The sequence below is a fragment of the Campylobacter sp. 1569 genome (genome assembly GCF_024723675.1).
Classification (GTDB): domain Bacteria; phylum Campylobacterota; class Campylobacteria; order Campylobacterales; family Campylobacteraceae; genus Campylobacter_D; species Campylobacter_D jejuni_C.
Map to the genome: position 1 here is coordinate 1 of NZ_JANQDB010000013.1, position 41372 is coordinate 41372.

A 41372-nucleotide genomic window follows, 5' to 3' on the forward strand; every position below is an offset into this window, starting at 1 on the left:
ATAATTAAACTAAACCCATTAAGGGTTTAGTTTATCTAATATAAGATTTTAAACAAACACCATCTACACTTAATTCATAAGCTTTTTTTAGATTGTTTTTTAAAGTATCAAGCAAAAGTAAAATTTTAGAATCAAACATATAAAATTCAGCTATTTTTGAAGCAGTTTTGGCCAAATTTTCATCTTCTATTAAAATATATTTTGCCCCTAGTGCATTAGAAAGTAAAATTTCTTCCTCATTCTTAGCATATATAGCAAAATCTATTTTTTCATCTTTTGCACTTTTTATATTTTGCTCATTATAATCAAAACAATTTACATTTGTTTTTATAAAAATATTTTCATAAAAACTAAATTTTTGCATATTTATCAAAGGGTGTCCAAAAATCAACATAATTTTTCCTTTACCTTTAAAAGACAATAATTTCTAAAACCACGGTTGAAAATTTTATAATCTTTCATTCCTTGTAGTTCATCATAAACCTCGCTACCTTTATAAAGCAAAAATGAAGTTTTTTCATCATAAAAACCATTTGAAATTACAATCAAAGGTTTTATATCCATCAATGCTCTTGAGGTGATTAAATCTGCTTTAAAAGGTGGATGATTTTGTAATTTTTCCTTTATAATACTTACATTTATCAAATTAAGTTCAGTTTTGATTACTCTTAAAAAAGAAGCCTTTTTAACACTAGGCTCAAATAGAAAAAAATTACTATTTCCCAAAATACATGCTAAAAATATCGCAGGAAAACCGGCTCCACTTCCAACATCGATAACCTTTTTTTTATCAGTCAAATCACAATAATCTAAAATTTTTATACTATCGATAATATTATCGTCTATGTTTTCAAGATGAGTTAGATTATGTACAGCATTAAATTTTTTTAGCAACTCTTTATAGAGTGTGATTTTTTGGAAAAAATCATCTTTATTTGCAAAGTCTTTTAAAAAATTTAATTGCTCTTCGTAAGTTTTCAATTTAAATGCCCCATTTGCGTATGTTTAATTTCTAAATAATCTTTATTAAAACGATTTGCTTCAATTAAAATAGGAATTCTTAAATTTACTTTTCCTTTCAAAGAGCTAAGTTTTTCAGGGTTATTAGTCAAAAGATTAATCTTAGAAATCTTATAATATTTGAGTATAAAATCTACTATTTCATAACTACGCTCATCTGCTTTAAATCCTAATTGATGATTTGCCTCTATAGTGTTAAAACCTTTATCTTGTAAAGCATAAGCATTGATTTTATTAAAAAGCCCTATACCTCTTCCTTCTTGTCTTAGATAAATCACCATACCACCATACTCTTGGATATATTTTAAAGAAAAATCAAGCTGTTCTCCGCAATCACACTTTAAACTTCCTAAAACATCGCCCGTTAAACATTCTGAATGGATTCTAATATTAACTTCTTTTTCTAATTTCCCTTTAAAAATACAAAGATGTTCTTTATCGTTTTCTTTAAAACTTTGTATATTAAATTCTCCAAAACGAGTGGGAAGTTTTGCTATTTCAGAAATTTGAATAGTCATTATTTTACTTTACCTTTTTATAAAAAATATGCTAGAATTTAAGCAATTTTAACAAACAAAAAGGAAATTTATGTTTAAACGCTTTAGAAGATTAAGACTTAATGAGAATATTAGAAGCCTAGTAAAAGAAAATACCTTAAATTTAGATGATTTAATCTATCCACTTTTTGTTGTCAATGGTATTAATATTAAAAATGAAATCACGTCTATGCCAGGTGTGTTTCAAATGAGCTTAGATGAAATTTTAAAAGAATGCGAAGAGTTAGTTAATCTTGGTATTAAAGCGATTATTTTATTTGGTGTGTTGGAAAGCTCTAAAAAAGATAGCTGTGGCAGTGATGCATTAAGTGATGATGGTTTGATAGCTACAAGTCTAAGGGCTATTAAGGCAAAATTTCCTGATTTAGTAGTGATTACTGATCTTTGTTTTTGTGAGTATACCGATCATGGTCATTGTGGCATTATTGATCCAAAAAGCAAAAGCGTAGATAATGACTTAACTTTGGAAATTTCAGCCAAACAAGCTCTAATTCATGCCAAAAACGGCGCTGATATGATAGCACCAAGCGGTATGATGGATGGTATTATTGAAACTTTAAGAAAAACCTTAGATGAAAATGGTTTTGAAAATTTACCTATTATGGCTTATTCTACCAAATTTGCCTCAGCTTATTATGGGCCTTTTAGAGATGTGGCTGATTCTGCACCAAGTTATGGAGATAGAAAAACCTATCAAATGGATTTTGCCAATGGTAAAGAAGCCTTATGTGAGAGTTTAGAAGATGAAAAACAAGGTGCTGATATTTTGATGGTTAAACCAGCACTTGCGTATTTAGATGTAGTTAAAGATATAGCAAATCACTCTAAGCTTCCACTTTGTGTGTATAATGTAAGTGGAGAATATGCTTTGTTAAAAGCGGGTCAAAAAGCAGGTGTGATTGACTATGAAAAAATAGTGCTTGAAACTATGCTTGCCTTTAAAAGAGCAGGAGCTAAGCTTATTATAACCTATCATGCAAAAGAAATTGCAAAACTACTAAACAAATAAGGATCAAGATTGAATAGTCTAAGTAAAAAAAGTTCTCAAGATATCATCAATGAGTTATCAAGCCATTTAGGCATAGAAAAGCACAATCAAACTATATTTCATCTCACCCACATTAACGATAAAGAAAAAAAGTTAAGCCTAAAAAATGGTCATGAGTTAGCACCTGAACCATGGTTTATAGTAGACGAAAATGATGAAGTTAAAACTATGTTTTCTGTAAAAACCTTAATTGAGTTCTTACAAAATGCCAAAGAAATGCAAAAAGATAATTTTGAGCTTAAACTTGAAAAGGCTATTTATCAACAAATTCCTATTGACTTTAATGATGTTTGGACAGTTGCAATGGATGAGATTAAACATCAAGTAGCCAAAGGTATAAAAGAAGTTAATATTGATTTAGATCAATTAATCAGCAATATCCATGCAAAACATCCTAACTTGTTTATTGATATGACAGAAATGATGCAAAAGGTAAAGTTAAATGAAAGATTATAAAAGCTTTATTAAATACTCTAAAGCAGGACCTAGATACACTTCTTATCCTACTGCAGTAGAATTTAACACTCAATTTAAATATGAGGATTATATACAAATTTTAAAAGAACAAAAAGCGCAATTATCTTTGTATTTTCATTTGCCTTTTTGTAGAAGCGCTTGTTATTTTTGTGGTTGCAATGTAATATATACTGCTAAAGAAGAAAGCAAAGAAAGATATTTAAACTATCTTTTTAAAGAACTTGATCTTTTATCAAATATCATCAATACTCAAAGAGAAGTAGCACAAATGCATTTTGGTGGTGGCACACCTACTTTCTTTTGCGCTAAACAATTACAAAGTTTGATTTTAAAAATAAAAAGTATTTTTCCAAATTTTACCCAAGATAGCGAAGTAAGTTGCGAGATTGATCCTAGATTTTTAAATGAAGAACAAGCAGATGTTTTAATCCAAAATGGTTTTAATCGTATTAGTTTTGGTGTGCAAGATTTTGATGAAAAGGTTCAAAAAGAAATTCATAGAATTCAACCTTTTGAATTAACCAAAAATGCAGTAGATATGGTAAGAAAAAAAGGTATTAACTCGGTAAATATGGATTTAATCTATGGTCTTCCTTATCAAAGCCTAGAAAGCTTTAAACAAACTTTAGAAAAAGCATTATTAATCAATCCTGATCGTTTTGCTATTTTTAACTACGCACATGTGCCTTGGCTTAAAAAAAATATGAGAAAATTTGATGAAAGTACATTGCCAAGCCCTGATATAAAGCTTCAAATTTTAGAATATTGTGAAAAATTTTTAACTCAAAATGGCTATAAAATGATAGGAATGGATCATTTTGCAAAACCACAAGATGAACTTTTTAAAGCTTTAGAAAATGGCAGCTTACATAGAAATTTCCAAGGTTATACCACAAAAGGTGGAACTGATTTAATTGGTATTGGCTTAACAAGTATAGGTGAAGGACAAAGACATTATATGCAAAATTTCAAAGATATGCCAAGCTATGAAAAAGCTATTGATGAGGGTAGATTACCTTGTGAAAAAGGCATTATGCTTAATGATGATGATGAACTAAGAAAAGCTGTTATTATGGAACTTATGAGTAATTTTGCCCTTAATATAAAAAATGTAGAAAGTAAATTTAAGATTGATTTTTTTGAGTATTTTAAGCATGATTTAAAAGAACTTGAAGGGCTTAATGAATTTGTCACTATAGATAAGAATTATATCAAAGTTAATGAAACAGGAGTGCTTTTAATACGTAATATTGCTATGTGTTTTGATAAATATTTAAAACGTATTAGTGAAGATAAAAAAGTATTTTCCAAAACGGTTTGATATGTTAAACATTAATGAAATCTCTAATGCTTGCGTAAAATGTGGCAAATGCATACCAGTTTGTACTATACATGAGATAAACCGCGATGAGAGCACTTCTCCTCGTGGTTTTTTGGATCTAATCAGCGCTTATGAAAGCCAAGAACTAGAACTTGATAAAAATCTTAAAAAAACTTTTGAATCGTGTTTTTTATGTACAAATTGCGTTGAAGTTTGCCCAAGTCATTTAAGAGTGGATAGTGCTATTGAAAAAGTACGCTTTGATATAGCTCAAAAATTTGGTATAGCATGGTATAAAAAACTTGTTTTCTTTTTTCTAAGACATAGAAGAACTTTAGATATTTTAGCAAAATTAGGCTATGTTTTTCAAAGTTGTGCTTTTAGCTTACAACATAAAAATTTGGGAATGAAAGCCAAATTTAACCTACCTTTAATAAAAAAAGGTCGTTTGCTACCTTCTTTAGCTAAAAAAAGTTTTTTAGCTTCAAATCCTGATTTTATAAATAATCAGGGCGAAAAAACTATAGGACTTTTTATAGGATGTTTATCTAATTATTCTTATACCAATACAGGTTTTGCCTTACTTGAAATTTGCAAGCATCTTAAAATTAATGTTGATTTATTAAAAGATCAATCTTGTTGTGGTGCTCCTCATTATTTTACCGGAGATTTTAAAAGTGTAGAAAAATTGGCTAAAAAAAATATTGTTTATTTTGAAGAAAAATTAAAAACACTAGATTATATCATTATTCCAGAAGCAACCTGTTCTGCGATGATTAATATAGATTATGAACATTTTTTTCATATGCAAAAAGATAAAGAATGGGCAATAAGAGCTAAAAATATTTCTAGTAAAATACTACTTGCAACAAAGTATTTTTATGAATATACTAATTTAGAAGAACTTTTAAAAACAAAGAAAAAAATAAATACAAAAATTGCATATCATGATCCTTGCCATGCAAGAAAAATGCAAGGAGTTTTTAAAGAACCAAGAACTTTACTGAAACAAAATTATGTTTTTAAAGAACTTATTAACTCGAATGAGTGTTGTGGTTTTGGTGGAGTGAGTATGCAAACTGATTATCATAAAAAAGCTTTGCAAGTTGGCATAAAAAAAGCTCAAAACATACAAAAAAGTGATGTGGAAATCATTAGCGCAGAATGCTCAGCTTGTAGAATGCAAATTTCAAATGCACTAGAGCATGAAAAAATCTCCACGCAGTTCTCACATCCTTTAGAATTAATAGCAAGATCACTTCAAGATTAGTAAAAACTAATCTTGATTTTTTATGTCTTCAATATTTGATCTATTTTTTTCTATCAAAATTCTATTTTGTTCTATGTTTTCACTATTTTTTTTACACTCATTTTTTAATATTTCTATGTTTTTATATAAAATCTTCATTTTTTTTTCATAACGATTAATTAGCAAAAACACTATAAATAAAAACAAAATTAAAATAGCCCAATTTAAAAATGCCATACTTCACCTTTCATTGAATATATTAGTATTTTTTATCTTAAATTACAATTCTTTTTAAATTTGGAGAAAGTTTTACTAAAATTTCATAATTAATAGTATTAAAAAAATTAGCCATAACATTTGCATCATTCATAACACAAATTTCCTCACCACCATTTTCACAAGAAAAACTATCCATAGACATTTTTCCAAGTATTTTTTTACCATTAGGAAGAAAAAATTCTTGTTTTCCATCATAGCGCAAAAGTCCATCTGCATAACCTAAATCATAAGTTGCTATTTCAAGATCTTCTTTTGCATTATACATACCACCATAACCAACACTTTGACCTTTTTTTAACACTCTTTGGCTTAATTTTTCAGCCCATAAACTCATGACTTTGCGTAAATCTTTACTAAAATACGCATAACCAAATTGTACAAGCCCTACTCTACAATACTCATCATCTTCTAAAGTATTTGTTCTAAATAAAGCTTCAGAATTATGAGAGTGAAATACTAAGTTTTTAGCCTCTTCTTGTAATAAATTATAAATTAACTCTTTAGCGTGTTGGAATTTTTGTTTTTGTACAAAATAACTTGCATCTACTTCATCACTTCCTGCAAAATGCATCATCACTCCATGAAGTTGCAAACTATAATTTTTAAACTCATGCAAAGTTTCTTGAATTTCTTCAGGCAAAATTCCATTTCTATGCATATTTGTATCTATGACTAAATGAATTTTTGTATTTTTTTTGAGTTTTTTTATATCATTTTTATCATTTAAAGCATAAATAAATTTTTCACTTTCATTACCATGTGGATGATGGGATAAAATTAAAATATTATCAAAAGTATCTTCTAATTCTTTTGCCTCAGCCTCATTTTTTACTGCTATAAAATTTACACCTTTTGCTCTAGCTATAGGAGCTAAAAGCTTAGCTCCATGCCCATAAGCATTATCTTTAAAAACACAAATTACTTTTTCATAACCCCCAGCCTTAGAGGCTATTAAATCAAGATTGTATTCATAAGCCAAGCGATCAATTTTTATATAAGCCATTACTGTTCAGCTAAAATTTGCATTTTATCTTCAACTAGCTTGACATAAAGAACTTTTTCTCCTTTGAATTTATAATTAGTACTGCGATAATCTTCATAAAATCCTATTCTAAAAATTTTTTCATTTTTTTCATTTGGATAAGGACTTATACTAAGATCTGAAAATTTAATATTTTTTTCTTCTTTTTTTGCGAAAATTCTTTCTTTATTTTTTGCAAACTGTTCATACGTAGATTTATTGTTATGTTTAAAAATTTTTTTATCATAAAAAGATAAATATTTATTGATATCACTTTTTTGCCAACTATCTTTCCAAGCAAATAAATTTGCTAATAAAATAGCTATTTCTTCATGACTTGCTCTTACTTTATTTTTTTCTTCTGTCATTGCATAAGCTTTTCTATCAGCTACTAATTTATTAAAATCTTCTAGCAAATCATTTTGCACAGCAATACAACCTCTAGTCTTATAAGTATCTAAACGCGTTCCATCTAAAGGATAACCATGAATCCAAATTCCACCACCTGTTTTACCTAAAGTTTTATCTAAAACATTTGGATAAGTTGTTGCAAAAGCAAATGGTCCATAATATGGATCACCAGGATAAAATTTCTTTCCAAGCTCATAAAAACCTATAGGAGTTTTTAAATCCCCTTCTACTTCTTTATCTCCAGCTAAACCAGTTAAAACATCTTTTTGAATAAATTTCTTTTCTACTTTGCCATTATTATAATGATAAACTCTAATGATTTTATCACTTTTATTAGTTAAAACGATTGCAACATTTTCTTCATAGTAACCAAGGCTAACATTTTTATCTTTTATTTCATTAAGCCAAAAATCTTTCTTACTTAATTCTTGCTCCAATACCTTTTCAACCGCATTAATACCTTGATTTAAATAAATTTTTGCAAGTTCACTTGCATTTGCAAATACAGCTAAACTAAACAATGCTAATATAACTTTAAACAATTTATACCTTTCTATTAAAATTTAAAACAACAAAGAGCTAATTATAATATTTTTACAATAAATATATTTTTAATTTTTTCCGTGTATAATGTTTATAATTGACTAAAAATATAAAGGAAAATAATGAAAAAAATACTCAGCTTAGCTCTTTTAAGCACTTTTACCTTAGCTAACAACATCACTGTAAATGATCCCTATGTAAGACAAACTCCACCAAATTCTAAAACCACAGCCTTTTTTTTAGAGCTTAAAAACAACTCTAATAAAGATATAAAACTCATCAAAGCTCAAAGTTCATTAAGCGATACAGCTGAAATTCATGATCATATCATGGAAAATGGTAAAAAAATGATGATACAAATCCCTCAAATTACTATAAAAGCTAATTCAAGCACCAAACTTAAACCTGGTGGTAAACATATTATGGTATTAAATCTTAAAGAAAATATCACACCACAAACCAAAGCTAATCTAACGCTTTACTTTGATGATAATAGCACAATTGAACTAAAAGATATCGAGTCAAGAAGTATTAAAAAATAATGAAAAATCTACTTGTCTTTGCCCTAGCTATAGTCTTTGCTATATGTGGGGCTTATTTTTATACTAATTCATCAAATATCGGGAAAAAAAGAGAATTAATCACCACTCTAACGCCTTTAACATGCGATCTAAATACCCAAGAGTGCGAGTATAATTTTAAAGATAAAAAGGTATTAGTAAATTTAAATCCAAAGCCTATAGCTACATTAAACGAGCTTGATTTAAATATTACCAATTTAGGTGAGTTTAAAAAACTCAATGCTAGGGTTTATGGACTTAATATGTATATGGGAGATATTGTTCCACAATTTAAAAAAATCAACAATACTTACCATGCTAAATTAGTTTTAAGCTCTTGCACGCTAGATATAATGCGTTTTAGAATAGAGCTTTTTGATGATGAAACTCCGCTAGATTTTTATTTTGACTTTGATGTAAAAAGGTAAAATATGAAAAAAATAAATATTTTTTTATTAATTGTGGTAATTTTTGGGGTATTTTTTATATCTGTGCAGTATTTTGAAAATAACAAATACAATTTTCACTTAAATTCTGAAAAAGGCATACTTAGTTTAAAAGATTTTATTGGTAAAAAATTAATTGTATATTTTGGCTATACATATTGTCCTGATGTCTGTCCTAGTGAGCTTGCCTTGATTGCTAATGTTTTGGAAAAAATGCCAAATAAAGAAAAAGCTCATGTGGTATTTATCTCACTAGATCCAGCAAGAGATAGCAACTTAACTCAAACTAGCCAATGGGTAAAGTATTTTTACCCAAATTCAACTGCATTAGTTGCTAAAGATGAAAAAGAATTAGAAAAAGTTACTAAAAACTATGGTGTGGTATATGAAAAAATCAATCTTAAAGATTCTGCTATGGGATATTCTATAGCGCATAGTGGCGAGTTTTATTTGATTAATGAAAATGGAAAATTTATTAAAACCATCAAAGATATTAGCTATGAAAACTTTTTCAATGAAATTCAAAAATTCTTAAACGAATAAATTTCTCAATTTATTCGTTTCTTAAAGTATCTAAAATATCTACTTGCGTTGCTTTTTTAGCAGGATAGTAAGAAGATAAACTCACTATCACAATAGCACCAAAAAGTGTAGCGCAAAAATCAACTAAAGAAAGCTCTAATGGTAATTTACTCATACCATAAACATCACTTGGTAAAGAAATGATGTCAAAATTTCCAAGCACCCACAAAGCTATAGCTGCAAGAATCACACCTGCTATAATACCACTTCCACCTATTAAAAATCCTAAAGAAAAAAAGGTTTTCTTAATCTCTAGTTTACTAACTCCTAAAGAAAGCAACAAAGCTATCTCACTACGACGATTCATTACTATCATCAATAAAGAACTTACTATATTTAAACTTGCAACCAAAATAATCAACATCAATACTATAAACAAAGCTCTTTTTTCCAAAGCAAGCGCTGCAAAGAAATTCCCATTTTGCTCCCACCAACCTATACTAGCATACCTTGCACCCAAAAAAGTTTCAATTTGTTTAATAACTTCAAAGGGTTTATTTGAATACACATGCACTCCATCATAATGTCCTTGGGGATATGACAAAATCTTAGCTAAAGCTTTTACATCTGTATACATATAAGCTTTATCATAGGCTAATAGTCCTGAAGAAAAATCAGCCTTAACATCAAATCTTTTAACCTGTGGGATAAGTGAAAGTCCACTAGCATTTAGATTTGAAAAAATTAGAGTTATTTTTTCATTATAATCAAGTCCGAATTCATCTTTTAAACCCTTACCAATTAAAATATCAAAATTATCTAATTTTTTATCCTCTAAAGCTTGCGCTACTACTTCATTGATCTTTTTTTCATCTTCAAAATTAACCCCAAAAAGCATACCACCTTCTAATTTTAAATCATTTCTTGCTATAACCTGAGTAGCAATATAAGGACTAAATAATAAATTTGGAAATTTAGCTCTTAATTCTTGCAATAATTTATCATCCACACTTGCTCCAAAGCGTGGTAATATAGTGATAGGATAATTCATAGTAAAAAGTTTTCTTTCAAATTCCTTATCAAAGCCATTCATAATAGCCATTGCAACCAAAAGCACGCAAAGCCCTATACTAACACCTAAAAAAGCTAAAATTTTTGAAAGCATAATAAAGGGTTGATCTTTATCAAAACGCAAATATTTAAATAATAAATAATGAGGGATACTTTTTTGCATTTTCTACTCTTAATATTTTTTTAAGTATTTTAACTTGATTTTTATAAAAGCTAGCTTTGTATTATTTAAGATAATATATAAAGGCACTATTATCATGAAATTCAACTATAAATCTTAAAGGTAAAATTCTCACATAAGTTTCACTTTGTGCACTTGCTTGCTCACTTTTTACAAAGTCTTTTACATCTATTTTTGAATTAAAAAAACAATCAATCAAATCATTTTTATGAGCATTTAAAAAGTTAAATTTATCTAGCTTTGTCATTTTCTCTTCAGTCACCATACCAAAATCATTGCGTATTAAAGCTTTCAAATCACTTGATGTATAAACTAACTCGCAAGCATATTCTAAATTTTTATTTTTACTTTTAGTCATAGCCATAGAAATAGTTTCATTTTGATGATAAAGGATAAAATTTTTATTAGAAAGTTCTGCCCAAAATATAAATTCATCTTGGGCAGTGGCATTAAAAATTATAAGGATTAATAAGCAAACAATTCTTTCCACTTGTCAGCATCAATTTTAAGTTCTACATTTACTCTATAAAGACCATCTTTAAAGTCTTGATCAACTACACTTGCATTTTTAATCAAGCCATTTACCTGCGCTGTGATAGTTGAGCTTTTAAGCATTGCATCTTTTACTGTATCTTTACCATTAACTCTTACACCATATAACTTACTAGCTAATTGTCTATAAGCATCGGTGATTGCTGCTCTTTTAGCCAAAGCCAAAGCTTGACCAACAGAAACCGTATTTAAAGGAGCAATACCCTCGCCCACTGCTGTAAAAGTTAGATCATTGTCTGCACTTGTATCATTTGCAAGCATTTTTTCTTCTCTAATGATATTACGCACATCATCTTTGTCTACTTTTTGAACCACAACATCAGAACTTGCAGCTTGAGCAGCTTTAGTTTGATTTGGATTCATACCTCTTTGATCTAGCGCACAAGCACTAAAACCCAAAGCCAAACAAAACATAAAAACAACTTTTTTCATTTTTTACACCTTCAATTTATTTGATTTTATCAAAATAGCAAAAAGTATTCCAAAATTTTTACTATTCTAAATTTAAATCCATATTAGTTTCAGCATCTAATTCCTCATCTTCTTCTTTAGGACATTTAGCAATGCTTACAACCTCATCATTTTCCACATTAACAACAATCACACCACTTGTATTTCTACCTGCTTTTCTAATACTTTGCATATCAACGCGTATCATCTTACCACTACTTGTTAACACCATTAAATCCATACTTTCATCAACTATAACTATTCCGATTAAATCTTTTGTTTTAGCAGTAAGTTTCATACAAATAACACCCTTGCCGCCTCTACTTTGAAGCCTATATTCCCCAGCATCAGTACGCTTACCTATACCTTTTGCACTTACACTTAAAATTTCTTGAGCGTCTTTTTCTATAACAACAGCACCTACAACCTCATCATCTTTTTCTTTAAATTTAATTGCAGTTACCCCTCTACTTACACGACCAATCTCTCTAACTTTAGCAAGTGGGAATTTAATACACATGCCTTTTTTAGTAACTGCAAAAAGCATTTTGCCAACGACAGTATTATCAAGCTCTTCATTAGGTTCAAGCATTTCATTTTCTAAATTTTCTTCATAATTTTGTTCTTGAGTTTCATTTTCATCCCTTGCTACGATAATTGCAGTAACAAGTTCATCATTTTCATCTAAGTTGATCGCTTTTACACCTACGCTTCTAATGTTTTGATATTCACTTAAATTTGTGCGTTTTACGATACCATTTTTAGTAAAGAAGCACAATGATTTACTCTCATCAAAATCAGTAGTTGGGATAATTGCCATAATTTTTTCATCTGCTTGTAAATTAATGAGATTAACCACGGCTTTACCTTTAGCAGTTCTACTTCCTTCAGGAATTTTATAAACTTTAAGCCAGTAAAGCTGTCCGCGATCAGTAACAAACATCAAGGTATCATGCGTATTTGCTGTAAAGAAACTTTCTATAAAATCATCATCATAAGTTGTGACTGCAACTTTACCTTTACCGCCGCGTTTTTGTTTTTCATATTGTTTACTTGGGACACGCTTAATATAACCACGATGAGTGATAGTAACCACCATGTTTTCATTTGGTATCAAATCTTCTATATCAATATCATCATAATCATCTTCAATTTGAGTGATTCTTGGTACATCAAATTTTGTTCTGATTTCTTTTAACTCATCTTTGATTAAATTTTCAAGCAAAGTCTCACTTTTTAAAATTTGATCAAGTCTTTCAATTTCTGCTAATAATTCTCTTAATTCATTGTCAATCTTTTCTCTCTCAAGTCCTGTTAAACGGCCTAGTTTCATATCTAAAATCGCATTAGATTGAAGTTCACTTAGGCCAAATTTTTGCATTAACAAATTTTTAGCCGTTGGATTATCAGGAGAGTTTTTAATCAAAGCTATCACTTCATCAATATTATCTAGTGCAATTTTTAAACCTTCTAAAATATGCGCTCTAGCTCTAGCTTTTTGCAATTCATAAATAGTTCTTCTAATAATTACAGTTTTTCTATGATTTAAGAATAAATTTAAAAGCTCAATTAAAGAAAAAACTTTTGGTTCTTTATTATGTATAGCAAGCATAATAACACCAAAAGTACTCTCCATAGTAGTGGATTTAAAAAGATTATTTAACACAATCTCACTCATAGCATCACGTTTTAACTCAATTACCACGCGAATTCCTTCTCTGTCGCTCTCATCTCTAACTTCAGCAATACCTTCAATTTGTTTTTCTTTAGCAAGTTCAGCAATTTGCTCTATTAATCTTGCTTTATTAGTTTGATAAGGAAGTTCATCTATAACAATAATATCTTTATTAGCTCTTTTTTCAATATGGGTTTTTGCTCTTACTTTTACCCTACCACGACCTGTGCGGTAAGCTTCTATAATACCTTTTTTACCAAAGATAATACCACCAGTTGGAAAATCAGGTCCTTTGATAAATTGCATTATTTCTTCTAAACTTGCGTTTTTATTATCAATTAAATAAAGTAAGCCATCAATAAGCTCATTTAAACTATGCGGAGGAATATTAGTAGCCATACCTACTGCAATACCGCTTGAACCATTGAGTAATAAATTTGGCACCCTAGCAGGTAAAACATCAGGTTCATTCATTGAATCATCATAATTTGGTATAAAATCAACCGTGTCTTTTTCTATATCACGCAAAAGCTCTTCAGCTAAAATCGTCATCCTAGCTTCAGTATAACGCATCGCAGCAGCGCCATCTCCATCAATAGAGCCAAAGTTTCCTTGTCCATCTACACTTGGGTAACGCATAGAAAAATCTTGCGCCATTCTTACTAAAGCATCATATACAGCTGTATCACCGTGTGGATGGTATTTACCGATTACATCACCCACTATACGCGCTGATTTTTTATACGCACTACGACTTCCCACACCTAAATCATTCATAGCATATAAAATTCTTCTATGAACAGGTTTAAGCCCATCTCTAGCATCAGGTAAAGCACGACCTATAATAACACTCATAGAATAATCTAAATAACTACTTTTTATAGAACTTTCTATATCTATATTTTCAATATCTGAATCTTTAGTAAAAATATTTTCCATAAAAATCCTTAAAATTAATGCCTATATTGTATCAAATTTTGCATTAGCTAAAACTAAAGCAAAAAGCACTTCAATATTATTTTTTTCTAAAAACTCTTTTGCTTCAAGTAAACTTAATCCTGTAGTTACCACGTCATCTACTAAAATTACAGGGTATTTTGGATGCCTTAAAAGCTTATAAGATCTTTTATTATCTTTACGAAATTGCAAACTTTTTCCACTATATTTAAATTCTGAACTAGCTTGCAAAGTATAATACATAGGTTTTATAAATTGAGTTTTTAAATGTTTGGTTAAAATAGCAGTATGAGAGTAGTTTTTATATGTTTTATCATTCAAGGCTATAGCATTAATTTCACAAGATGGTTGAAAAAAATCTTTAAATTTAGCAAAGCTTAATTTTGCAAGCGCATTTAAAACAAAATATCCTTGAAATTTGTGTTTAAAATAAATTAGATGTTTAATTTGTTCATATTGATAAAAATAATAAACTTTAAAATTTCCCTCAAGTTCTCTTATGCCCAAAGAATATTCTAAAAGTTCTTCCTTGCAAGCTGGACAAAAGCTCGCAAAGGAAAATCCATGACAATTAAAACACCTCACAAAGAGCTGATAATATCTGCAGATTTATTAGCCACTTGTTTTATAAGAAGCTGAGTAAAAAAAGGTAGATCTTTGATATTATAAAAACCTTTAACTTCTTGTTTGGTTTTAATATTAATAGTTTTATTGATATTAATATCTTTTAGTATTAACTGACTAGCAATAATTGAAAATAAAGAATCAGAATCAAATTTAGAATAAAAATCATTAAAACTCAAATCTACTTTTAAAACATAAGGAGAATCTTGTGTATCTTCCACTACAACTATACCTCTATTTTCTAATTCTTCTTTTAAAAACACATAAAAATAGTAGTTAAAATTTTCATTGATGTAATAATTGCTTCCATTAGAAGAAGAATATTTTAAATTCTCATTTAAATCATACACTCTATGAATATAAACTTTTTTCAAAGAAACACTTTTATCAAGCGTTCTTTTATTTGCACAATACTTAAGCCCTACATCACTAATATATACAAGGCCTTTAATTTTTGCTTCATAAGCTTTAGGACTAGAAGGATTATAACACTCTGCTTGAATTTTTATAACTTCATTAACCTTAGCTACACCTTGATTTTTAGAATTTACCGCACAAGCACTAAAAAATAAAGCTAGAGTAAATATAAATATTTTTTTAAGCATCTTCTTTCCTTAGAATCATCTTTTTAAAGATTATTATTTTTTTGAAATAGCAAAAATTATACCAAAAACAAATAAATTTTACTAAAACTTACTTTTTTTCACACAAGAAGAATTTTATATAAAAAAAATTATATAAAAATTGACATTTAAATAAAAATTCATTTAGAATATGTTACAAAACTACAATATTTTAAAGGAGTTGTTAAATGAGTTCAAATACAAAAACACTCATAGTCATTGCTGATTTGGTGTTATTTATCGCTTTGCTTTATTTTTCCCCTTTTGGTGAAACCAAAGTAAATCAAGGTTTATCTTTGTTAATCTTTATTGCTGTTTTATGGCTTAGCGAAGCTTTACATGTTACCATTACAGCTATTTTAGTACCTGTTTTAGCAGCTATTTTAGGATTATTACCTACCGCTAAAGCTTTAACCGGTTTTGCTGATTCAAATATTTTTTTATTTTTTGGTGGTTTTGCTCTGGCTGCAGCTATGCATCATCAAAAATTAGATAAACTGATTGCACATAAAATTTTAACCCTCGCAAAAGGACATTTGGGTTTATCAAGTTTATATATTTTTATTACCACCGCATTTTTATCTATGTGGATGAGTAATACTGCAACAGCTGCCATGATGCTTCCACTTGCTATAGGTATGCTAGCTTCACTTGATCCAGAAAAAGATAGAAATACTTATGTTTTTATTCTTTTAGGTATAGCTTTTAGTGCGAGCATAGGTGGTATAGGCACTATAGTAGGAACCCCGCCAAATGCTATCGTTGCTACTCAATTACACATTAGCTTTGCACAGTGGTTAAAATATGGTATTCCTATTGTTTTAATCTTCTTACCTGCAATGATTTTAATTTTGTATTTTATGTTCAAACCTAAATTTAATCTACAAGTTGATTTACACACTGAAAATATAGAACTTACAAGACCTAGAATCATCACTTTAGTGATCTTTTTAGTGGTTGCATTATCTTGGATTTTTAGTGGCAATATAGGTCCTATCATTACAAGTATTTTTGGACATAAAATAGCAAATCTTGATGCAATCATTGCTTTATTAGCTGCTGTTTTAGTATGTGCTTTTAAAGTGATAGATTGGAAAAATATACAAAAAAATACCGATTGGGGTGTATTAATGCTCTTTGGTGGAGGTATTACTCTAAGTGTGGTACTAAAAGATTCAGGTGCTAGCAAAGTTATGGCTGATACTATTATTTCATTTATAGAAAATGGGCATTTATTTGTTATAGGTTTAATCGTGGCCTTTTTTATAGTATTTTTAACTGAATTTACCTCAAATACTGCTTCAGCAGCCTTGCTTGTGCCTTTATTTATCTCTATAGCAGATACCTTAGGTGTTCCTGCTTTAGGTCTTGCTTTAATCATTGCCATCGGTGCTTCTTGTGCTTTCATGCTACCAGTTGCTACACCACCAAATGCTATAGTTTTTGGTACAGGGCATATTAAACAACAAGAAATGGTAAGAGTAGGAATTATACTAAATATATTCTGCTCAATTAGCCTTGCTGTGATTGCTTATTTCTTCTGGTTATAATCTTTTAGTCCTTTTGGACTAAAAGATCTTTACATCTTAAAATATAATTTTCTACATTTTCACTTTTATACAAAGCTTCTCTTATACACACACCTGCTAAATTTAAATCTTTTAAGTGATTTATAGTTTGAGTATTTATACCACCTATGGCATAAATGGGTATTTTTGAAACTTCTGACAAATCTTTTAAATTTTTTATACCCTTTGGAGTCAAATCAGCCTTACATGAGCTTTTAAATACATGCCCAAAAAAAGCATGATTTGATTTAAGCTTATAAGCTAAATCTAATTCTTCTTTAGAATGGATGGAAGTACCCAAAAGCTCAAATTTTTTATAGCTTTGTGGGTAATTTTGTAAAACAAATAAAGGAGCATGAAAAAATTGATGATTTAATTTCAAACAAGCTTCATAATGATAATGCAAAAAGCAAATCTTTTGAGTTTTATTAAAAATTTTTAATACTTCTTTGGCTAATTTAGTATATTCTAACTCATCTAAATGTTTTTCTCTAAGCACTAAAGCATCAACACTACTTTGACTTAGCTTTTCAACAAAATTTAAAAAATCTCCTTGAGTATTTTGACTATCGCTAATAGCAATGATTTTTTTATCCCACATAAATACTATCGCTCATTATAGCTTGCAAATTTGCATTTTTTAGCATAGCTAAAACCTCATCAACACTACGCATATCACTAATTTGAAACTGATCATCGCCTTTTTTATCACCTTGATGTTCACCCACTCCCACGCTCACACCTGCACTCATTTTAGTAGCTCCAAGTTTAATAACCCCGTCTCTAAAACCTGCTCTTTCACGCGTAGAAATAGTAATACTTGCAAAAGGCAAAAACAATCTATAAGCACACAAAACTTGCAAAAGTCTTGTTTCGTTTACATCTTTTGGATGAATTTTTTTATTATTGATAATAGGTCTTAATCTAGGAATAGATAAAGCTATTTCAGTATGAGGATATTTTTGCTGTAAAAAATACGCATGCAAAGCCGTAGCAAAAGCATCTTTTCTAAAATCATCCACACCAAGTAAAGCTCCAAAAGCAACCCCTCTCATACCCGCTTTTAACGCTCGCTCTTGCGCATAAAAACGATACTCAAATACACTTTTTTCACCTTCAATGTGAATTTTAGAATAAGTTTTTTGATTATAAGTTTCTTGATAAACACTCACATATTCACAACCCTTTTCATGAAGCAATGCATACTCATCTACATTCATAGGATAAACTTCAATTCCAACTACCTTAAAATACTCTTTTGCTATCTCACAAGCTTTGGCAAGATATTCTACGCTAGTATATTCCCTGCCCTCACCTGTTAAGAGTAAAATTTCTTCCAAGCCACTTTTTTTAATCTCTTGCATTTCTTTGTGAATTTCAGCCTCGTTTAGCTTAGCTCTTTTAATGTTATTTCCTTTTTGAAATCCACAATAGATACATTTGCTATTGCAAAAATTAGAAAGATATAAAGGTGTAAAAAGTGAAATGGAATTTCCAAAATATTTTTGAGTAATCTTACTAGATTTTTGCGCTAAGTCTTCTATGAAATCTTCTGCTGTGCTTGAAAGCAAAGCTTTTAAATCATCTATGTTAAGATAATCTTTAGCTAAAGCTTGTTTTACATCAAAAGCACTAAATTTACTTTCACCAAAATTTTCAACTTCTTTTAAAACCTTAGTTAAAATCTCACTTTCAATACTTTGCATATGAGGATATTTTTGCATTTTAATCTCTTAAAAAACCACTCAAAGGCGAGCTTGCATTTGGCGTGCTTTCATTTGCTATGCCTGCTAAATACGCATTATATCCTGCTTCTATAGCCAACGCAAAAGCCTTTGCCATTTTTGCTACATCTTTAGCTTGAGCTATGGCGGTATTTGCCATCACTGCACTTACTCCCATTTGCATGGCTTCACAAGCTTGTGCAGGATTTCCTACACCTGCATCTACTATAATAGGTAAGCTAATTTCATTAAGTAAAATTTGTATAAATTCTTTAGTTTCTAAACCTTTATTGCTTCCTATAGGAGCTCCAAGAGGCATTATAGCAGCAGCTCCTGCATTAGCCATAGCACGTGCTGCATATAAATCAGGATACATATAAACTAAAGGTGTAAAACCCTCATTTGCTAAAAGTTCTACTGCTTTTACACTTTCATAATTATCCGGTAATAAATATTTACTATCGCTAATTACTTCAACTTTAATCATATCTCCGCAACCAAGCTCTCTTGCAAGTCTTGCTATACGCAATGCCTCATTAGCATTTCTTGCACCTGAAGTATTTGGTAAAAGCTTAATATGCTTTGGAATAAAATCAAGTATATTTTCTATACCTTTATCATTTACCCTACGCAAAGCTAAGGTGATAATCTCAACTTTTGCTTCTTCAATGGCTGATTTTATAAGCTCAAAAGAAAATTTCCCAGAACCTAGAATAAACCTGGAATTAAACTCATATTTTCCTATTTTTAATTTTTCCATTACTCGCTCGCTAAAAGTTCTAAAACTAAATTTGCTTGATGTCCTGCGCAAATATTTACACGCGGTGCCATAAGTCCATTGCCTACCTTTGCCTCGTTTTTTAAATCACCACAAACATAAAAGTTTTTTGCAATTTTTCTTGTTTGTATGCTGTTGCTATCGCCATATCCTGCTAAGCCAGAAGCACAAATTAATGTTTTTTGAGGATAGTGTTGGTGAAAATTTTGCGCTAAAAGTGCTTTATATTTTGCACTATCAAAGGCTTCACAAACTATATCATCATTTGTAAAAAGCTCGGCTATATTTTCTTTTTCTATTTTTAAAACTTGTGCAAATACTTCTATAAAAGGATTAATTTTAGCGATTTGATCTTTTAAAGCTTCAGCCTTAAATTTACCCAAATCTTCCACCATATAAGCTTGACGATTAAGGTTACTTGGCTCAACCACATCAAAATCAATCAAATGAAGCCTACCAACCCCGCTTCTTGCTAAATTTATAGCTATATGCGAGCCAAGTCCACCAAGTCCACACACTGCCACACTTGCCTTTTTAAGCTTATTATGAAGTTTTGGAGTATGTCTTGCCCTCATCATCGCATCAAGAGCTTCATATGGTGGTAAAGTATTTTTTTCTATACAAAAAAGCTCATCATTTTCATTTAACTCCAAACTTTCTTTTGTTGCAAAACCATTGACTATCCATACATCATTTTCATTTTTACTCACACTTTGAAAAAATTCCAAAGTGTTTTTAAAATGCGTGTTTATCATACTACCATTAAATTTAATTCTCATCAACCACCACCTACAAAAGTAACAATCTCTACTTTATCATTTTCTTTTAAAATCAAATTTTCAAATTTATCCCTTGGGATAATTTCTCCGTTTAACTCTAAGGCAATAAACTCTATTTTTAATTGCTTTTCTTTAACATAATCCATAAATCTAAGCTCTTTTAACCCAAGCTTTTGCCCATTGATAATCATGTTTTTCCTTGTATTTGCTCTTCTACTTTAATTTTTGCATTATCTAATAATTGTTTAGATTTTTTCCTTAAATTAAAGCTTTCTTGTATATATTTTGCAATTTTTTCTTGGGTTTTAATATCAAGTATTGCCACTAAAATCTTTTTAATGTCTTCAATCCTCCAATGAGATATTATAGATCCACCACAATCTCTTTGTGCTTGTAGCTTTGCAAAAATAGAATTTAAAAACAATGTTAGATACTCGGGTAAAATATTTTCTTTATCTTTTATATTTAAATGCAAAATAGCACTACTAGTTACAACTTCCTTATCTTCTTTTACACAATACGCAATACCAACACTCCCATCTTTACTAAATAAAATAGTATCTTTTTTCGGATATAAAATTTGTAAATATTGTGAAAAAAAATCTTTTTCATCTAAAAAAACATCACCTTCACTTAACCCATATTGTGTCAAATTTGCAACTCTTATAAAAGGTATTCCTTTATTTTTATATAAATTCGAACCCGGCTCTATTGACTTTGTGATGCTTACCAAATTATCTAATATAGTATATTTCTTATTCATTATAATTTTCTCATTTATTTCATATTTCTTTTGATAATACTCACTATCCAATCGCCCTGTTTTTAAAAAAGATTTTTTTAATGTGCGTATAGAGATATTGAGTGATTTTGTAGAATGATCTATTTTAGAATCTAGCAAACTTTGTAATGGATTTTTCGGATCAAGCCCTAACTCAAGGTATAGAGTTTCCTCTGCTTTTTTATATAATTCCTTGCTTTCTTCTAATGCTTTATGAGAATCTTTTACCATTTTTTCAATTTCTAGCTGAAATTCTATAGGAAGAATGGGAATTGGTAAAGATTTTATTGCTTCCTTGTCTATTGTTTGAGGGACAGCCCCATTAACTTTTCTCTCAATAATTATCTTTCCTAAATTAGTATTTAGAAAAATATACAAAAATGCAGAATTTAACTTATCATTTGTTCTTAATAAAAATAAATTCATGCCTAAACTTATAGGCTTATTTAAAAATGGAATAAAATATGAAGCACCTGGATTACCTATTTTGTTAATTACGACTTCTCCGCCAAAAACTTTTGTTTTTGATAAAAAGTTATAAGCATGTTTTGAAATATACTTAACTTCATTTTCAAAATCCATTTTTTCCAAATCGGTAGTTCTAATCATATAAGCATAATCTTTTGTATCTTGTAATGTTACATTACTACTTAGCAGTTCATAATTTCCATTAGCGTGATAATCTGTTAATAATTCTAAACATTCATACAATGGCAAGTAATTCATATTTTTAATTTTTTGATATGCAACAATAAAATTCTTACTAAAAAATTCAGCGTCTATTCTATCTTTCTCATTATCCTTTTGAACTTCACTCAGGCGTAATACGCTCACTTCTAAATGTGGGTATTTTTCCTGCAAAGCTTGACTAAGATTATTTTCCATTTTTTTTCCAAATATTGTGTTTTTTACAAAGTTCTTTTATATCATCATCTGATAATTTTTTTTGATTCAAGAAATCGAAACAAAATTTACTATAATATTTTTGATTTTTCTTTTGTTGAAAATATTTAACATCTTGCTGTATGATAGGATATTCAGCTAGAATACCTCTAAAATAATGATGAGTTATGTTTAAACCTAATCTTTCTAGCAATTCTTTCGTGGTATAAAAATCTTTTTCAAGATTTAAATTTGGCGCCATAATTTCTCCATTCTCTATAGTTCCTATAAGTTTAAGCGCTGGAGCGCCTTCTTTTTCTACAAACTTGCCTTCAACAACTAAATTTAGATTCTCCAATAACTTTTTATCTATGACTATTTTTTTTCCATTGCCACTATCTATTTCTCCACGAAGCAAATCTAGCATTTTAACATTCTTTGGACCTATCTTGGCTATGTTCTCTATATGTTCCATCCACTTTTGGCGCTCTATTTCTAAATTTTTATCTAAAATATTTCTTAGTTCGGGATATTTAATTTTTTCGCTTCTTCCACTATATCTATAATATATTTCTCCTTCTAAAATTTCTTGTTTTTTTCCATTGTTTTTAATGCAAATAAATGGCTTGTTCAATCCTTCTTTAACCTCTATTATTCCAAAAGTTTTATTATCTACATTAAAAGTTTGTATATTGAAAATAATTTCTGGCGCAAAACTTTCATTTAAAAAATTTGAGAAATCCTTGTTATCCAAATTTTCAAGATTATTATTTGTCATGCCTATTGCCTCCCTTGGTTTATCTTTAACGCCAAATACAATAATCCCACCTTGATTATTTGAAAAAGCTGCTAATGTTTTAGCATATAGTGCAAAATCTGCCTTATTAAAATTTGCCTTAAATTCAAGTTGTGAATTTTCTCTATGTTTAAGCCTCTTTGTGCTTTCATCAGTTGCAATTAATTCTAAAAATTTTTGCTCTGTCATATTTATTCTTTCCAAAAACTCAAATTTTCACTCTTTGCAAATTCAATAAAAGCTTCCGCTATGCCATCTTTTTGCAAGTCTTTGTATTTTTCTACATTTAACCTATATTCTTGCATTCTTTTATCAAAATCTTCTTGGCTTTCATCTTTTTGTTTTATAGGCTCATCTCCTTCTAAATGCGGATGAAATAAATCATGTTTTACCACTAAATGATCATGAGAATCTAAAAGTGGGTAATAAATCTTCTCACCTGAATTATCCTTGCTAGGCTCACTCATAGTAGCGAAGAAGATATTATAGTCCTCGCACTTTGGACATAATCTATCATCCCATTTTTGCAAAAACAATACACTTGTTTTTGTCCCAGTATGTGGCTTAAAGACATTTCCATGAAGTCCTACAACCGCTAAGATTCTAGCTTTTTGTGCGATAAATTCTCTTATATATTTATCACTTGAATTATTAAAACGCCCTTGTGGTAATACAATAGCCATTCTACCACCAGGCTTTAACATATCTAAATTTCGTTCAATAAATAAAATATCCCTTCCTACTTTACTTTGAGGTTTGCTATTTTCTTTTTTACCTAACTCATATCTAGCTAAAATTCTACTTTCTTTTATATCTCCGGCAAAAGGTGGATTTGCCATTAAAATATCAAAATTAAAATCCCTATTTTGGTTTTTAGTAGCTCTTAATTTTTTTAAGCGTTTAAATCCCTCAAAATACACATCTTGCCAATCTTCATCATCTCTTACCCATTCATCCCATCTATCAAAGTCAATGGAATTTAAATACAAGACATTCGTATGCCCATCACCTGCGATTAGATTAAGCATTTTTGATACGCGCACGCTTTTTTCATCAAAATCTATACCAAATACTTTTTCTTTTACATAATCTTGACACTCAGAAATCTTTTCTTCAGCTGTAAAGAGATGACTTGCTTCTATACCTCTTTCTTTATAAATTGAACGCCACACATAAAAACAAGTATGTATCGGAAATCCACAACTTCCACTTGCAGTATCTATCATACTTTCATCTTTTTTAGGGTTTAGCATTTTTACGCACATATCTATCACATAACGCGGAGTAAAATATTGCCCTTTTTCACCTTTTGAGGATTTATTCACTAGATATTCAAAAGCATCATCAATCACTTCTAAATTTGAGTTGAATAACTTTGTATTTTGCAATGATGACACGCACACACTTAGGTGTGAAGGAGAAAGTTTAATTTTCTCATCATTATAAAACACACCTCCCCATTTTTTCTTTGCTTTATCAAAGAGATTTTCTATTTTTTGCTTAAGTTCAGAATCAGATTCTCCATAATTTCTAAACTCTAAACTCTTTGTTCTATCTCTTGCACCATCTAATTCATCAAAAAGTTTTATAAATATAAGTTTAAAACATTCTTCAAATACATCAACTCCGGCATTTGCCAACACCTCATCTTCCATTTCTGTAACTAAATTCTTTAAACTTCGCTTTTGACTTTTTAAAATATCTTCTTTAATCAAATCATCAAAGGTAAATTTCACTTTCAACAGATCTGGTAATGTCTGGTTTAATGCAGGAATATTTGGAATAGATTCAAAATAATTTGGATCTTTTCTATGATAATAACTAATTTCTTTACCATTACACCACACAGCCATAGTTGCACCTGTAGCATTACAATAACTTTTTAACTGCTCTTTGCCATCTTTCAACTTCGGCTTTTTTACTTCTATAATGATATATGGGGTTGTAATTTGGATTTTATCCATTATCACAATGTCAGCTCTTTTTACTTCGCGTCCAAAATGCACACCAAATTCAATTTTTATCATATCCTTAGGATAGTTATATTCATTTAAAAGTTTATCGATATAAAGTTGACGCACAATTTCTTCTGGCGTGAGTTTAATTTCTTTATCGCGGATAAGACAATTAGTATAGTATATAATTTGATTATTTTTGTTTGTTTTAACTATAATTTTAGTTTCCAATTCAGCAATTAGCTTTTTACTAAATAGATCTAGTTTGTAATCACTATCTTTTAAAATTTCCTCAATCATTCTAAACCTTTAAAAATTTTCTATCAAGTCTTTAAAAATTAAATACAATTTTTCAAGTTCTTCTACACTCACTCTCTCATCAATAGCATGAATTCTATCATTACACACACCAAATTCTACTACCTTCACGCCAAACTCAGCAAAATATCTTGCATCGCTTGTACCACCTTTGGTGTTAAGTTCTGGCACTACTTGAGTGATTTTTTGTACACTCTCATTTAGCTTTTGTACGATTTTAGAGTCACTTTGTGTTAAAAAAGGCTTTGAACTTTGATTCAAACACAACTCATAATCAAGTCCTTCACAAGTCTTTTCTACATAAGCTTTTACATCTTCTAAGCTAGTTTGTGGAGAATTTCTTACATTAAACATTAATTTTAAATCATTTGGGGTTACATTGCACACTTCCATACCACCGCGTATATCAGTAATGACAATTTTAGATGGTGCAAATACCTCATCACCTGGATCAAGATCAAATCCTGCTAAAAATTTCAAAGCAGAAGCAAAATTATGCACAGGATTTATACATTTTTGCGGGTATGCTACATGACCTTGCTTACCTTTGATAAGTAATTTTGCATTAATAGAACCACGACGCCCTATTTTAATACTATCTCCAAATTTTTTATCACAAGTTGGCTCAGCAACCACAGCAAAATCAGGTAACATATCTTTTTCTTGCATAAATTTAAGCACTTCAAGCGTGCCAAATTTAGCCTCACCTTCTTCATCGCTTGTTAAAATCAGTGAAATTCTTCCTTTGAAATTTTCTACCTCCTTAACCGCACACATAAAAGCAGCCACGCCACTTTTCATATCTTGTGCGCCTCTTACATAAATAAACCCATCTTTTTCTAAAGGCTCAAAAGGATCACTACTCCAACCCTCTCCCGCAGGCACTACATCCACATGCCCGCCAAAAGCTAAATGCTCGCCATCATCACTAAATTTTTTAGTCAGCAAAAGATTTTTCACACCTTCTTTTTCTATAAAAAAAGCTTCAAAATCACTTAATTCCACTGCAATATAATTTAATGCTCCATCATCATCTGGGGTGATAGATTTAAATTTACTTAATTCTTTAAAAATTTCAACTACTTGCATGTTTTATCCTATAAAAGCTTTATACAGCATAGAAAGAGCAAAATACTCTAAAATAAATGCTGAAAAAAGATTAATGTAAAATATATGTTTGTTTTTCACAAGGGCTTTGAATTTAGACACAAAAAAAGATAAAGTAAAAATCCAAAATACAATAAAACCCACCAAACCAAAAAGCAAGGCAAAAGAGTTTTTACTCTGCATGCTAAGTCCTGCTACACTCACCCAAAAACCTATAACATAAGGATTTGTAACATTTAAAAAAAATCCTTTACTAAAACCTTTTAAAGGATGAGTTTTATTTACCTTGTTAAGATCGACTTTTCTTGTTTTTCTTAGCATTAAAAATACCATAAAACTCAAAAAGAAAAAGCCAAAAACTGCTAGTATTTTATAAAAAAATTCATTATTTGCAAAGCTTAAAAGCCCAAGATTAATCAAAATCAAAAAAAGTATATCAGCACTTAAAGCACCAAGTCCAACACAAAAAGCATTTTTAAAAGAAGACAAAGCAGTATTTAAGATCAAAATATTTACAGGCCCAAAAGGCACAGACACACCCATACCTAAAACTATACCTTGTAAGATTACTTCTAACATTTTTCTTCCAAGAAATTTTCTATATCCGTTTTGATTTTATCAATAGCTGTGCAAACATCTTCTATATAAACTTTAGTAAAATTGCTTTCTAAATATTTATCCTCATCAAGATTGTTTAATATGCTTTGCTTACATACTCTTGCATACTCTCCCACGGGTAAAACCTGCCCACTTGTACCTATACATACAAATAAATCGCAATTTTGTAATTTTTCATATAAAATTTTATAATTTGGTGCCATTTCTTCAAACATCACGATATTGTGCCTTACACTTTTGCTTTGACATTTAGGACAAATTTTATCATCACTACTTTCATAGCCTATGTTAAAAATATTTTCACACTCTAAACACCTAAGTTCAGATAAAAAACCATGCAAATGCACCACTTCTTCACAACCTGCTCGCTCTAATAAATCATCTACATTTTGCGTTAAAATGCTAATTTGTTTTGGAAATTTTTGTTTTAATAAAGCGATGATTTCATGTGCGTGATTTGGCTTAACACTAGCTAGTTCTTTTCTTCTTTTATTGTAAAATTCCAAAACTTTTTTAGGATTTTTTCTAAAGCCAGTTGCAGAGCAAACTTCCATCACATCATGCTCTTCCCAAAGCCCACCACTAGCTCTAAAAGTCTTTATACCACTTGGAGCAGACAAACCTGCTCCGCTTAAAATCATCACTTGTTTCATTATTAAACCTCATTATTGTTTAAAGGTTTTACTATAATTTTACTTAAAGCTTAACCACCTTAGCACCAAAACCACCTTGATTAATCGGAGCATCATTAAAGCTTTTTACACTTTTGTGAGCTTTTAAAAACTCTTTTACCGCAAAAGCTAGTTTTCCTGTGCCTATACCATGATAAACTATCACCTCATCAAAACCCACTATCAAAGCATCAGAGATAAATTTATCTAATCTCTCAAGCGCTTCATCACTTCTTAAGCCGTGTAAATCTAAAGTCATATTTAAAGCACTTGGACGGGTTATATTAACACTTGATTTTACCTTTTGTGTGGGGGTTTGATTGCTTTTTTTAAGAAGCTTTAAAGGCACACGCAAACTTAAACCATCGCTTTGAATCATCGCATCATTTTTTGAAATTGCAGTGATTTTGCCTTTGATTTTTTCATATTTAACAAAATCCCCCACCCTAAGTTCTTCATTTTGCTCCATACTTAGTAAAACAATGCTTTTTTTAAGTTCATTGGCTTTGTTTAAACTTCTTTGTTTTTCTTTAATATCTTTTAGATTTATCGTTTTTTTAGCTTCTTCTATGGCTTTGTGATATTTAAATTCTAAATTAGAAACAAGCTTTTTAAATTCTTGCTCATTTTTTTCTTTTTGATCTTTGAGCGAAAGTAAAATTTCATCTACCTTAGCTTCTTTTTTCTCAAGCTCTTCATTTTTTTTGCGTAAAGAAAGTTCAAGATTGATGTTTTTACTTACCATTTCTTCTAAATTTTCTTTATCTTCTCCATAAAGCTTTTTAGCATTTTGCACTAAATTTGCACTTATGCCATATCTTAAAGCTGTTTCAAATGCATAAGATTTACCTATAGTACCTTTTAAAAACTCATATTTTGGGCGCGATAATTCCTCATCATACAAAGCAGCAATGAGTTCAACTTGTGAATTTTTAGCCAAAAGCATAGCAAGGCGTTTATGGTGGGTTGTGATGATGATTTTATTATCTTGTTCTAAAAGCTTAGAAATAAGCTCAGTATATAAACACGCAGCTTCCTCAAAATCTGTCCCAAGCTCTATCTCATCAACCCCTAATAAAACATTTTTCTTACCCAAAAGCTTAGAAAAATGCAACATTCTCCCCGCAAAAGTAGAAATATCATTTTTTACATTTTGCGGATCTTCTAAAATCGCATCAAATTCTTTGAAATTTCCTATTTGGCTTTTTTGTGCGTTAATTTTCATAGGAAGCAAATGCTTTGCAAGTAAAGCTGCACTTAAAATTCCTTTTAAAAGCATAGATTTACCACCTGCATTTACACCTGTGATGATTAAAACTTTTTTATTAAATTCTATATTGACGCTTTTTGCATTTTTTAAAGCCGGATGTGCGAAGTTATATAAGCTTAAATTATTAGAACTATCAGCTAAAACAAACTCATAATCATGTTTTTTAGCCATCAAAACTCTAGCGCTATAATGATCAAATAAATCAAAAGCATTGTTGATAAATTTCAAAAACATCAAATTTTTGTAAAAAATTAAGCTGATTTTTTTAGCATATTCATAAAAAATTTCTTCTTTGGCATCTTTGATTTCATCTATTTGACTTTGGATTTTTTCTACACTCAAAGGCACCACATAAAATCCACCACCACTACTTCTACCTATGATTTTTGCTTTTAAGACATGATTAAACCCACCGCGTAAAAGCAAAGCTTCCATACCATTGATAAGATGGATTTGAGTATCGATTAAATACGCACTAAGACTTTTAGTATAGGTAAGTTTTTTAAACTCAGCTACCAAGCTTTCTTTTTTCATTTTTAGAGCTAAATTTAGATTAACAAGTCTTTCATCAACACTTTCTTTAATCTCACCCTTTTCATCAAAATACTCAAAAAGTTCTAAAATAGCTTGTGGAATTTCTATTTTTAAAAGCCATTCTTTTAAACTTTCTTCAAATTTTAAGCCCTTTAAGTATCTAAAATACATACAGATTTTAATAAATTCAAAGCTTTGACTTAAATGTAAAATTCCTTGCTTGCTAAGATGAGTTAAAGCACTATTTAACTCTTCTATCATAGGCGGAGGATTAAAATCAATCAGCGAAAGCTCATTGATTCTTTTATAATGAAGCTTACTATCACCTTGTAAAAAAATTTCTTTATCTCTTGCAAAAAGTCCCCTAAAGTCTTCTATATAGCCATCTAAATCTAGCTTTTTAAAAAATTGCTCTTGCATTATTTATCTACCTTGCAATCTTTTATATCAAAAACATAGGCTTTAAATTGTTTATTTTTACCATTTGAAATAAAACTTTGCGTTCCATGCTCAAAGTTAAAATACTCTTTAGTGACATTAATATCTTTGCAAATTAGACTTTGTCCTTGTAAAAATGCATTGAGCGTTTCTTTTTTTAAAACACCACTTCTTGTAGCACTTAGCTCAAATTTAATCGCAAAAGCAATCATTAAAATCAACACTAAAATCAAAAGATAATTACTAATCTTGCCTATTTTTTTACGCAAAAAAATGAAAAAAAGTAAAATCGCAAAAAAAGCTAAGATATATAAAAAAATCTTAAACATACTTTCCCCTAAGCTTTGTGCTTATATCTCCTGCACCAAAACCAATTACCAAGCCATTTTCAATCAACTCATCATCAAGATAAATAGCGCTTTCTTCTCTTTTGATTTCTTTTATAAATTTAGCTTTTGGAAAGTATTTTTGCATATTAATTTCTATTTGAGCTTCCCCTGCTGCATACACAGGTAAAATATAAAGCTCATCAACATTTGCTAAAACTTCACTAAAATACTCTATATTTGCACTTAAACGCGTATAGCGGTGAGGTTCAAAAATAGCTATGATTTTTTTATATCCAGCTAGCCTTGCATACTCACTTGCTGCTTTAAGTGTTGTTTTGATTTCTGTTGGATGATGCCCATAATCATCAATCAAAGCCATATTTTCATTTGCAAATAAAATATCAAATCTTTTTCTAATGCCTTGATATTTTAAAAGCTTAGTTTTTAGCTCTTCTATATTTATAAATTCACTCGCAGCCAAAATAGCCAAAGCAGCATCCATCGCCACATGCTCACCCATACCAAAAACGCTAAATTCACCTAAATCTTTAAGTGTAAAATAGGTTTTTGGTTTAAAATTTTCTACTTTCATGTAAATATTAGTGATATCTTTACTTGGGTAAAGTTTTTTAGCGTTATTTAAATTTAAACTTGATAAAAACTCATCTTCAGCATTAATCACTTGAATTTTAGACAAACGCAAAAAGTCTTCATAAGCTTTGTGTAGTTTTTCAAGATCGTTTCCATAATGATCTAAATGTTCTGCTTCAACATTAGTCACTATAGCTAAATAAGGATTTGAATTTAAAAAAGAACTATCACTCTCATCAGCTTCAAAGATGAGATTTTCACTTTCTTTATAAAGCATATTAGTACCGCTTTCTTTTAGCACCGCACCAATAATCACAGAAGCTTCTATCAAGCTTGCTAAAATGCTTGAAGTCGTGCTTTTACCATGAGCTCCAGCAACCGCAAAAACTCTTTTGTCTTTTAAAATCATAGGCAGGGCTTCTTTTCTTGAAAGTGTTGTGATGTTTTGTTTTTTTGCACTAATTAATTCTTCATTGTCTTCTTTAATAGCAGCTGAATACACTACTAAATCCACATCTTTAACATTGTCTTTATGATGAGGAATTTTTATATCTATGCCTTCTTTTTCTAATTCTTTTGTGATTTTACTTTCTTTGATATCAGAACCACTAATCTTAAAGTCTTGCTCTTTTAAAAATCTCGCCAAAGCTGAAATTCCAATACCGCCTATACCTATAAAATGAATTTTTTGCATTCTTGCCTCAAATTTTTTGAAAATTTAAGGCAAAATTCTATCATTTGTTTACTAAAAATAAAATATAAAAAGCCCTTAGAGATAAAATCTACTCACTATTATTTGATGTTTTGAGATTGACTAGTCTATAATTTAATTGCTTTTGAAATAACTCTTTATAATTTTTTGAAAAATTTTTATGATATAAATCTAACTCAAAAGCCTTATTTGTATCTTTTATGCTAGTATTATTTTCAAAATAATAACCATTATTTCCATCATAGACTCCATTTTGATCAATCCAAACAAACTCATTAAAACCAAATTCTAACTTTTCATTTTTTATAGGTGCTAACATATTTCTTCCTCCTAAACTTAAATATTTTGTATCACTAAGAGTAAGACTATAAAGTGTTGGAAAAATATCCTTATGCGAACCCACACGATTTTTATCATAATAAATATCATTTTTTAAATACTTTGGAAGATATAAATAAAAAGGCACACTATATGCAAAAGCTTTTTGGGATTTTATATCCATCTTAATATCTCTAAATCTATGATCACCTGTGGCAGCAATAATAATATTTTCTCTCAAACTACTTTCTTTTATGCGATCTAAAAATTTTCCAAATTCATCATTTGCATACGCATAAGCATTTAAAGCACCTATAAAATCACTGATAATAAATTGACTTAATATTTTTTCATCTAAAGCGTTCTCATCGATAAGTTGTGTTCTGCTTTTATGTATATAAGGTCTATGAGTGGAAATACTAAGAGAAATAACAAGCGTAGGATTTGTAGCATTTTCAAAAATAGAATATATTTTTTTATACATAAACTCATCAGCTATACCGTATTTATGTTTTGTTTTTCTAGCTTGTGGAAAATCTTGCATCAGTGTATTTTCATCTATGATTTCATCTACACCTTGATTTTTAAAATAATTGCCAAGATTATACCAAGAAGCATTACCACTATAAACAAAAACTATTTTATACCCTGCATTCTTGTAAATTTGCAAAGGAGTAAAGGCTAATTTTTCTTTTTGATATAATCCATTTGAAATAATATTTGGACTTAAAAAAACCAAACGATTAAAACTTTCTATGGTATTGTTTGCACTAGATAAAAATCTAGTAAAAATAATATCTTGCTCAAAATGCTTTTTTAAATTTCCCAAAAGATTAATGTTTTCAGTGCCAAACTCAGCTAAATTTAAACCAAAACTTTCCATGATGTTAATATAAATATGATTTTTAGCATGATTTTGATGTGTCAAAGTAGTATCAAACATAGGAAAAAGTTTTTCTTCTAGTTGATTAAGCTGTTTTATATCTACGCTTTTAAATTCTTGTTGATTTTTATACTCTTTATATGCCCATGAAAAAGCCATCAAAGGATTTGTAGAAATTTCATTAAAAGCTTTTATGGTGCTAAATTCATAACTTGAAGCTCTTAGCGCATTATAAGTAAAATGTCCTCTTAGCGCTACAATATAAGCATAAATTAGCAAAATGTTTAATAAAATAAAAAATACTAGTTTTACTTTAATAGTCTCTAATTTTAAGTTAAGAATTTTAATATTAAGATAAAAACAAAATATACTAAAAATTACAGCTAATAACAATGCTTTTATAATAGGATAATCAGAAAAAACTATAGATAATATCGCCTTAGTATTATCATCTTTTAAACCAAAAATAAAAATATCAATTTTGCTTGCATAAAGTTGAAAATAATAATAATGTATAAACGCAGAAATTAAAATAACAAAAGCTATAAAAGCTATATAAAAACTAGAAAGATAAATATAAAATTTAGCGATTACCCCCCCCCATAGTGTGATATTTACTATCTTTGAAAATCAAACTTACATAAGAAAACAAACCACACAAAAATAGAGGTAAAAAAATAGCACTAAAGGTTCTCATATCATGACCTAGTCCATATACATATACCATTAAGGTATTTTCACTTTCATTAGTTAAATTTTTTATCATCAAAAACCTAACTAAAGCAAAAATTCCCATAAAAATAAAACTAAAAGAAAAAATTTGTAATAAAATTTTTCTCATTATACTCCTTTAAATAATATTTTCTTACTAAAAAGATTATTCTTCGTAATTTTTTATAAGCTTATCAAAACCCCATAAATTTCTAGCTTCATTTGCTTTGCTAACTTCTACTACAAGCATTTCTTCTTGATCGCCAAGTTGTTCTTGCACTTCCCCAAAAGCATTGATAAAAAAGCTATCTCCATAAAATTTCCACTCATTTTCTTGCTTTAAATTACCTATACGATTAACTCTTAAAATACTGGTTGAGTTTAAAAAGGCTCTTGTTTTTAAAAGCTCTAGCCATCTTTGATTGCTTTCAAAAGTACTAGCTGTGGGAATGATGACTAAATCTATCTTTTTTTTCATGATCATTTGCCAAAAGATATCAAAATGTGCTTCAAATCCAAAAAGTAAAGCACATTTTAAGCCCTCATGTGTGAAAGTAAAAAGTTTAAGTTTATCAGTTTTTTTATTGTTAAAAAATTTTTCTTCATTCCAGTGTGCATAAGGCATTAAAATTTGTTGCTCATAAACTTTTACATTCTGTGGGCCTACTTTTAAGCATAGTTTTTTTAAGCCATCATTTTCTACACTTATGAAAGGTGCAATGATATTTAACTCATATTTTTTAGCAAGTTTTATCAAGCTTGCTTTTTTGCTTTGACTTTGTTCTTTGATCATACTTTTTGGCATAGTTTTAAGCTCACTAAAAAAGCTATTTAAAACGTACTCACCTAAAACCACCAAATTCGCGCCACTTTCCTTAGCAGCTTTTAGATAATAATCAAGCCTTGATTCACTCAAAGCCAAAGTGGGAAATTGTAAAGCTACAATACTACTCATCTACTTGCTCGATTTCTAATTTAGCATTTTCAAGCATAGCTCTTGCTTGTTTGATACTTTTTAGACCTTCTTTGTAAATTTCTACACAAGTTTTAAGGTCTAAATCTTTATCGTTAAGTTTTTCCAAAGAAAGCTCAGCTTGTTTGATGTGATCTTCAAATTCCATTAATTACTTACCTTATAATTTGGTGCTTCAGCAGTGATAGTTACATCATGCACATGGCTTTCTTTTAATCCTGCTGCGGTGATTTCTACAAATTCAGCTCTTTCTTGGAAAGCTTTGATATCTGCTGCACCTACATAACCCATAGAAGATCTAAGCCCACCTAAGAGCTGATGTACTACACTTTTTATACTTCCTACATAAGGCACCCTACCTTCAATACCTTCAGGTACAAGTTTATCTTGAGCTGTACCTTCTTGGAAATATCTATCTGAACTTCCTTTTTGCATGGCACCTAAGCTTCCCATACCACGATAACTCTTATATTGTCTTCCTTGATAAGTAAATAACTCACCTGGGCTCTCATCTGTTCCTGCTAAAAGCGAACCTATCATCACACTACTTGCACCTGCTGCAATTGCTTTTGCTATATCGCCTGAGTATTTTATACCCCCATCGGCAATTACTGGCACACCGTATTTACTTGCTTCTATCGCACATTCATCTATAGCTGAAATTTGAGGTACACCTACACCTGAAACAATGCGTGTAGTACAAATACTACCAGGTCCTATACCTATCTTAATAGCATCCGCACCTGCCTCACATAAATCTTTAACCGCTTTTGCACTTGCAACATTTCCTACTATTACATCTACATTAAACTCAGCTTTAATCGCTTTTAATGTATCAATAATCCCTTTAGAATGTCCATGCGCACTATCCATTACTATAACATCAACTTCAGCTTCCACTAAAGCCTTTACGCGATCAAGCTGACCCACACCCACAGCCGCAGCCACTCTTAATCTTCCATAAGCGTCTTTATTTGAATTTGGATATTCTTTGCGTTTTTTTAAATCTTTTATAGTGATTAAACCTTCTAAGTGATTATTTTCATCTACAATTGGAAGTTTTTCTACTTTATTAGTAGAGAAAATTCTTTCTGCATCATCTAAAGTAGAGCCTTTTTTAGCAGTGATTAAAGGCATTTTTGTCATTACATTTTCTACTAAGTTATCAAAATTAGTTTCAAATCTTAAATCACGATTTGTTAAAATTCCTATTAGAGTTTTATTCTCATCTACCACAGGAACGCCTGAAATTCTATATTCGGCCATGAGTTCTAGTGCTTCTTTAACACTTGCTTTAGGCCCTATATAAATAGGATCCATAATCACGCCACTTTCACTTTTTTTAACTCTTTTTATCTCTCTAACTTGTGAAGCTATATCCATATTTTTATGGATTACCCCTATGCCACCAAGCCTTGCCATCATGATAGCTGCCCTATGTTCAGTAACTGTATCCATAGCAGCTGAAATCAAAGGCATATTTAAGGTGATATTTTTTGTAAGTCTTGTTTTAATATCTACTTCTTTAGGTAAAACCTCAGAATATTGAGGAACTAGTAAAACATCTTCAAAAGTCAAAGCGCGTTTTATGATTTTCATAATTTTTCCTTTATTTGTTTTTGATAATTTCTTCCAAGCTCAAAGCACCATCTAATAAAGTTTGTTCATCATAAGCTTTACATATAAGCTGAGCAGAAATATTAAGTCCATTTTCATTTTTTCCTACAGGCACGCTAATGCCACCAAGTCCTGCTAAATTCACTGAAATAGTAAATACATCTTCTAAATACATTTGCACCGGAGTTTTTATATCGTTAAAACCAAAAGCAACACTTGGAGCAACTGGCATAAAAATCAAATCACAATCATTTAAAATTTCTTCATATTTTTGCTTGATAAATCTTCTAGCCTTTTGTGCTTTGATATAATATGCATCATAATAGCCACTACTTAAAACAAAGGTTCCTAGTAAAATTCTTCTTTTTACTTCCTCTCCAAAGCCTTCACTTCTGCTATTTACATACATTTGGCTAAGATTGTCACATTTTTCACTTCTTCTACCATATCTTACACCATCATAACGGCTTAAATTTGCACTTGCCTCAGCTGCTGCTATGATATAATAAGCCGCAACATCAAATGTAGAATCCATTAAGTCTTTATAAACAATCTCATGGCCATTTGCTTTTAACATATCTATGGTTTTTAATAAGGCTTGTTTTACATCATCATTAGTTTGTTCTATATAGTTTTTAATCACAGCTATTTTTAGCTTTTTATTTGCATTTAGTTTTGGCGCGGTTGGTTCAAAAGCTATGTTTGCGCTTGTGCTATCTTTTTCATCATAACCTGCAATAGCATCATATAAAATCGCAGCATCTTCAACATTTTGCGTTAAAACTCCGATTTGATCAAGGCTTGAAGAATACGCCGCTAAACCATACCTGCTAACTCTTCCATAACTTGGCTTAAACCCAACACAACCACAAAATGCAGCAGGCTGTCTTACCGAACCACCTGTATCCGAACCCAAACTTGCCAAAGCTATCCCCGCAGCAACTGCAGTAGCACTCCCTCCACTACTTCCACCTGGGACTTTGGTATTATCAAGTGGGTTTAAAGTCTTACCATAAAAAGAAGTCGCACTCGTACTTCCCATAGCAAACTCATCCATATTACATCTTCCAAATGGAGCAAAATTATTTTTACGTAAATTTATAATAGCACTTGCATCATAAGGAGCTACATAACCTTGTAAAATTTTAGAACCACAAGTTAATTCCCAATCTTTTACACTAATATTATCTTTTATAGCTACTGGTACACCAGCACCTGAAGTGCTTAAATCTTTATTTAAAAACTGCTCTACATAAGCACCCAAATGCTTTTGCTGATGTGCTTTTTCATTTAATTCTTTTTTTAGATTTTCTAATTCTTCATTTGAAAATTTCAAAGCTTCTTTTAAAGTTACCATTATTTATCCTTAAATTTTTTAACCAAATAAAACAAAAAAAGCGTGATAAATAAAAAGCCCAATAAAGTAATCACCACCACGCTAAAAGGTAAAGCTTGCTCAAACATTTTTTGCTTTTTCCACACTATTGCATCTTGGACATAAACATTCTTCTTCTTTTGCTAAAAACTTCCAACATCTTGGACACTTGTGCAATGAAGAACGCACGATTTTAAAACTATGATCATCTATTTTAAACTCACTCAAAGCTTCTTTATCATCTAAGCTTTCTACCGAGCTTACCATAAACCAATCAGCTACTTCTTCAATATCTTCACTCAAAAGCTCATTTGCGCTTGTTTGCAAGCTTAACTCTAGGGTTGATTTGATGATTTTATCTTTTTTTAACACATCAACAAGCTCAAAGAATTTTTCTCTTGATTTTATAAATAATTCATCTTCAATTTTATACTCATAATCAAAGCCATTTTTTAATACCAAATCAAAAACATCTTTAGCATTTTCTTTAATGGCCACATTTGCATGTTCTAAAGCTTCATCTATGGTATAAGTTAAACTTGGAGCTAAAAGCGTGAAAAGTTTTCTAGCTATTAGCACCATAGCACTTTGCGCGCTTACTCTTTTTGCATCATCTTTTGCATTACAATATAATCTATCTTTGCACACATCTAAGTAAATTCCACTTAAATCCGCACTTAAGAAATTTAAAAGCACACTAAAGCCTTTTGCAAATTCATATTTTTCAAAAGCAACTTCACATGCTTCAAAAGCAACTTTTGCGCGCATTAAAATCCACTTATCTAAAAGTGTGAAATTTTTTGTTTCTAAAAATTCCATATCATTAGTATTTGCAAGTAAAAATCTTATAGTATTTCTTATCTTTCTATACTGCTCGCTTACTTGTTTTAAGATATTATCTGAAATTTTTAAGTCTGTTGAATAATCACTAAGCATTATCCAAAGTCTTAAAATTTCTACCCCATAATTTTTAGCTACATTTTGAGGTAAAATCACATTACCCTTAGATTTACTCATTTTTTGACCCTTTTCATCTACGGTAAAGCCATGAGTAAGTATGTTTTTATATGGGGTTTTGTGATTGATCGCGGTAGAAATTAAAAGTGAGCTTTGAAACCATCCACGGTGCTGGTCACTTCCTTCAAGATACATTGAAGCTTGATATTCTCCTGCATCATATCTTGCTGAGTTTAATACTGCTTCCCAAGTACTACCGCTATCAAACCAAACATCTAAAATATCATAAACTTTTTCTAAATTATTTGGATCATATTTGCTATTTGGCGGTAATAAATCTTTTATTTCTAAATCCCACCACGCATCAGCTCCATTTGCTTCAAAAATTCCCACTAAATGATCTAAAACATCATCATCAAAAATCACTTCTTTGGTTGCTTTATCTCTAAAAAACGCTATAGGCACACCCCAATCTCTTTGTCTTGATATACACCAATCAGGGCGATTTTCTATCATAGAACTAAGTCTTTTTACTCCACTTTCTGGGTAAAATTTCACATTATTTAACTGCTCTAGCGCTAATTCTCTTAAAGATTTTCCATCTAACTTTTTCTCATCCATTAAGATAAACCATTGTTTTGTAGCTCTATAAATAACCGGTTTATGCGTTCTCCAACAAAATGGATAAGAATGTGTAAATTTAGAACTCTCAAGCAAAGCTTCGCCAAGCAATTCTAAAATACGCTCATTTGCTTTAAAAATATGAAGTCCTATAAACTCGCTTAATAAATGCTCTGGTAAAAGTCCTTTAGCTCTTAGCGTTTCATCATAACACCCACCATCATCTACAGGCATAATCACTTCAATGCCATATTTTAAGCACACATAATAATCATCCTCACCATGTCCTGGTGCAGTATGCACAAGCCCTGTACCACCTTCCATTAAAACATGATCGCCTAAAATAAGAGTGGATTTTCTTTGATTGAGTGGATTAATAGCACTTAAATTTTCAAATTCAACACCTAAAAGTTCTTTTTGAATTTTTCCTTGAGTGAAGTTTTTATTGATCATATTTTCAAGCAAGGCTTTAGCAAAAATATAACCTTCTTCAGTGATAACATATTTTTCATTTGGATTTAAAGATATAGCTTGATTTGCCGGTAAAGTCCAAGGCGTGGTAGTCCAAATAACTGCTTTAGCTTTTTTTACACCTAGCTTTTCAAGGGAAGTTTTATCAAGCTCAAATGCTACAAAAATAGAATAATCTTCTTTATCTTCATACTCTACTTCAGCTTCTGCTAACGCACTCTTAGCAGCCCAGCTCCAAAAAACAGGCTTACTTCTTTCTAGCAAAAGTCCTTTTTTAGCGATTTTGCATAAAGCTTTGTAAATATCTGCTTCAAAAGCATTTTTCATAGTCAAGTATGGCTCATCCCAATCTGCAATCACACCCAAAGACTTAAATTCATCTCTTTGAATATTTACAAATTCTCTCGCATGCTCTCTACAAAACTCACGAATTTCTTTTTTGCTTAAACTTTGCTTTTTATCTTTAAGCTTAACTTCTACTTGCTGCTCTATCGGCAAACCATGACAATCCCAACCCGGAGTAAAACGCACTTTTTTACCTTGAAAATAATGCATTTTGATGATGATATCTTTTAAAATTTTATTTAAAGCATGGCCAATATGCAAATGTCCATTTGCATAAGGAGGGCCATCATGCAGAGTAAAACTCTCACTTACCCCTTGTCTTTTTTGTTTCATTTTATCATAAGCATAGTTGTTTTCAAACCACTTGCTAAAACGCTTAGGCTCAAGCTCTGCTAAATTTGCACGCATTGCAAAAGTCGTATTTGGAAGCAATAGCGTATCTTTATAATCCATATAATCCACCTTGAAAAATTTAAAAATAGTAAATTCTACTTAAAATACTTTTAATTTGCACTTATTTTTTTGTTATAATCGCAAGAAAAAAAGGAAAACCATGAAACATCTTATCATCATTATAGGTAGTGAAATTATTATCAATGAAAATTATATGCATTATATACAAGAAGAATACAAAAAACAATTTTTAGAACTTCATGAACTAAAATTTATAAACAAACCCGATAAAGAGCTTCCTTTTTTACTTGAAAAACTTTCTAAAGAATATAACTATATAACCATTTTTAGCATTAGCGAATACTATACAACCATAGCTAAAATCATAGCAACCTTAAATGATGATGTTTTAATATTAGAAAATGATACTTTAGTGCCTTCAAAAGCTTTGCGTGAAAAAAATTCCTTTTTAAGTTCTTTTGAGCAATGTCATATTAATTTATTAAACATAAATATAGAGCAAAAATTGCCTATGATTTTACAAAATCCTGAGCTTGACTATGCGTATTTTTGTCTTTTAGATATAGATGAAACGAGTGCAAATATCTTACTTAGTACACTTACTACTTCTTTTGAAATTCAAACTAGCTCAAGTGCATTGTTAGATAATCTCATTTGCATTAGAGCAAGCGCTAGTCAGTATGGAAAACTAGAAGGCTTTTTAAAAGGAGTTTTTAAACTTTTTACAGGCAAAGTATTTTTAGGAAATGATCCTATTAAATTTATAGCTAAAAAACTTTTGGAAAAAAACTTAAAAATTTCCTTTGCGGAAAGTTGCACAGCTGGACTTTGTGCTTCAAAATTTGCTGAAAATTCAGGAATTTCTAGTGTGTTCGAGGGTTCTTTGATCACTTATTCTAATCGTTTGAAAAATTCTTGGCTTGGGGTAAGTAATGATACCTTAGAAAGTGTTGGGGAATACTCTGATCGTTGTATTTATTTTATGTTAAAAGGGGTTTTTAAAACTACAAATTGTGATTTTGCTTTAGCACTTAGTGGAGTGGCTGGAGAAGAAAATGATAAAAACACCAAAGCAGGCACCATCTACATAGGAGCTATGTATAAAGATGGAACCTTTTTACAAGAATGCATTCACATACAAGGCAATAGAAACTACACAAGAGAACAAGCTAGTTTGGCTGCATATTGTTTAATGCTTAGATTAAAACCTGAAATTTTCTTTGGGGTTTAATTATAAAAGTGGTGTAGT

At 30.0% G+C, this 41372-nt stretch carries 42 protein-coding genes; 9 read left to right on the forward strand and 33 right to left on the reverse strand.

Annotation, left to right across the window (positions count from 1 at the left end; all coding sequences use genetic code 11):
* Positions 1-31: 31 nt before the first annotated feature.
* Genes CAMP5060_RS06530 through ribA form a run of 3 tightly spaced genes read right to left on the reverse strand, consistent with a single transcriptional unit; the run spans position 32 to position 1538 of the window.
* Entirely contained in the window at positions 32-394 is a 363-nt protein-coding gene (locus CAMP5060_RS06530; protein ID WP_087700853.1) for a hypothetical protein, read from the reverse strand.
* On the reverse strand, positions 388-981 hold the full coding sequence (gene rsmG, locus CAMP5060_RS06535; RefSeq protein WP_337218106.1) for a 16S rRNA (guanine(527)-N(7))-methyltransferase RsmG: 594 nt from the start codon (positions 979-981) through the stop codon (positions 388-390). Before rsmG ends, CAMP5060_RS06530 begins: the two co-directional genes overlap by 7 nt.
* Entirely contained in the window at positions 978-1538 is a 561-nt protein-coding gene (ribA, locus tag CAMP5060_RS06540) for a GTP cyclohydrolase II (RefSeq protein ID WP_214126441.1), read from the reverse strand. The genes rsmG and ribA overlap by 4 nt, the downstream gene beginning before the upstream one ends.
* A 70-nt stretch (positions 1539-1608) precedes the next feature.
* Here ribA and hemB point away from each other — a divergent pair, with 70 nt between their 5' ends.
* Genes hemB through CAMP5060_RS06560 form a run of 4 tightly spaced genes read left to right on the forward strand, consistent with a single transcriptional unit; the run spans position 1609 to position 5693 of the window.
* Positions 1609-2586 (forward strand): porphobilinogen synthase, encoded by a 978-nt coding sequence (hemB, locus tag CAMP5060_RS06545; RefSeq protein WP_261545277.1) that lies wholly within the window; start codon positions 1609-1611, stop codon positions 2584-2586.
* A gap of 9 nt (positions 2587-2595) precedes the next feature.
* Entirely contained in the window at positions 2596-3081 is a 486-nt protein-coding gene (locus CAMP5060_RS06550) for a DUF2603 domain-containing protein (RefSeq protein WP_337218107.1), read from the forward strand.
* Positions 3068-4423: an oxygen-independent coproporphyrinogen III oxidase gene (gene hemN, locus CAMP5060_RS06555; RefSeq protein WP_337218108.1), complete on the forward strand. Its 1356-nt coding sequence runs from the start codon at positions 3068-3070 to the stop codon at positions 4421-4423. The genes CAMP5060_RS06550 and hemN overlap by 14 nt, the downstream gene beginning before the upstream one ends.
* A gap of 1 nt (position 4424) precedes the next feature.
* Positions 4425-5693 (forward strand): (Fe-S)-binding protein, encoded by a 1269-nt coding sequence (locus CAMP5060_RS06560; protein ID WP_214126438.1) that lies wholly within the window; start codon positions 4425-4427, stop codon positions 5691-5693.
* A 6-nt stretch (positions 5694-5699) separates the two neighbouring features.
* Here the strand turns inward: CAMP5060_RS06560 and CAMP5060_RS06565 are convergent, their stop codons facing one another.
* From CAMP5060_RS06565 to CAMP5060_RS06575, 3 genes are read right to left on the reverse strand one after another with little or no spacing between them, the layout of a single operon-like run.
* Positions 5700-5909, reverse strand: coding sequence for a hypothetical protein (locus tag CAMP5060_RS06565; RefSeq protein WP_337218109.1), 210 nt, complete (start codon positions 5907-5909; stop codon positions 5700-5702).
* Between the two features lie 37 nt (positions 5910-5946).
* Complete coding sequence (locus CAMP5060_RS06570; protein ID WP_214100561.1) at positions 5947-6954, reverse strand: alanine racemase; 1008 nt, start codon at positions 6952-6954, stop codon at positions 5947-5949.
* Positions 6954-7940, reverse strand: coding sequence for a L,D-transpeptidase family protein (locus tag CAMP5060_RS06575; RefSeq protein WP_261545292.1), 987 nt, complete (start codon positions 7938-7940; stop codon positions 6954-6956). Before CAMP5060_RS06575 ends, CAMP5060_RS06570 begins: the two co-directional genes overlap by 1 nt.
* Before the next feature lie 108 nt (positions 7941-8048).
* Here CAMP5060_RS06575 and CAMP5060_RS06580 point away from each other — a divergent pair, with 108 nt between their 5' ends.
* Genes CAMP5060_RS06580 through CAMP5060_RS06590 form a run of 3 tightly spaced genes read left to right on the forward strand, consistent with a single transcriptional unit; the run spans position 8049 to position 9475 of the window.
* Entirely contained in the window at positions 8049-8468 is a 420-nt protein-coding gene (locus tag CAMP5060_RS06580; protein WP_214126435.1) for a copper chaperone PCu(A)C, read from the forward strand.
* Complete coding sequence (locus tag CAMP5060_RS06585) at positions 8468-8914, forward strand: hypothetical protein (RefSeq protein ID WP_214126434.1); 447 nt, start codon at positions 8468-8470, stop codon at positions 8912-8914. The genes CAMP5060_RS06580 and CAMP5060_RS06585 overlap by 1 nt, the downstream gene beginning before the upstream one ends.
* Positions 8915-8917: 3 nt before the next feature.
* Positions 8918-9475: an SCO family protein gene (locus tag CAMP5060_RS06590; protein ID WP_214126433.1), complete on the forward strand. Its 558-nt coding sequence runs from the start codon at positions 8918-8920 to the stop codon at positions 9473-9475.
* 10 nt (positions 9476-9485) lie between these two features.
* On the opposite strand, the gene CAMP5060_RS06595 is transcribed toward CAMP5060_RS06590, so the two are convergent.
* The 6 genes from CAMP5060_RS06595 to mapA form a co-directional block, all read right to left on the reverse strand.
* Positions 9486-10688, reverse strand: a complete 1203-nt coding sequence (locus tag CAMP5060_RS06595) for an ABC transporter permease (RefSeq protein ID WP_337218110.1) — start codon at positions 10686-10688, stop codon at positions 9486-9488.
* Positions 10689-10749: 61 nt separating this feature from the next.
* On the reverse strand, positions 10750-11196 hold the full coding sequence (locus tag CAMP5060_RS06600) for a hypothetical protein (protein ID WP_337218111.1): 447 nt from the start codon (positions 11194-11196) through the stop codon (positions 10750-10752).
* Positions 11172-11690 carry an LPP20 family lipoprotein gene (locus CAMP5060_RS06605; RefSeq protein ID WP_087700868.1) on the reverse strand — a complete coding sequence of 173 codons (519 nt, stop codon included), beginning with the start codon at positions 11688-11690 and terminating at the stop codon, positions 11172-11174. The genes CAMP5060_RS06600 and CAMP5060_RS06605 overlap by 25 nt, the downstream gene beginning before the upstream one ends.
* 61 nt (positions 11691-11751) lie before the next feature.
* On the reverse strand, positions 11752-14322 hold the full coding sequence (gene gyrA / locus CAMP5060_RS06610) for a DNA gyrase subunit A (protein WP_261545282.1): 2571 nt from the start codon (positions 14320-14322) through the stop codon (positions 11752-11754).
* Between the two features lie 21 nt (positions 14323-14343).
* The gene (locus tag CAMP5060_RS06615) at positions 14344-14925 is read right to left on the reverse strand and encodes a ComF family protein (protein ID WP_337218112.1); all 582 of its coding nucleotides are present in this window, start codon (positions 14923-14925) and stop codon (positions 14344-14346) included.
* On the reverse strand, positions 14922-15569 hold the full coding sequence (gene mapA, locus CAMP5060_RS06620) for an outer membrane lipoprotein MapA (RefSeq protein ID WP_087700871.1): 648 nt from the start codon (positions 15567-15569) through the stop codon (positions 14922-14924). Before mapA ends, CAMP5060_RS06615 begins: the two co-directional genes overlap by 4 nt.
* A 206-nt stretch (positions 15570-15775) precedes the next feature.
* Here mapA and CAMP5060_RS06625 point away from each other — a divergent pair, with 206 nt between their 5' ends.
* Positions 15776-17137: a DASS family sodium-coupled anion symporter gene (locus CAMP5060_RS06625; RefSeq protein ID WP_214126429.1), complete on the forward strand. Its 1362-nt coding sequence runs from the start codon at positions 15776-15778 to the stop codon at positions 17135-17137.
* A gap of 4 nt (positions 17138-17141) precedes the next feature.
* Here the strand turns inward: CAMP5060_RS06625 and CAMP5060_RS06630 are convergent, their stop codons facing one another.
* The 21 genes from CAMP5060_RS06630 to ileS form a co-directional block, all read right to left on the reverse strand.
* Positions 17142-17756, reverse strand: a complete 615-nt coding sequence (locus CAMP5060_RS06630) for a thiamine phosphate synthase (protein WP_087700873.1) — start codon at positions 17754-17756, stop codon at positions 17142-17144.
* Entirely contained in the window at positions 17746-18879 is a 1134-nt protein-coding gene (gene thiH / locus CAMP5060_RS06635; RefSeq protein ID WP_337218113.1) for a 2-iminoacetate synthase ThiH, read from the reverse strand. Before thiH ends, CAMP5060_RS06630 begins: the two co-directional genes overlap by 11 nt.
* Position 18880: 1 nt before the next feature.
* Positions 18881-19639, reverse strand: a complete 759-nt coding sequence (locus tag CAMP5060_RS06640; protein ID WP_337218114.1) for a thiazole synthase — start codon at positions 19637-19639, stop codon at positions 18881-18883.
* Positions 19639-20439 (reverse strand): thiamine biosynthesis protein ThiF, encoded by an 801-nt coding sequence (thiF, locus tag CAMP5060_RS06645; RefSeq protein WP_337218115.1) that lies wholly within the window; start codon positions 20437-20439, stop codon positions 19639-19641. Before thiF ends, CAMP5060_RS06640 begins: the two co-directional genes overlap by 1 nt.
* The gene (thiS, locus tag CAMP5060_RS06650) at positions 20436-20627 is read right to left on the reverse strand and encodes a sulfur carrier protein ThiS (protein ID WP_337218116.1); all 192 of its coding nucleotides are present in this window, start codon (positions 20625-20627) and stop codon (positions 20436-20438) included. Before thiS ends, thiF begins: the two co-directional genes overlap by 4 nt.
* Positions 20624-22102 (reverse strand): DNA methylase, encoded by a 1479-nt coding sequence (locus CAMP5060_RS06655; protein WP_087700878.1) that lies wholly within the window; start codon positions 22100-22102, stop codon positions 20624-20626. Before CAMP5060_RS06655 ends, thiS begins: the two co-directional genes overlap by 4 nt.
* Entirely contained in the window at positions 22092-23084 is a 993-nt protein-coding gene (locus CAMP5060_RS06660) for an ATP-binding protein (protein ID WP_337218117.1), read from the reverse strand. Before CAMP5060_RS06660 ends, CAMP5060_RS06655 begins: the two co-directional genes overlap by 11 nt.
* A gap of 2 nt (positions 23085-23086) precedes the next feature.
* Positions 23087-25150 carry an N-6 DNA methylase gene (locus CAMP5060_RS06665; RefSeq protein WP_337218118.1) on the reverse strand — a complete coding sequence of 688 codons (2064 nt, stop codon included), beginning with the start codon at positions 25148-25150 and terminating at the stop codon, positions 23087-23089.
* Positions 25151-25159: 9 nt separating this feature from the next.
* Positions 25160-26257 carry a succinyl-diaminopimelate desuccinylase gene (gene dapE / locus CAMP5060_RS06670; protein ID WP_337218119.1) on the reverse strand — a complete coding sequence of 366 codons (1098 nt, stop codon included), beginning with the start codon at positions 26255-26257 and terminating at the stop codon, positions 25160-25162.
* 3 nt (positions 26258-26260) lie between these two features.
* Complete coding sequence (locus CAMP5060_RS06675; protein WP_039628698.1) at positions 26261-26854, reverse strand: LysE family transporter; 594 nt, start codon at positions 26852-26854, stop codon at positions 26261-26263.
* Positions 26848-27546, reverse strand: a complete 699-nt coding sequence (locus CAMP5060_RS06680) for an SIR2 family NAD-dependent protein deacylase (protein WP_337218120.1) — start codon at positions 27544-27546, stop codon at positions 26848-26850. Before CAMP5060_RS06680 ends, CAMP5060_RS06675 begins: the two co-directional genes overlap by 7 nt.
* 43 nt (positions 27547-27589) lie before the next feature.
* Positions 27590-29788 (reverse strand): endonuclease MutS2, encoded by a 2199-nt coding sequence (locus tag CAMP5060_RS06685; RefSeq protein WP_214100545.1) that lies wholly within the window; start codon positions 29786-29788, stop codon positions 27590-27592.
* Positions 29788-30135 carry a hypothetical protein gene (locus tag CAMP5060_RS06690; RefSeq protein ID WP_214100544.1) on the reverse strand — a complete coding sequence of 116 codons (348 nt, stop codon included), beginning with the start codon at positions 30133-30135 and terminating at the stop codon, positions 29788-29790. The genes CAMP5060_RS06685 and CAMP5060_RS06690 overlap by 1 nt, the downstream gene beginning before the upstream one ends.
* Positions 30128-31420 (reverse strand): UDP-N-acetylmuramate--L-alanine ligase, encoded by a 1293-nt coding sequence (murC, locus tag CAMP5060_RS06695; protein ID WP_214100543.1) that lies wholly within the window; start codon positions 31418-31420, stop codon positions 30128-30130. The genes CAMP5060_RS06690 and murC overlap by 8 nt, the downstream gene beginning before the upstream one ends.
* A gap of 88 nt (positions 31421-31508) precedes the next feature.
* Complete coding sequence (locus CAMP5060_RS06700; RefSeq protein ID WP_337218121.1) at positions 31509-33032, reverse strand: LTA synthase family protein; 1524 nt, start codon at positions 33030-33032, stop codon at positions 31509-31511.
* Positions 33033-33222: 190 nt separating this feature from the next.
* On the reverse strand, positions 33223-33480 hold the full coding sequence (locus CAMP5060_RS06705; RefSeq protein ID WP_214136068.1) for a hypothetical protein: 258 nt from the start codon (positions 33478-33480) through the stop codon (positions 33223-33225).
* Between the two features lie 36 nt (positions 33481-33516).
* Entirely contained in the window at positions 33517-34305 is a 789-nt protein-coding gene (locus tag CAMP5060_RS06710; protein ID WP_087700887.1) for a carbon-nitrogen hydrolase family protein, read from the reverse strand.
* Positions 34298-34471: an exodeoxyribonuclease VII small subunit gene (gene xseB / locus CAMP5060_RS06715; protein WP_039664347.1), complete on the reverse strand. Its 174-nt coding sequence runs from the start codon at positions 34469-34471 to the stop codon at positions 34298-34300. The genes CAMP5060_RS06710 and xseB overlap by 8 nt, the downstream gene beginning before the upstream one ends.
* On the reverse strand, positions 34471-35922 hold the full coding sequence (guaB, locus tag CAMP5060_RS06720) for an IMP dehydrogenase (RefSeq protein ID WP_214100539.1): 1452 nt from the start codon (positions 35920-35922) through the stop codon (positions 34471-34473). The genes xseB and guaB overlap by 1 nt, the downstream gene beginning before the upstream one ends.
* 10 nt (positions 35923-35932) lie before the next feature.
* Entirely contained in the window at positions 35933-37297 is a 1365-nt protein-coding gene (gene gatA, locus CAMP5060_RS06725; protein WP_337218122.1) for an Asp-tRNA(Asn)/Glu-tRNA(Gln) amidotransferase subunit GatA, read from the reverse strand.
* 99 nt (positions 37298-37396) lie between these two features.
* Positions 37397-40162 (reverse strand): isoleucine--tRNA ligase, encoded by a 2766-nt coding sequence (gene ileS / locus CAMP5060_RS06730; RefSeq protein WP_337218123.1) that lies wholly within the window; start codon positions 40160-40162, stop codon positions 37397-37399.
* Between the two features lie 100 nt (positions 40163-40262).
* On the opposite strand from ileS, the gene CAMP5060_RS06735 reads away from it, so the two are divergent.
* Positions 40263-41354 carry a CinA family protein gene (locus tag CAMP5060_RS06735; protein WP_337218124.1) on the forward strand — a complete coding sequence of 364 codons (1092 nt, stop codon included), beginning with the start codon at positions 40263-40265 and terminating at the stop codon, positions 41352-41354.
* Positions 41355-41372 lie beyond the last annotated feature (18 nt).

Coding starts and splice junctions, on each gene's coding strand:
- CAMP5060_RS06530 (WP_087700853.1), bottom strand. CDS start 394: ATGTTGATTTTTGGACACCCTTTGATAAATATGCAAAAATTTAGTTTT.
- ribA (WP_214126441.1), bottom strand. CDS start 1,538: ATGACTATTCAAATTTCTGAAATAGCAAAACTTCCCACTCGTTTTGGA.
- hemB (WP_261545277.1), top strand. CDS start 1,609: ATGTTTAAACGCTTTAGAAGATTAAGACTTAATGAGAATATTAGAAGC.
- hemN (WP_337218108.1), top strand. CDS start 3,068: ATGAAAGATTATAAAAGCTTTATTAAATACTCTAAAGCAGGACCTAGA.
- CAMP5060_RS06560 (WP_214126438.1), top strand. CDS start 4,425: ATGTTAAACATTAATGAAATCTCTAATGCTTGCGTAAAATGTGGCAAA.
- CAMP5060_RS06565 (WP_337218109.1), bottom strand. CDS start 5,909: ATGGCATTTTTAAATTGGGCTATTTTAATTTTGTTTTTATTTATAGTG.
- CAMP5060_RS06570 (WP_214100561.1), bottom strand. CDS start 6,954: ATGGCTTATATAAAAATTGATCGCTTGGCTTATGAATACAATCTTGAT.
- CAMP5060_RS06580 (WP_214126435.1), top strand. CDS start 8,049: ATGAAAAAAATACTCAGCTTAGCTCTTTTAAGCACTTTTACCTTAGCT.
- CAMP5060_RS06585 (WP_214126434.1), top strand. CDS start 8,468: ATGAAAAATCTACTTGTCTTTGCCCTAGCTATAGTCTTTGCTATATGT.
- CAMP5060_RS06590 (WP_214126433.1), top strand. CDS start 8,918: ATGAAAAAAATAAATATTTTTTTATTAATTGTGGTAATTTTTGGGGTA.
- CAMP5060_RS06595 (WP_337218110.1), bottom strand. CDS start 10,688: ATGCAAAAAAGTATCCCTCATTATTTATTATTTAAATATTTGCGTTTT.
- CAMP5060_RS06605 (WP_087700868.1), bottom strand. CDS start 11,690: ATGAAAAAAGTTGTTTTTATGTTTTGTTTGGCTTTGGGTTTTAGTGCT.
- gyrA (WP_261545282.1), bottom strand. CDS start 14,322: ATGGAAAATATTTTTACTAAAGATTCAGATATTGAAAATATAGATATA.
- mapA (WP_087700871.1), bottom strand. CDS start 15,569: ATGCTTAAAAAAATATTTATATTTACTCTAGCTTTATTTTTTAGTGCT.
- CAMP5060_RS06625 (WP_214126429.1), top strand. CDS start 15,776: ATGAGTTCAAATACAAAAACACTCATAGTCATTGCTGATTTGGTGTTA.
- CAMP5060_RS06630 (WP_087700873.1), bottom strand. CDS start 17,756: ATGTGGGATAAAAAAATCATTGCTATTAGCGATAGTCAAAATACTCAA.
- thiH (WP_337218113.1), bottom strand. CDS start 18,879: ATGCAAAAATATCCTCATATGCAAAGTATTGAAAGTGAGATTTTAACT.
- CAMP5060_RS06640 (WP_337218114.1), bottom strand. CDS start 19,639: ATGGAAAAATTAAAAATAGGAAAATATGAGTTTAATTCCAGGTTTATT.
- thiS (WP_337218116.1), bottom strand. CDS start 20,627: ATGATTATCAATGGGCAAAAGCTTGGGTTAAAAGAGCTTAGATTTATG.
- CAMP5060_RS06655 (WP_087700878.1), bottom strand. CDS start 22,102: ATGGAAAATAATCTTAGTCAAGCTTTGCAGGAAAAATACCCACATTTA.
- CAMP5060_RS06660 (WP_337218117.1), bottom strand. CDS start 23,084: ATGACAGAGCAAAAATTTTTAGAATTAATTGCAACTGATGAAAGCACA.
- CAMP5060_RS06665 (WP_337218118.1), bottom strand. CDS start 25,150: ATGATTGAGGAAATTTTAAAAGATAGTGATTACAAACTAGATCTATTT.
- dapE (WP_337218119.1), bottom strand. CDS start 26,257: ATGCAAGTAGTTGAAATTTTTAAAGAATTAAGTAAATTTAAATCTATC.
- CAMP5060_RS06675 (WP_039628698.1), bottom strand. CDS start 26,854: ATGTTAGAAGTAATCTTACAAGGTATAGTTTTAGGTATGGGTGTGTCT.
- CAMP5060_RS06680 (WP_337218120.1), bottom strand. CDS start 27,546: ATGAAACAAGTGATGATTTTAAGCGGAGCAGGTTTGTCTGCTCCAAGT.
- CAMP5060_RS06685 (WP_214100545.1), bottom strand. CDS start 29,788: ATGCAAGAGCAATTTTTTAAAAAGCTAGATTTAGATGGCTATATAGAA.
- CAMP5060_RS06690 (WP_214100544.1), bottom strand. CDS start 30,135: ATGTTTAAGATTTTTTTATATATCTTAGCTTTTTTTGCGATTTTACTT.
- murC (WP_214100543.1), bottom strand. CDS start 31,420: ATGCAAAAAATTCATTTTATAGGTATAGGCGGTATTGGAATTTCAGCT.
- CAMP5060_RS06705 (WP_214136068.1), bottom strand. CDS start 33,480: ATGAGAAAAATTTTATTACAAATTTTTTCTTTTAGTTTTATTTTTATG.
- CAMP5060_RS06710 (WP_087700887.1), bottom strand. CDS start 34,305: ATGAGTAGTATTGTAGCTTTACAATTTCCCACTTTGGCTTTGAGTGAA.
- xseB (WP_039664347.1), bottom strand. CDS start 34,471: ATGGAATTTGAAGATCACATCAAACAAGCTGAGCTTTCTTTGGAAAAA.
- guaB (WP_214100539.1), bottom strand. CDS start 35,922: ATGAAAATCATAAAACGCGCTTTGACTTTTGAAGATGTTTTACTAGTT.
- gatA (WP_337218122.1), bottom strand. CDS start 37,297: ATGGTAACTTTAAAAGAAGCTTTGAAATTTTCAAATGAAGAATTAGAA.
- ileS (WP_337218123.1), bottom strand. CDS start 40,162: ATGGATTATAAAGATACGCTATTGCTTCCAAATACGACTTTTGCAATG.
- CAMP5060_RS06735 (WP_337218124.1), top strand. CDS start 40,263: ATGAAACATCTTATCATCATTATAGGTAGTGAAATTATTATCAATGAA.